Annotated in this window: 56 protein-coding genes (2 of these 56 cut by a window edge); 14 read left to right on the top strand and 42 right to left on the bottom strand. The window is 36.2% G+C overall.

The features are described 5' to 3' along the window. Positions 1-346 carry the 5' end (the start) of an Ig-like domain-containing protein gene (locus tag MUA40_RS01935; protein WP_016426127.1) on the bottom strand. 4,670 nt of this gene lie to the left of the window's left edge, so 346 of the gene's 5,016 nt are visible here — the first part of the coding sequence; the start codon lies at positions 344-346; its stop codon lies beyond the left edge, outside the window. A gap of 318 nt (positions 347-664) precedes the next feature. Between MUA40_RS01935 and MUA40_RS01930 the strand changes: the two genes are divergently transcribed. After that, on the top strand, positions 665-874 hold the full coding sequence (locus MUA40_RS01930; RefSeq protein WP_016426126.1) for a hypothetical protein: 210 nt from the start codon (positions 665-667) through the stop codon (positions 872-874). Positions 875-1,067: 193 nt separating this feature from the next. On the opposite strand, the gene MUA40_RS01925 is transcribed toward MUA40_RS01930, so the two are convergent. Together MUA40_RS01925 and MUA40_RS01920 are read right to left on the bottom strand one after the other, a co-directional pair. After that, on the bottom strand, positions 1,068-1,943 hold the full coding sequence (locus tag MUA40_RS01925) for an alpha/beta hydrolase (RefSeq protein ID WP_016426125.1): 876 nt from the start codon (positions 1,941-1,943) through the stop codon (positions 1,068-1,070). Positions 1,944-2,031: 88 nt separating this feature from the next. Further along, complete coding sequence (locus MUA40_RS01920; protein WP_037559439.1) at positions 2,032-3,450, bottom strand: phosphate--AMP phosphotransferase; 1,419 nt, start codon at positions 3,448-3,450, stop codon at positions 2,032-2,034. Positions 3,451-3,878: 428 nt separating this feature from the next. On the opposite strand from MUA40_RS01920, the gene MUA40_RS01915 reads away from it, so the two are divergent. Beyond that, a complete protein-coding gene (locus MUA40_RS01915; RefSeq protein ID WP_016426123.1) occupies positions 3,879-4,592 on the top strand; it encodes a lysozyme family protein in 714 nt (237 codons plus the stop codon). A 319-nt stretch (positions 4,593-4,911) separates the two neighbouring features. Here MUA40_RS01915 and MUA40_RS01910 read toward each other — a convergent pair whose 3' ends face one another. Beyond that, a complete protein-coding gene (locus MUA40_RS01910; RefSeq protein ID WP_016426122.1) occupies positions 4,912-5,373 on the bottom strand; it encodes an ISL3 family transposase in 462 nt (153 codons plus the stop codon). 599 nt (positions 5,374-5,972) lie between these two features. On the opposite strand from MUA40_RS01910, the gene MUA40_RS01905 reads away from it, so the two are divergent. Next, positions 5,973-6,830, top strand: a complete 858-nt coding sequence (locus MUA40_RS01905) for a CHAP domain-containing protein (protein WP_167732626.1) — start codon at positions 5,973-5,975, stop codon at positions 6,828-6,830. A gap of 227 nt (positions 6,831-7,057) precedes the next feature. Beyond that, entirely contained in the window at positions 7,058-7,615 is a 558-nt protein-coding gene (locus tag MUA40_RS01900; protein WP_126496086.1) for a M23 family metallopeptidase, read from the top strand. Positions 7,616-7,731: 116 nt separating this feature from the next. Here MUA40_RS01900 and MUA40_RS01895 read toward each other — a convergent pair whose 3' ends face one another. Both MUA40_RS01895 and MUA40_RS01890 read right to left on the bottom strand, forming a co-directional pair. After that, positions 7,732-8,475, bottom strand: coding sequence for a GTP pyrophosphokinase (locus MUA40_RS01895; protein ID WP_037559438.1), 744 nt, complete (start codon positions 8,473-8,475; stop codon positions 7,732-7,734). A gap of 323 nt (positions 8,476-8,798) precedes the next feature. Then, positions 8,799-9,428: a nitroreductase family protein gene (locus MUA40_RS01890; protein WP_016426117.1), complete on the bottom strand. Its 630-nt coding sequence runs from the start codon at positions 9,426-9,428 to the stop codon at positions 8,799-8,801. 135 nt (positions 9,429-9,563) lie between these two features. On the opposite strand from MUA40_RS01890, the gene MUA40_RS01885 reads away from it, so the two are divergent. Next, positions 9,564-10,013, top strand: coding sequence for a MarR family winged helix-turn-helix transcriptional regulator (locus tag MUA40_RS01885; RefSeq protein WP_016426116.1), 450 nt, complete (start codon positions 9,564-9,566; stop codon positions 10,011-10,013). Positions 10,014-10,103: 90 nt separating this feature from the next. Here the strand turns inward: MUA40_RS01885 and MUA40_RS01880 are convergent, their stop codons facing one another. From MUA40_RS01880 to cidR, 9 genes are all read right to left on the bottom strand, one after another. Beyond that, positions 10,104-10,985, bottom strand: a complete 882-nt coding sequence (locus MUA40_RS01880; RefSeq protein ID WP_194368956.1) for a hypothetical protein — start codon at positions 10,983-10,985, stop codon at positions 10,104-10,106. Positions 10,986-11,213: 228 nt separating this feature from the next. Beyond that, entirely contained in the window at positions 11,214-12,248 is a 1,035-nt protein-coding gene (locus MUA40_RS01875) for a ferrated catecholamine ABC transporter substrate-binding lipoprotein SstD (RefSeq protein ID WP_167732624.1), read from the bottom strand. A gap of 57 nt (positions 12,249-12,305) precedes the next feature. Next, positions 12,306-13,067 (bottom strand): iron ABC transporter ATP-binding protein, encoded by a 762-nt coding sequence (locus tag MUA40_RS01870; protein WP_126496088.1) that lies wholly within the window; start codon positions 13,065-13,067, stop codon positions 12,306-12,308. Continuing rightward, positions 13,064-14,023 (bottom strand): iron chelate uptake ABC transporter family permease subunit, encoded by a 960-nt coding sequence (locus MUA40_RS01865; RefSeq protein ID WP_016426111.1) that lies wholly within the window; start codon positions 14,021-14,023, stop codon positions 13,064-13,066. The genes MUA40_RS01870 and MUA40_RS01865 overlap by 4 nt, the downstream gene beginning before the upstream one ends. Further along, complete coding sequence (locus tag MUA40_RS01860) at positions 14,013-14,981, bottom strand: ABC transporter permease (protein WP_016426110.1); 969 nt, start codon at positions 14,979-14,981, stop codon at positions 14,013-14,015. Before MUA40_RS01860 ends, MUA40_RS01865 begins: the two co-directional genes overlap by 11 nt. Positions 14,982-15,381: 400 nt before the next feature. Continuing rightward, positions 15,382-15,564 (bottom strand): hypothetical protein, encoded by a 183-nt coding sequence (locus MUA40_RS01855; RefSeq protein WP_154840321.1) that lies wholly within the window; start codon positions 15,562-15,564, stop codon positions 15,382-15,384. Positions 15,565-15,676: 112 nt separating this feature from the next. Continuing rightward, positions 15,677-16,363, bottom strand: coding sequence for an LrgB family protein (locus MUA40_RS01850; protein WP_262569781.1), 687 nt, complete (start codon positions 16,361-16,363; stop codon positions 15,677-15,679). Next, positions 16,360-16,752: a CidA/LrgA family protein gene (locus tag MUA40_RS01845; protein WP_016426107.1), complete on the bottom strand. Its 393-nt coding sequence runs from the start codon at positions 16,750-16,752 to the stop codon at positions 16,360-16,362. The genes MUA40_RS01850 and MUA40_RS01845 overlap by 4 nt, the downstream gene beginning before the upstream one ends. A gap of 78 nt (positions 16,753-16,830) precedes the next feature. Further along, on the bottom strand, positions 16,831-17,760 hold the full coding sequence (gene cidR, locus MUA40_RS01840) for a cidABC operon transcriptional activator CidR (RefSeq protein ID WP_016426106.1): 930 nt from the start codon (positions 17,758-17,760) through the stop codon (positions 16,831-16,833). Between the two features lie 158 nt (positions 17,761-17,918). Between cidR and MUA40_RS01835 the strand changes: the two genes are divergently transcribed. After that, complete coding sequence (locus MUA40_RS01835; RefSeq protein WP_016426105.1) at positions 17,919-19,148, top strand: MFS transporter; 1,230 nt, start codon at positions 17,919-17,921, stop codon at positions 19,146-19,148. A gap of 164 nt (positions 19,149-19,312) precedes the next feature. Here MUA40_RS01835 and MUA40_RS01830 read toward each other — a convergent pair whose 3' ends face one another. From MUA40_RS01830 to MUA40_RS01770, 13 genes are all read right to left on the bottom strand, one after another. Next, complete coding sequence (locus tag MUA40_RS01830) at positions 19,313-20,512, bottom strand: ATP-grasp domain-containing protein (RefSeq protein ID WP_167732622.1); 1,200 nt, start codon at positions 20,510-20,512, stop codon at positions 19,313-19,315. Beyond that, on the bottom strand, positions 20,509-21,756 hold the full coding sequence (locus tag MUA40_RS01825; RefSeq protein WP_016426103.1) for an ATP-grasp domain-containing protein: 1,248 nt from the start codon (positions 21,754-21,756) through the stop codon (positions 20,509-20,511). The genes MUA40_RS01830 and MUA40_RS01825 overlap by 4 nt, the downstream gene beginning before the upstream one ends. Before the next feature lie 18 nt (positions 21,757-21,774). After that, a complete protein-coding gene (locus MUA40_RS01820; RefSeq protein WP_016426102.1) occupies positions 21,775-23,460 on the bottom strand; it encodes a hypothetical protein in 1,686 nt (561 codons plus the stop codon). Beyond that, positions 23,460-23,720: a ferredoxin gene (locus MUA40_RS01815; RefSeq protein ID WP_016426101.1), complete on the bottom strand. Its 261-nt coding sequence runs from the start codon at positions 23,718-23,720 to the stop codon at positions 23,460-23,462. Before MUA40_RS01815 ends, MUA40_RS01820 begins: the two co-directional genes overlap by 1 nt. Positions 23,721-23,931: 211 nt before the next feature. Beyond that, on the bottom strand, positions 23,932-24,354 hold the full coding sequence (locus MUA40_RS01810; protein WP_016426100.1) for a universal stress protein: 423 nt from the start codon (positions 24,352-24,354) through the stop codon (positions 23,932-23,934). A 220-nt stretch (positions 24,355-24,574) separates the two neighbouring features. Next, positions 24,575-25,477, bottom strand: a complete 903-nt coding sequence (locus MUA40_RS01805) for a CobW family GTP-binding protein (protein WP_016426099.1) — start codon at positions 25,475-25,477, stop codon at positions 24,575-24,577. Next, positions 25,478-26,023 (bottom strand): dCTP deaminase, encoded by a 546-nt coding sequence (gene dcd / locus MUA40_RS01800; RefSeq protein WP_126496090.1) that lies wholly within the window; start codon positions 26,021-26,023, stop codon positions 25,478-25,480. Positions 26,024-26,622: 599 nt separating this feature from the next. Continuing rightward, complete coding sequence (gene tarL, locus MUA40_RS01795; protein ID WP_016426097.1) at positions 26,623-28,311, bottom strand: teichoic acid ribitol-phosphate polymerase TarL; 1,689 nt, start codon at positions 28,309-28,311, stop codon at positions 26,623-26,625. 25 nt (positions 28,312-28,336) lie between these two features. Continuing rightward, a complete protein-coding gene (locus MUA40_RS01790) occupies positions 28,337-29,365 on the bottom strand; it encodes a ribitol-5-phosphate dehydrogenase (protein ID WP_016426096.1) in 1,029 nt (342 codons plus the stop codon). Then, positions 29,358-30,074 carry a D-ribitol-5-phosphate cytidylyltransferase gene (locus MUA40_RS01785; protein ID WP_016426095.1) on the bottom strand — a complete coding sequence of 239 codons (717 nt, stop codon included), beginning with the start codon at positions 30,072-30,074 and terminating at the stop codon, positions 29,358-29,360. The genes MUA40_RS01790 and MUA40_RS01785 overlap by 8 nt, the downstream gene beginning before the upstream one ends. 629 nt (positions 30,075-30,703) lie before the next feature. Then, the gene (gene ureC / locus MUA40_RS01780; RefSeq protein ID WP_155976534.1) at positions 30,704-32,419 is read right to left on the bottom strand and encodes an urease subunit alpha; all 1,716 of its coding nucleotides are present in this window, start codon (positions 32,417-32,419) and stop codon (positions 30,704-30,706) included. Beyond that, complete coding sequence (gene ureB / locus MUA40_RS01775; protein ID WP_016426093.1) at positions 32,416-32,772, bottom strand: urease subunit beta; 357 nt, start codon at positions 32,770-32,772, stop codon at positions 32,416-32,418. The genes ureC and ureB overlap by 4 nt, the downstream gene beginning before the upstream one ends. A gap of 11 nt (positions 32,773-32,783) precedes the next feature. Continuing rightward, the gene (locus MUA40_RS01770) at positions 32,784-33,086 is read right to left on the bottom strand and encodes an urease subunit gamma (protein WP_016426092.1); all 303 of its coding nucleotides are present in this window, start codon (positions 33,084-33,086) and stop codon (positions 32,784-32,786) included. Between the two features lie 241 nt (positions 33,087-33,327). Between MUA40_RS01770 and yut the strand changes: the two genes are divergently transcribed. Further along, positions 33,328-34,251 (top strand): urea transporter, encoded by a 924-nt coding sequence (gene yut / locus MUA40_RS01765; RefSeq protein ID WP_016426091.1) that lies wholly within the window; start codon positions 33,328-33,330, stop codon positions 34,249-34,251. 104 nt (positions 34,252-34,355) lie between these two features. On the opposite strand, the gene MUA40_RS01760 is transcribed toward yut, so the two are convergent. Together MUA40_RS01760 and MUA40_RS01755 are read right to left on the bottom strand one after the other, a co-directional pair. Then, positions 34,356-35,297 (bottom strand): cation diffusion facilitator family transporter, encoded by a 942-nt coding sequence (locus MUA40_RS01760; RefSeq protein WP_016426090.1) that lies wholly within the window; start codon positions 35,295-35,297, stop codon positions 34,356-34,358. Positions 35,298-35,383: 86 nt separating this feature from the next. Then, positions 35,384-35,518, bottom strand: coding sequence for a hypothetical protein (locus MUA40_RS01755; protein WP_016426089.1), 135 nt, complete (start codon positions 35,516-35,518; stop codon positions 35,384-35,386). Between the two features lie 331 nt (positions 35,519-35,849). Between MUA40_RS01755 and lip the strand changes: the two genes are divergently transcribed. Then, positions 35,850-37,751 carry a YSIRK-targeted triacylglycerol lipase gene (gene lip, locus MUA40_RS01750; protein WP_016426088.1) on the top strand — a complete coding sequence of 634 codons (1,902 nt, stop codon included), beginning with the start codon at positions 35,850-35,852 and terminating at the stop codon, positions 37,749-37,751. A 308-nt stretch (positions 37,752-38,059) separates the two neighbouring features. On the opposite strand, the gene MUA40_RS01745 is transcribed toward lip, so the two are convergent. The 4 genes from MUA40_RS01745 to MUA40_RS01730 form a co-directional block, all read right to left on the bottom strand. Further along, on the bottom strand, positions 38,060-39,235 hold the full coding sequence (locus MUA40_RS01745) for an ABC transporter permease (RefSeq protein WP_194368962.1): 1,176 nt from the start codon (positions 39,233-39,235) through the stop codon (positions 38,060-38,062). Then, entirely contained in the window at positions 39,232-39,915 is a 684-nt protein-coding gene (locus MUA40_RS01740) for an ABC transporter ATP-binding protein (protein WP_016426086.1), read from the bottom strand. The genes MUA40_RS01745 and MUA40_RS01740 overlap by 4 nt, the downstream gene beginning before the upstream one ends. Continuing rightward, positions 39,912-40,967, bottom strand: a complete 1,056-nt coding sequence (locus MUA40_RS01735; protein ID WP_016426085.1) for an efflux RND transporter periplasmic adaptor subunit — start codon at positions 40,965-40,967, stop codon at positions 39,912-39,914. The genes MUA40_RS01740 and MUA40_RS01735 overlap by 4 nt, the downstream gene beginning before the upstream one ends. Positions 40,968-41,066: 99 nt before the next feature. Beyond that, positions 41,067-41,708, bottom strand: a complete 642-nt coding sequence (locus MUA40_RS01730; protein WP_167732616.1) for a hypothetical protein — start codon at positions 41,706-41,708, stop codon at positions 41,067-41,069. A 178-nt stretch (positions 41,709-41,886) separates the two neighbouring features. Here MUA40_RS01730 and MUA40_RS01725 point away from each other — a divergent pair, with 178 nt between their 5' ends. Further along, positions 41,887-42,489 (top strand): hypothetical protein, encoded by a 603-nt coding sequence (locus tag MUA40_RS01725; RefSeq protein ID WP_016426083.1) that lies wholly within the window; start codon positions 41,887-41,889, stop codon positions 42,487-42,489. Between the two features lie 198 nt (positions 42,490-42,687). On the opposite strand, the gene MUA40_RS01720 is transcribed toward MUA40_RS01725, so the two are convergent. Next, the gene (locus MUA40_RS01720; RefSeq protein WP_126496065.1) at positions 42,688-43,551 is read right to left on the bottom strand and encodes a fructosamine kinase family protein; all 864 of its coding nucleotides are present in this window, start codon (positions 43,549-43,551) and stop codon (positions 42,688-42,690) included. A gap of 293 nt (positions 43,552-43,844) precedes the next feature. Between MUA40_RS01720 and MUA40_RS01715 the strand changes: the two genes are divergently transcribed. The 4 genes from MUA40_RS01715 (at position 43,845) to MUA40_RS01700 (ending at position 47,793) form a co-directional block, all read left to right on the top strand. Continuing rightward, positions 43,845-44,507 carry an NAD(P)H-dependent oxidoreductase gene (locus MUA40_RS01715; RefSeq protein WP_016426081.1) on the top strand — a complete coding sequence of 221 codons (663 nt, stop codon included), beginning with the start codon at positions 43,845-43,847 and terminating at the stop codon, positions 44,505-44,507. A 333-nt stretch (positions 44,508-44,840) separates the two neighbouring features. Further along, positions 44,841-45,818, top strand: a complete 978-nt coding sequence (locus MUA40_RS01710) for a tripartite tricarboxylate transporter substrate binding protein (protein WP_016426080.1) — start codon at positions 44,841-44,843, stop codon at positions 45,816-45,818. An 18-nt stretch (positions 45,819-45,836) separates the two neighbouring features. Then, the gene (locus MUA40_RS01705; protein WP_126496064.1) at positions 45,837-46,280 is read left to right on the top strand and encodes a tripartite tricarboxylate transporter TctB family protein; all 444 of its coding nucleotides are present in this window, start codon (positions 45,837-45,839) and stop codon (positions 46,278-46,280) included. Between the two features lie 13 nt (positions 46,281-46,293). Further along, complete coding sequence (locus tag MUA40_RS01700) at positions 46,294-47,793, top strand: tripartite tricarboxylate transporter permease (RefSeq protein ID WP_262569774.1); 1,500 nt, start codon at positions 46,294-46,296, stop codon at positions 47,791-47,793. An 81-nt stretch (positions 47,794-47,874) separates the two neighbouring features. Here MUA40_RS01700 and MUA40_RS01695 read toward each other — a convergent pair whose 3' ends face one another. Next, positions 47,875-49,749 carry a glycosyltransferase family 2 protein gene (locus MUA40_RS01695; protein ID WP_016426078.1) on the bottom strand — a complete coding sequence of 625 codons (1,875 nt, stop codon included), beginning with the start codon at positions 49,747-49,749 and terminating at the stop codon, positions 47,875-47,877. 239 nt (positions 49,750-49,988) lie between these two features. On the opposite strand from MUA40_RS01695, the gene MUA40_RS01690 reads away from it, so the two are divergent. After that, positions 49,989-52,163 (top strand): bifunctional glycosyltransferase/CDP-glycerol:glycerophosphate glycerophosphotransferase, encoded by a 2,175-nt coding sequence (locus MUA40_RS01690; RefSeq protein ID WP_262569772.1) that lies wholly within the window; start codon positions 49,989-49,991, stop codon positions 52,161-52,163. A gap of 94 nt (positions 52,164-52,257) precedes the next feature. Here the strand turns inward: MUA40_RS01690 and MUA40_RS01685 are convergent, their stop codons facing one another. From MUA40_RS01685 to MUA40_RS01660, 6 genes are all read right to left on the bottom strand, one after another. Continuing rightward, complete coding sequence (locus MUA40_RS01685) at positions 52,258-52,947, bottom strand: ATP-binding cassette domain-containing protein (RefSeq protein ID WP_016426076.1); 690 nt, start codon at positions 52,945-52,947, stop codon at positions 52,258-52,260. Continuing rightward, the gene (locus MUA40_RS01680) at positions 52,944-53,717 is read right to left on the bottom strand and encodes an ATP-binding cassette domain-containing protein (protein WP_262569770.1); all 774 of its coding nucleotides are present in this window, start codon (positions 53,715-53,717) and stop codon (positions 52,944-52,946) included. Before MUA40_RS01680 ends, MUA40_RS01685 begins: the two co-directional genes overlap by 4 nt. Further along, positions 53,710-54,534, bottom strand: a complete 825-nt coding sequence (gene nikC / locus MUA40_RS01675; RefSeq protein ID WP_167732615.1) for a nickel transporter permease — start codon at positions 54,532-54,534, stop codon at positions 53,710-53,712. Before nikC ends, MUA40_RS01680 begins: the two co-directional genes overlap by 8 nt. Next, positions 54,531-55,520, bottom strand: coding sequence for a nickel ABC transporter permease (nikB, locus tag MUA40_RS01670; RefSeq protein WP_126496061.1), 990 nt, complete (start codon positions 55,518-55,520; stop codon positions 54,531-54,533). Before nikB ends, nikC begins: the two co-directional genes overlap by 4 nt. Beyond that, positions 55,510-56,997, bottom strand: a complete 1,488-nt coding sequence (gene nikA / locus MUA40_RS01665; RefSeq protein ID WP_126496060.1) for a nickel ABC transporter substrate-binding protein — start codon at positions 56,995-56,997, stop codon at positions 55,510-55,512. Before nikA ends, nikB begins: the two co-directional genes overlap by 11 nt. 79 nt (positions 56,998-57,076) lie before the next feature. Next, on the bottom strand, positions 57,077-57,671 hold the 3' portion of the coding sequence (locus MUA40_RS01660) for an epoxyqueuosine reductase QueH (RefSeq protein ID WP_016426071.1). It continues 152 nt past the right edge of the window; the window shows 595 of its 747 coding nt (coding positions 153-747); its start codon lies off the right edge, out of view; its stop codon occupies positions 57,077-57,079.

The following is a 57,671-nucleotide window of genomic DNA, read 5'->3' as shown; positions in this document are numbered from 1 at the left end:
CCGCATTTGTAGGTTGTTCCGCTTGCGTATGGTTGATGACCTTATCTTTATTAACAGCACTTTCTACATGCGTCACCGTTGTCGCGTCTACTGAGTCTTCAGACTTGAGCGCTGTGTGTTCCCCGGCTTCAGGTACTTCTTTTTTCTCTACTGTGTTTACATTGCTGTGTGTTATAGACGACCCTGATTCATGGGAAGCAGGTAATTCGGCAGCTTGTGCACTATGCCCTATATTGATATAAATAAATGAAGCAAACATGACAGAGACAATGCCCACTTTATACTTACGTATGCCAAATTGTTGCTGTACTTGCTTTTCTGATTTCAAATGATATTTTCTATTCAATATCGGTTCACATCCCTATATCTTTATTGATATAAATTAATTTTATCTCAATATATATTATCAAAACATTTTTAGTTTTGGAAGATGTACTGTAATTCGTATTCATTTAAGCAAGTATTTTATTTTCAAAAACAAGGCTGTATCAAAATAGGGTTTTAAATAAACAATTGTTATATCATTTGGATCCTTTAAACGCTTTTTAATAAAATGTCGATTATCATTCTAAAGTCGTAAGTAGGGTTATTGCTGAGGCCGCATGTCAATCATCAGCATCATCCTGTATGATAAAAGTATCAAACGACAAGAAGGAGGAAAATCATGCGCGTCATTATTCGAGCAACAGTCGCAATTGCAGCCATCCTCGTTGCTGCACATTTCCTAAATTATCACGAAAATCTCTCTACTATTGAAAACTATAAATATGAATTGGTCCAAAGCCAACCTGTTCAAGAAATATTAAATAGTGGTCCTGTGCAAAAAGTTCAAAACTTTGACTTTGAGGAGTTCTTACCTTCAGATTTCTTTTAAACCTTTCAAAATCAAATCTAATTGATGTTGCTAAAAAGAGGCTGAACCATTAATCCCAAAATAAATAGCGCTAAGATGATTGAAAATAAAAATCGTCTTAGCGCTTTCTTTTTTTTTGATAAAACTTTGTATTGTAATGATTTTATTCATACCTGTAATAACCGCTATTAATGTTAATAAAATGAGCTTTAAATTATAACGATAATAGATGGTTGATATGATAAGTGATGCTCCCTTGATGTCGATCGTGCGTGTCATCCAAGACACGCAAAAAGTCTAAATGTCCTACTTCGGGATAAACAATCGATTTAACTTTTGCTCCTAATGCATCAAACTTTTCGTAAGTTGTTTGCGAGTCTTTGTTCGGGAAAATCACATCATCTTCACCTAACAAAAACAGTACTTCTGGCATATTTTGAATAAGGTCAATATCCTCTAAATAATCCGCACGCAACGTATACAACAAATCTGTCATCATCGTATCAACTGGTGCAAGATATTGGGTGAAATTAAACACTTCATTGTGTTTTTTCGAAACACCTTGCTTCAAGATAAATTCGGGAATACTCTTGACCATTTTATCTTGCTCACCCGGTTTGATATCTTTAACAAGTTCACTCAGTAACTTTGAAAAACGTAACTCTTTGTAATCAATTTTAGCAGCACTATTCAAATATATTAAATGCTTGATGGGTAACGTATTATAACCTGCTAACTTTGTCGCAATTAATCCGCCCATCGAATAACCAATAATGGACATTTGCTCAATGTGGCCTGCTTCTACCATATCAACAAGTGCTTCGTTCATCCGTATCGCATATTCTGAAAGATCATACTGACCTCGCTCTAGTCCCGTACTTTCTCCACGGCCAGGTGCGTTAATAAAAATGAGCTGCGCATTTTGAAGATATTCTGCAAATAGTGTCATGATCTTGTAATTCATAATCGCACCATGAAGTAAAACGACCGCATGGGTTGCATCTGGGTCACCCATCGTTACAATTTCAAGTTGTGCTTGATGTGCATTTTCTAACACTTTAATATCCGTTTTGTAATTTTCCAATGACATAAAAATTCCTCTATCTAAGGTCTATTGTTTTATTAATAAATATATTATAGTAGAAAAAAGTTTCGAGTCAAAAGACTTAGGACGGATTTTAATATTGTTGAACGCCCCAAAGTTTTTCTTCACATTTTTGAATAATATATTTTAAAACTTCAATTCGTGCTGTTTTCTTATGATCTGCAGCCACAACATACCACGGTGCAGCTTCAGTATTTGTTTTTTCAATCATATCGTGACTTGCTTCCACGTATTCGTCCCATTTGTCTCGATTGCGCCAATCTTCATCAGTGATTTTCCATTGCTTATCTACATCTTCTTCGCGTGCTTTAAAACGTTTCAATTGTTCATCTTTATCTAATGATAAGAAAAACTTCAATATGATTGCGCCGTCATTGACCCACATTTTTTCAAACGTATTAATTTCATCATACGCACGCATCCATTCTTGTTCAGATGCAAAACCTTCCACACGTTCAACGAGAACACGCCCATACCAACTGCGATCAAATATACCGATATGGCCACTTTTAGGCATGGTTTTCGCAAATCGCCATAAATAATGATGGTTGAGTTCGACATCCGTCGGTGCACTAATGGCATTGACTTCATAACCTGTAGGATCTAAATAAGTTCTCACCCGTTTTATATTTCCACCTTTTCCGGCAGCATCCATACCTTCATAAACTAAGACTAATGGAATTTTTCTTTCATATAATGCAAACTGTAGTTCTCGCATTCTTAACTGGAGTGTTTCAATTTTATCTTGATAGTCTTCTTTTGACACTTTGTTTTTAGGTTTGCCAAATAAATCTGAGTGAAAAGAAGGCGTAAAACGACCGTCTTTCTTACCTTTACGCTTCTGATACTTGTCTATCGCCTTAGTTAAGCGTTCATGCAAATGTTCATACATTGTTATAATCGCATCTTCTCTATCGCTATAATCAATTTCTTTCCACGTGTGGTCTAACATCGGTTTTAACGTCTCTAAATAAACGTCTGGCGAAACAATTTGCTCATATTCTTGTGCTTTCCATCGTGTTAAAGGATTCGATTTCATATGCGCAATATGCTTTTGTCGTTTTTCTTCATTAATATGGATAAAAAATTTGATAATTTCGTGATGATCATCTTGTAACATGGATTCAAAGCCTTGAATCTCACTTTTAAGGATTTTTTCATCTTTGAACAGCGGATATTTAATTTGGTGAATTTTATAATCCACAAAATGTGAGTACCAACTTCTAAAATAGATATTGATATAACCTTTCTCGGGTAATGTTTCCCAAAATCGCTGTAAGAAAGGATATCTCAAGTCATATTCAGATGGTGTTTTTGTCGCAATAAATTTCGTATATTTGGCATCTAAGTTGAGTAGTAAGTCGTTCGTTAAACGCGTTTTTCCTGATGCAGCTACCCCTTCAAAAACAATCATTATCGGTATACCAAGTTCGTGGGTTTGTCGTGTGAGTTCCGCAATTTTTAGTCGTAGTGTTTCAATTTTTTTCATCATTTCACCTCATCCACTTCTATCAATATATAAGAATATTTTAACTGAATCATGGATTTTTTTCGCCCTTTCTTCAAAAAAAATTTAGCTTTACAATTCAATTTTCTTCAATTTCACCCCCTTTTTTCATTACAGTTTTAATTCATCTTGTAATATTTGTAACAAAAGGACGTTTTTACCATTATTTAAATACATCGCTAAAAACCTATCATATCAATGTTTTATAACGCATTAAATCATTCAGTGTACGACATGTTATATGACAGTTAGATTACAAACGGAGAAAATGAAAACTGATTGTAATGTTTTGTTATTTACACGTAATTTACAAATGGGTGTTTCGTTGGTAGAGTGTGGTTGTTGAAAATTTTTAGTAAGCTTTTGAAAATGAAAATCTGAAAAATAATTTTTACTGGAGGACTTATTTTATTATGAAAAAAACATTACTTGCATCTTCTTTAGCATTAGCATTAGGAACTACAGGTGTTGCTTTACATTCAGCAGACGCGAATGCCGCAGAAGAAAATATTAATAAAGTAGAATTAGCACAATTAGCATTAAACAACGATCAATCATTAAATGAACACGCAATTGAAGATGGTGCGTACGACTACCACTTCACTGTAAATGGCGTAAACTTCCACTTCTGGTCTGACGGTGTGACATTCGGATGGTCATACGGCAACGGTTCAGGTCAAGAAATGGCACAATCATCAGTAGCACAACCAACTCAAATGGCTGACTACAGTGCACAAGCTTCAGCACACCACGGAAATAACGAAGCTTCAAATGTACAACAATCAAATTACTCAGCACCAGCGAAACAATCAGCACCTTCATACCAAACTTCATCAACTTCAACAAGCAGTGCTGGTTCAGTAACATTATCAAACGGTAACACTGCTGGTAGCCACGGTTCAAGAGCAGCACAAATTTTAGCACAACGTACTGGTGTTTCTGCTTCAACTTGGGAGCACATTATCGCTCGTGAATCTAATGGTCAATTAAACGCACGTAACGCTTCAGGTGCGTCAGGTTTATTCCAAACTATGCCAGGTTGGGGACCAACAAATACTTTCGACCAACAAGTTGACGCTGCTACAAAAGCATACAAAGCACAAGGCTTAAGTGCTTGGGGAATGTAATTTAACCCAATATATTATAAAAAAGGATTCCAATTTTGGAATCCTTTTTTGTGTTTCATATAATTTTCCGATCGGGTGACGCCATCTCTTGAGTTTTGAAGCTTAATTTGTAGGCTGTACACTTTATATGGTGGTTATGTGTCTATAATAATTAAGTCGCAAACTTCCGATTGCTTCTTCGAGTCTCGCTTTCCCAGGCGCCTTACCTCAACTAATTTTGGCTTTTATTGTAGCTCATAAGAAGCCAAAATGGATTTTCGGTTTCGGCTCTATGCCTCGGGAGTCTCGACTCGGCACGCAATCTATTTAAGCAATTTCACTATTGAAAAGTGGCATTGCTTACTTTATGAATCACACGTTTTACAGAAGATGCAGAAACGTTACAATCACTTGCGATATCAGTTTCTGAGCGAACTTGTGTTGCTTTATCTATAATAGCTTTCTGAACATGGTTTGAGATAAAACAGTTATCCTCAACAACATTTGTTTTAGAAGTAAAAGTCCGACCACAAACCCTACATTTAAAACGTTGTTTTAACAGATTTAAATACACTGCTATCTCTTGGAATCTTAAAAAAGTAATTCGCGATAAACGTTTTCCGTGTTTGTGTATTCGGTTTGGATTCGAATGATAACAGTGAGGACAAGTCATAGGCTTGTATGAAAGGGTACCAAAGATGACGTTAGATTTCTTACCTCTAATAACTACATCTTCTTCAACTTTAGTGATTTTAATATTATTATCTTTAATTTTTAGTAACTTTAATATATCATTACACATAGGCGCAATATGTCTCCTTTATTTTTGGTTTAGTCACTTAAAATTATAGAGGCATTTGCGCTATTTTTGTACAAAAAAGCAGGATGACTTATGTCATCCCACCAAAAAAAATGAAGAACCAATTTGTAACGCTAATTCCTATTGCCCCTCATCCAGTTTTCATTTACAAAAGGTGCGTCAACTTTTTGGAGTCCATTTAAACACTTAAGCGCTTGTCACTGACCTCAAATTTCTATATTTTGCATTGAATTTCATATTCCTTCCACCGTCAATTTCAATCACATCCCTCTTTTTGTTGTATAAAAATTGATTATATTTTTTTATTTTATGTAGCATATTTAAAAGAAATAAAAAGCTATTTGGGCAGTGTTTGACCCCGTTTATCGCTTTCTGATTTTTGATTAAAGTCAAAATTTACCATTGTTCCGTTTTATAAAAGATGAATTACACACTAATGTAAAATAAGACATCGTTTTATCTTTTGTTTCATTTATGTTACATTCACGCTTAAAATCGTTTACAATGGTTTATTCCATCATATGAGTGTGCTATGATGCTTTCAGTAACAAAACGAATTCAGAGAGGAAGACTTTTTAATTATGAAAAAATTAACTACTGCTACAATCGCTACCTTGAGCTTAGTTGGAGTTGGCTACATGGCTTCTAATGATGCCCAAGCAGCAGAACTTAATGAAACATCGCATTACACGACAACATATTCAGAAGCAACTCAAGACTTCGTAACAACAGACGCTAATGGTAACAAACACCATACATTAGACGGAAACTGGGATCCATCAATGTTTAACAACCAAGATTATGTTTTCTATACAGAAAATGGTGATGGAACAGTTGATTATTACTACTACCAAACTAACAACCAAAACTACACTTATCACTATGACTACACTGCAGTTGAAACACCTGTAGTCAATACAAATAATAATACAAATACAAACTATCAATACAGTGCATACAATACACAATCAACATCAAACGTAACAGTCCCTACTACAACAACAAGCCAAGTTAACTACCAAACACAACAAACAGCAACACCAATAGCTACTGAAGCACCTACTGATAACCAAGGTACAGTAACTACAAGCGGACGTTCTATCGCAACAACTGCATCTGGCTCAAACTTATATACTTCTGGTCAATGTACTTACTATGCATTTGAACGTGCAGGCGGTAAAATTGGTTCTACTTGGGGCAATGCAAATAACTGGGCGAATGCAGCGCGTTCTGCTGGATATACAGTAAACAACAAACCTACTGCTGGTGCAATCATGCAAACATCTGCTGGTGCATATGGCCACGTTGCTTACGTTGAAAGTGTCGGTTCAAACGGTTCAGTAACAGTATCTGAAATGAACTATGGCCACGGTGCTGGCGTTGTCACTTCACGTACAATCTCTGCAAGCCAAGCTGCAGGTTATAACTTTATTCACTAATCGCTAGTGAATATGTAATAGATCAGAACATCAATATTAAAATAAGAAGCGCTAAGATGATTCTTAACAGAAAATCGTCTTAGCGCTTCTTTTTATAATAAAACTGCTATGATATATGAATTATTTCCTTCCATATCATTAGCTACGTGCTACTTTGAAACAAAATCATTGTGCTGATTACATATGCCTTATAAAATAATATTACTTTATTCATATAAGGAGGATATATGAAACGTTCCTTATTTTTTATACTTTTCTCTATGATCATGCTAGGAGTGACTTTTACTGTGCTTCGGAATGACCGCACGCTCAAGTCACAGCTCACACATTGGTATACAGCTCAATATGAAAAGTATATACATCCTGATCGAAAAACACATGGATTTGGAAAGTATAGTCATGGTGTATCATTTAATGGCGATTCCCGTCATTATGGTATCGACTACGCTTTACCTGAAAACACAAAAATCCTTGCGCCAACGCACGGTACTGTGACACGTACCTTTAAAAATAAATTAGGTGGCAATGTTTTAGAGATTCGCGAAGCTGACGGCACACATTATCAATGGTTTATGCATTTAAACCGATATGAAGTTAAAGCCGGCGATACTGTCTCTCCTGGAGATGTCATCGCACAATCTGGTAATACGGGAGAACAAACAACAGGCCCTCACCTCCATTTTCAACGTATGAAGGGCGGTATTGGTAATCGTTTTGCCGAAGATCCTGAACCTTTTATTCATCAATTACCCCATCAACAACGTAGTCTTTATCGCATTGAATAAGGACATATTGAGAAATCAATACACCTTTCGATTTCTTAATATGTCCTTTTTACATAGCGTTTTATTTATACCAATGTTTCATATGCGTTGGTTGCATGCTTATGAATAACATCAGGTTATTCTTCCAAATGGGGATGATGCGTTGTATTTTGATTGCTCACATCATCTTGTTGAATATTGAGATGAATACGCTGCATTTTGCGTTCAACATTTGCAATTTCAAGCGCACATTCTTTCAATGTATGACGATAAACGTCTGTATTGCCATTTGTGTTTTTATAATGCAATTTATGTTCTAAACTCGCCCACATATCCATCCCAATCGTACGTAATTGGATTTCAACGGGCGTTTCAACCGTCCCATCTGTCAAAAATATAGGGACTGAAACAACAATGTGCAAACTTTTATAGCCGTTTTGCTTAGGCACTTCGATGTAATCTTTACGCTTCAACAATTTAATGTCTGCTTGTTTTAACAATAGTTGCTCCACAGTATAAATGTCATCAATATAATTACAGATGACTCGAATTCCTGCAATATCCATGATATGTGTCTGTGCAGCTTTCGCGCTGATTTCGATGCCTTTTCTTTTAAGTTTTTGGAGTAAACTAGGTAGCTTTTTCACTCGTCGCTCCATATGGTGAATTGGATTATGGGCATTTTTGACTTGGAAATCTTCGTCTAGTATCCTCAATTTTGTACTAATCTCTTCTAACGCCGCGCGATACGAATGTTCCAGTGCTACAAATGCGATGATTTCCTCAGGTTGGTCCAAATGCTTTAAATCTTCAATTCGATAGCTTGCAAATTCATGCTTCAAACTTTGAACATTGATTGGCGCGTTTTTTTCTACAAACATGTTCTCACCCCATATTGATTGAATACGCGTTTTATCATTTTTTGTCTTTACTCCCATGTCATCGATGTTCTCACTACTTACCACTTTACTACTTATGATTGTATTATCAAATTTTTAGCTAAAAATTGCAAAAAAAGTGATAGCAACAGATGCAAATCTGGTCTATCACCATTAATTTGTTCATCAGTCACTATCACTTTAATTATGTGGCAATTGATCTCATTTAAGAAAATGAAAGTTACGTTCATTTTAGCCTTGGGGATGGAGAACATATTCGCAATGAAGCCACTCTTTACAAAGCGAATAGCAATGCCTCTTTAGGTTTAACGGTATTGAACGATTCTGTCTACATCTAAACGTGCACTTGGACGACCTTCTTGGGCTGCTTTACCAATAGCTACGATCATAACAGGTACATAACGTTGAGGGTCTAATCCTAAACCTTCAGCAATTTTTTCTCTTTCAAAACCACCAATTGGGTTCGTATCATAACCATGTTCACGTGCAACTAACATTAACTGCATTGCAGCTAAACTGCTGTCCACTTTAACAATGTCATTCATTGATTGTTGATCAAGACCTTCATACATACCTACAAAACGTTTAACAAGGTCAACTTTAACATCTTCTGGCATAAAGCCTTGTTCAACTGCAGAACCGTAGATTTCTTCTGCATATTCATAATTTAACATATCACCGAAAATAACAATCATCGCTGCAGATGAATCGTTTTGGCGTGTATTAAATTGAACAAGTGGACGTAATGTATCTTTACCTTCTTCAGTGTCAACCACTACAAAGCGCCATGGTTGCATGTTAATTGATGAAGGTGCTAACGTCGCTTTTCTAATCATCTCATTCATTTCTGAACGTGGAATTTTAACAGATTCGTCAAATAATTTTACCGAGCGTCTTCCTGTCATTATTTCCTCAAAGTTTTGATTAAGTGCCATAAGTATCACCTTTCTTTTATTTTTATAATAATCCATTTAATCAAGTGCTATTTGATTATATTTTATACCTTCTTTTGAATCAAGAGAAAAGTGTTATAATAGAAATAATCACTTCTATATACTGGGGGTCTGAAAATGACAAATCAAGATAAAAATTTAAATAAAGAATTATGCTTTTTATTTTATGTCGCTTCCAAAGAAGTCATTAAAAAGTATAGCGCGCATTTAAAAAACTATAATCTCACATATACAGGTTATATTACATTGATTTCAATAGAAGATGATGAAGTGATCAATATTAAACGTTTAGGTGACCGAATTTATTTAAATTCAGGTACACTCACACCACTTATTAAAAAGTTGGTTGCGCAAGGATTTGTTGAAAAAATTAGAAACCCTGAAGACGAACGTAACCTTAATATTTCATTGACCGATGAAGGGCGTCAACTGAAACAACAATTAAGAAATGTCACTGTTGATGCTTGTGCTTCACTTAAATTTGAAGGCAATGATTTGGCAGATATGGTTGGTATTTTACAACGTTTTCTAGATAATAATTTCCCTTCAAATCCAACCGCACTGTAAGACACCTAAATAGGTCGTTGATACACTTCAACTCACCCAGTCTCATGGACTAGGTGAGTTTTTCTTTTTAGTGAACTTAAAGCCTTTTCTTTATTTAAAGCTATTCCAATACTTATAAAATAAATATGAAACGCCTACATGCAATGGCGCCTGTGTTAAACGATAAATCGGCCAAGGTAATCTCGGCACAAAGTCATGCAAAGCGATTAAGCAAGTCGTTGTTGCGCCTTCTAAACGTCTAAACTCTAACCTTGGAATCCGACCGCTTCTTTTAACAAGCAATCCCCCTGTAATATTGAGTACTACGCTTTTAACAGGATCACTTGTGGTGTCGTGATACATTTGAATGAGGGGTAACTTGAATGGCATTAAAATAATTGTAAAACGCGTTCCATCATAGACACCGTTGATCAATCGACCATTCAATGTCTTAAGAAAGCGACCATACATAGATGTAACACCATCCATGGAAACATTTTCAGGAATTTCAAGGGCCTGTATAGAACGTACAGTTTGTGTTTCTTTACTCAGTTGGTAAAGCGCACGTTTTCCCCATTTTAAATGTCTCACCTTTATTTTTTGATGAATCACATCAATATTATAAGCTGCCAATGTTTGTTCAAGTATAGGATTGAGACGTGCTTGAATTGCTAAACATTTTTGGACACCCGCTTGATGCATAGCGGTTGCTAAATTATCATAGATGAGTCGCTCCAAATTAATCACACGTCTTTGTGTTAAGGCGTTGTTAGAATAATGTGGATCTCCAATAATCACGACAAAAGCAATATCTTCTAGCGCCTTTACAACATCTGCTTTGTTAAATAAATCAATGTGGCGTGTTCGCCCATTCGTCGTTTGTGCCATAGTCGGTGACACTTGTACATAAACTTTATGACCTTGCTCCCGCATCATATTTACATATTCATGGGTGTAAGGTTGACCGTCTGTGATGACTAAAGTATTGACCATCCTTCTCACTCTTTCGTTTTTTCAATTTAAACGTATTATACCAATTTTTTAATCGATAATGAATCGAATAAGCGCCATAGCTAAGCATGCGTGTCATATTGTTCATCATCAAAGCGTTCTATTATGGTAACTTGCTTCTTGCAAACTCGATGCTCTATATAAAGATAGGGCTGGAACCGTGTCGCTCCAACCCTGTCTATAACATAGAATCACTAAAAGCTTAGAACCTTATTTTAAGTTAAGCCCTTTTTCCAATTCATCAATTTGTTTAATTGTTGTAGTCGTTGAACCAGATGCAAAATACCATAATTTTGGATCTACTTCGACAACTTTTTTATCTTTGATTGCTTTTACATTTTTAAGCACATCATTGCTAAGTACCTGTTTAGCTGAAGATTGTTCACCTATCGCTTGACCACGATCCATCGCAAAAATAATACCTGGATTTTTCTCACTGACATATTCATTTGTCACATTCTGACCATGTCTACTACTCTTAATGTGGTCATCAGCTGGTTTAAATCCTAATGTATCATAAACTAAATTACCAAAACGGTCACCAGCGCCAAATGTTGATAATTCACCTTCATTAACAAGTAAGTACATTGCTTTTTCATCAATGTTTTTCGTTTTTGCTTTCATTTCATCAATCTTTTGGTCTAAATCTTTAACAAGTTGATTCGCTTTGTCTGATTGATCATAAATCTTACCTAAATTTTCAGTGTTTGTTTTCATAGAAGCTACATAATTTTTATCGTTAGCACCCGTATAAATTAATTTTGCTTTAGGGGCTGCTTTTTTTAATTCATCAATATTTTTCTGTGACGCTGTTCTTGGTGATAAATAAATGACATCTGGTTTTGCTTTTGCGACAACATCAAAATTAATCTCTTTCAAACTCCCTGTATTCGCATAGCGATCATCTTTAAAATCATCTAAGAAATCTGGAAGTGATGCACCACCTTCACCTTTTGGTAACGCGACAATTTTATCTTCTAATCCAAGTGCTTTCATCGTATCGACCGTACCATAATCAAAAACGACTGCTTTTTCAGGAACTTTATCTAATTTCACTGTATCTTGATATGATTTGTCTTCGCTACCGTCTTTAGCTTCCCCTCTTAAAGTGAAATCATTTTTAATTTCAACAGTTTTTTTGCTGTCCGCTTCTTTCGTTTCTTCTTTTTTATCATTGTTTTGATTACCACATGCGACTAAAATCACCATGAGTGTCATCATTAATAATAGACCCAGTTTTTTCATTGTTTTCCTCCACATATTTAAGCTATTTAATCGTGTTGCTTTTAATGATATACAGCATTATTCATCAAAATAAATACAAATCTGTTGTCCACGAATTTCTTCTATTTTGACATCCATTTCATAAAGTTCTTTTAATACAGCTGTATGAATGACTTCGCGTTTAGGTGCTGCTTTGATCAATTTGCCATCCTTCAGAGCGACAATACGATCTGAATATACAGAAGCAAAATTAATATCATGTAAGACAACCACAATGGTCTTATTGTGAAAAGCAGCAAGTTCACGTAACGTCTGCATAATTTGGACAGAATGCTTCATATCCAAATTATTTAAAGGCTCATCTAATAAAATGTAATCCGTATCTTGAGCAATTGTCATCGCAATATAAGCGCGTTGACGCTGACCTCCGGATAACGTTTTAAGATAACGATGTCGAATTTCTTCCAACTTTAATAATGAGAGTGCTTCATTAACTTTTTCTTTATCCTCTTTCTTTAAATAGCCCTTCGAATAAGGAAAGCGACCAAAATTAACGAGCTGTTCAACGGTAATATTTAACTCTGTATGATTAGTTTGTTTCAGAATGGATAAACGTTGCGCAAGCGTCTGACTTTGATACGTTTCTATTGCTTGACCCTCGATCTCAATAGCCCCAGAATCAAATGAATTCAAACGACTCATTGCTGAAAGTAATGTACTCTTTCCAGCACCGTTTGGACCAATCAAAGATGTTAATTTTCCTTTTTCAATATCAACATCAATATCTTTGAGTATCTCTTTACCATCGATAGATTGGTTTAATCCTCGAATACGAATCATGCCGCTGTCCTCCTTCTCATTAATAAGTAAATAAAGTAAATACCACCAATTAAATTAATCAGTATACTCACTTGTGTTGTTGCTTCGAATAAGTGTTCCACAATCCACTGTGCTATAAATAAACTAATCCAACTGATACAAATTGTTGCAGGTAATATATAGCGATGCTCAAATGTTTTCATTAACTCATGGGCTAAGTTAATTGTTAAAAGACCTAAAAAGGTAATCGGCCCTACTAAAGCTGTTGCAATAGCGACTAGTAGTGCGACAAGAATTAACAGTAAGCGTGTGACCACATTGTAATTCACACCTAAATTAATCGCTTGGGCTCTCCCTAATAAGAGAACGTCTAAATAAGGAATCACTGCCACTGTAATACCAAGCAATACAAGTAACACAACCGCACAAATCATTACAAGCGGTGTTTGAGATGCATCAAAATTTGCAAACATGGCACTTTGTACAGCTAAGAAATCTTCTGGGTTAATTAAGAGCTCAAGAAAACTGGTAATACTTCTAAAAAATGTCCCCAGAATAACACCGATCAGTAAAATAAAATAGATAGAAAACTGACCGAATTTAAAAATAACTTCAAATAAAAGCAGTGCAAATATGACCATAGCAATAAGCGATATTGAAAAATTTAAATAAAAAGAATGGACGAAGACTGAATTCACACCAAATACAAATAATATCAGTACTTTACTAAACAAGTAGACAGCATCTAATCCCATAATGGACGGGGTTAATAGTCGATTGACTGTAATCGACTGAAAAACAACTGTCGATGCGGATATCGCAGCGCCAACTAATAAAATTAAGAAAAATTTTCTAAGTCGACTTGAAATTTGGTAGGCAAATATTTCGAAATCAATTCCGATCAATAAATACATCAAAGCCGCAATCACTGTACCTAACATTAAAAAGATAAGTGTTCTCAAAGGTTTATTGTTCATAATGTCGACGTCCTTTCATTAACATCACAATAAAAACAAATGTGCCAAATATACCAATCGTTAGTCCAATATTGATTTCGTATGGATAAACGATAAGACGGCCAAAAATGTCAGAAATCATCACAAAAATGGCGCCGAGAATCGCTGTTTGTGGCAACGCATTTTTTAAATGATCACCCTTAAAAATTGAAACAATGTTTGGCACAATCAACCCTAAGAAAGGTAACGTCCCAACAGTGACTACAACAAGTGCAGTCATCGTGGCAGTAATAAACAAGCCTATATTCATAATCCATTCATAATTTAAGCCTAGATTTTTACTGAAATCACGTCCCATTCCAGCAATCGTAAATTGATTTGCAAAAATATATGTAAGAATGAGTAGCGGTATACTCAAATACAAAACTTCATAGCGTCCGCTCGTAATTATCGCGAAATTACCATTTAGCCAATTGCCAATACTCTGAACAGCGTTTGTTCTTAATGCAATAAAAGTCGCAAAACTAGAGACAATCCCGCCAAGCATGATGCCGATGAGCGGTACAAAGATCACGTCTTTGAACTTAATCCGTTGCACAATTTGAACAAACATAAATGTTCCAAATAAGCTGCATAAAACGGCAAAAACCAATTTTAAAAGGATATGTTGTTTTGGGAAAAAGATAAGTGATATTAAAATACCTAATTTTGCCCATTCCATCGTCCCTGCAGTCGTTGGACTCACAAATTTGTTTTGCATCATTTGTTGCATAATAAGCCCTGCAAGCGCTAGAGCACTCCCAGAAATTAAAATACTTACTGTTCTTGGTATTCGACTTGCCCATAAGATATTCAGTTGATGCGCATTAAATTGAAATAGCTCAGTGATAGGGACACGACTCACACCAATAAATAAAGAGCAGACAGTGAGCACACAAAGGATCAAGAACAACACATAAACATTCATTATCACGCGCATTATTCTGTCTCCTTATAAAAGCAATTATTGATAATGATTTTCATTATCAATAAAATTTTAGCATTAAGCCAACTTTTACACAATATTAAATTTAAATTTTCTATTAAGTTTAAATCCAGTTCTCATTTAAAAATTGTTGTTAAATGCATATCAGCGACCATCACAATGTAAACATCAAAATAAAAAAGCCACATCATTTCGCGCACACTGCATTTAAAATTACAGTGTTATCGCAAATGATGTGGAAATTGAAATTTACATATGATAATAGTCATCAGTGAACATGGGAACGCGGTTTGACTGCGTCATGCAATATCCATCGTAAAATACACCTCAAAAGAACTCAAGGTGTTTGAACAACCTACTCAAGTTGTCATGATGATATATGCTTAATGCGAGTCTACATCAAGCTATAAATGAACATTAACATAATTGTCAGCGTTGTGATAACCGCTGTAATCACCGCCCAATTATTCGGACTGATTTTACCAGGTTTTGCTGTACGTTTAAACGCACGTATGGTAATGACCCAAGCAATCACCGTTAAGATTGATAAAATCACTATAAAGAACATGGTGTTCACTTCCTGCACCTCCAATGTCATTTCGTGAATAATATCATATTATCATATTTATCAATATAAAATTAAAAAATCGTCATGGCATGTAGGGGTAGCCATGACGATTCTTTATTCATTAATAGAACAACATCAATAAGATTGGAAGCATAACGGAACTTAAAACGGCAGATAAAATCATGCCGATTGAGCTAAATGCGCCCGACTCTAAGTCCATCTCTAAAGCACGTGCAGTACCAAATGCATGAGAAGCATTCCCAAATGTCATCCCACGTGCGATAGAAGTTTGAAAATTCGTCATGCGCACAAGTGTTGCACCGATCATACTTCCGACGAGACCAGTAGCAATAATAAACATAATTGTCACTGTATCTTCGCCGCCGAGCTGATGTGACACTTGCACTCCGACCGCGGCTGTAATCGACCGGGGTAACAAAGTCACGATAACTTCGCGACCGTAACCGAGTAACTTTAAGCTAAAATAAATTAGGGAAAAGTTTAAAGTGACCGCAGTTAACACACTCACGAAGATGGTTTTGAAGTATTTTAAAATCTTGTGACGATTTAAGTACAATGGAAAAGCCAAACAAACAACGGTAGATCCGAGTAATTGATTAATCCATTGTCCTCCAACCATATAACTGTGATAATCGAGACGAAATAAGAGTAATATCATAATGACACTTATAGATGTGATTAAAACAGGGTTAAGAATAGGAAAATTAAACTTTGTATATAGTTTTCTAGACAGTATATACATCACGACTGTCAACGCAATCATTGCAACGCCCTGTAAAAACATCATGATTGCTCATGCCCTTTGCGAAATACACGTCCTGTTGTCATTTTTTCAGCAACTAAACCGGAACTATAAGCGACAAGTATAGTCCCTAAAACAACAAGCGAGAAAAAGACAACGAAGTTTAAATTTAATTCAGAAACCACATCCATCACGCCTATCACAGAAGGAATGAAGAAAAACACCATCGTAGCGAGTAGAAAATTTGCGCCCTCTTTAATCCATTCTACTTTCACGATTTTGAACTGCAGTAAAATAAAAAATAGGATTAATCCAACAATACTTCCTGCAAGTGGGATGTGAAATAATTGTTGAATCCCGTTACCTAATAATGTAATGCCGTATATGATGAGTAATTGTGATAACACTTTAAAACACTTTTTCAACTTAATCATTTCATCCACCCTTCTCTTCATTCGAATGATTCTATTGTAAAGGGTGATGATACATAAGAAAAATATTGGTTTTTCATATCAATCATTACTTTTTTCTATGATAACGCTATCTCCTTGTTGTGCCAATGGCAGATGGATATTCAGGTAATCTAAAAAAGTTTTAGTGGCATGGTTAAGGTGCACATCTTTTTTCCATATCACGCCCATCTCCCAATCTAAAGTGACATCACTCAGTTGTAAGACTCTGATTTCTGGATTCTGAGCAATGATACGCACGATGTTCTCAGGCAAAATACTAATCCCCATCTTGGCAGTAATTAAATGCTCAATAAAACGCCATTGCGAAATTTTAGAAACAATATGCGGAACGAACCCCGCTTGGCGCGTTACCGCAATGATTTTATCATTCAAATAAAAATCCTCGTTAAACATCACAAAATCTTCGTCTTTTAAATCAGAAATTGTCACACTTTGTTGGTGTGCTAACGGATGGAGATGATGCATCACCACTTCAAAGCGCTCTGAATAGAGTGGGAATGAATCGAATTCTTGGTTATTTACTGGTAAGGACGTTAACCCTAAATGGATATCATTGTTTCTCACTTGAGCTTCAATCGTTTTCCCGCCGTTCTCATTCAGATTAAAAACGACATCCGGATACTTTTGATGAAATTCTCCCAATACTTGTCCAAATCTTTCCATATCCATAATGGCAGATAATCCAATAGAAACATAACCTTTCTCTATTCCAAGTAAACTACTGATTTCAAAAGGTAAGCTATCATATAAATTTAATATTTCACACGCTTTATTAAAGAAAACTTCACCCACATCTGTTAAGCTCAGTTGCCGCTTCGAACGATCAAATAATGGCTCTCCTAATTCTAATTCTAGCTCTTTGATTGCCTTACTAATTGTTGGCTGTGCAATATACAATGTTTCTGCTGCACGTGTCATCCCTTCTTGACGTACAACTTCTACAAAGTATTTCATTTGTTTGATATCCAAACGATAACCCTCCATTCTTTCTCTTTATTATAGCCCAATGCCTCTTAAAAATTGTAACGTGCACAACGGTCTCACACAAATTTTGACACGCTTACACTTTAAAGGTAATATAATACTAATTTTACATATTTTTTATCTTATAAAATGGAGATATGCTTATGACATTACCTAAAAATGTGAAGTTGCGTTTACTCATGTTGTTTATTCAAAATGCCTCAGTGAATGCCGTGTTTCCGTTTATGGCATTATTACTCACGCACTATTTAGGCGGTAAAAAAGCCGGACTTATGCTCATTGTCGGAATTTTATTAAAGTTTAGCGGGTCGATTATCGGTGGCTATTTGAGCGACCATTTACCACTTAAGAAGCATGTCATCGCTTGTTTAACGGCAATGAGTGCACTGCTCTTTCTAGGTATGGGGGCTGTATTGGCTCAATTAGAAGGGGCACAGTCATTTCAATTATTATTTTTGGTTTTCTTGGCTTGTTACCTTCTCAATGAGCTCTTTACTGCCTTAGCCAAACCGATGTACAATGCTTTAGCTTTAGATAGTATTGACGAGACAAACCGACAACCCTATGCCCGCTTTAAGTATTGGATTTCGAACACCTCTACTGCACTCGGGATGCTGATTGGAGGATTATTTTACAGCTCGTTCAAAGTGTGTTTATTTATATTGATTTTTATTTGTTTGACTTTGAATGTGTTGATTCTCTATTTTGGTGTACAAGAAGCGCGACGCACAATCAGTCATCCATCAGCACGTCGCTTTGTGGCGATGTTTCAACGTTATCAAGTGGCATATCGGAATCGACCCTTCGTCTTATTGCTTATCAGCAGTATGCTCATATTAAGTGCGGAAATGTCACTCTCATCCTATGTTGCAGTGCGTTTAGAACATCAATTCAAAACGTTTCAATTGTTTGGCTTTCCGATTGATGGTGTCCGTATGTTTTCAATATTGTTATTAATCAATACTTTGACGATTATTAGTTTAAGCTTTGCGATTTTACATTATTTCAAACGTTTCAAAGTCGCGACCGTTTTAAATATTGGCTTTCTCTTTTTCGCAGGAGGCTATACTGTCGTTATGAGTAATAACCACGCAGTCGTCCTCGTTATCTTCATGTTGATGGCCACAATTGGCGAAATTTTGTTCACGCCGACTGTGGAAGCAGAAAAAATACGGTTTATTCCTGCCGATACACGTGGTGCACATTCTGCACTAGACAGTTGGGTACCGATTGGTGCAGAGCTCATATCACGGCTATTTTTAATCATTGGTACGGTACTCACACCACTTATGATGTCAGGTTTAGTTTTGGCAACAGTCGTAATAGGCTTTCTATTATTACTCTCAACCGTCAAACGTTATGAGGCGGTTTGAAAAAGTCCACATTTAAAAGGCTGGGATGCATTTAAGTTTTCCCAGCCTTCCGATCGCTTTTTTAAACGATGCCTATCACAAATATAAAAACCACACTCAATCTCCCCTGATCAACTGATGTGTATGCATGATCGTAGGTTATCATTGCGTGCCGTTGCATACAATCATTTCCACTGTACTTCTTTCTGATACCACGCGATGACTTGATCAATACGCGCAATCAATGTTGCCTCATCTTCTCCTTCGATGACGACTGACATGATATGATCCACACTTAATTGCGCTGCGCCAAATGATTGGCCTGGTGTCGCTTTAAGAGATTGAAAAAGCACCCAATCTTCATCTAATTGTTGTTGTATCCCTTGAAATGTCGCATTTTGGGGAGGTAACAAGATGAATCCGCCATACCGTTGAATTTGTGTGTGGCCATCTACCTCATCTGCACGCCCTGTTTGTAAGTAAAGACTCATTTGATTGAGCTGCATTCCGATGGCATGTTCTAACGTACGACCGATTTCACCACCCCCTGTACGACTTGCAATTTCACAAAAATAGATGTCATTCGTCGGTGTCACGAAAAATTCGGCATGAAACGATCCGTTCGGCAATGTCGGTAATGCCGCAACGACTTGCTTCACTTCTTGCTGTAGCGCTTGACTGAGTGAATTATCTGCCTTCAACATATAACTCGCTAACGGCTGATGATCTTTAAATGCTAAACATCCATTGTAATAGTGCGAAACATAGGCACACTTCACTTCTGCATTGTGAACAAGTCCATCGACATGATACATTTCCCCATCAATAAACTGTTCTATTTCATATCTTCCGATGTCGGGATGTGTCTGCAAAAACATGTCAATATCCTGTTGTTCGCGTGCAATCACGACATCTGACGAACCTGAGCCATCAATCGGCTTGAGCACGACAGGATAGCCGTACTTTTCTACAAATCGTTGTATGTTCGCGCCGTCTATCGCTTTATCAAAGTGGGGTATTTTTACTGCCGTGCTTTGTAACAACTGTTTCATTAGCACTTTATCCCGATACGCTTCTGCACTGATTAACGACTGCCCTTCTATTTCCAACAACGCTCTAATTTTCGCTGCTCGAATGACGTCAAATTCCGAAATCGATAACACATGTGTAATGTTATATTGCGCACTTAATTCGAGCGCACGCATTTCAATGTTAGGATTTACCATATAATGTTCAAAGGCTTCAATACGCAAATAGTTTTTATCAGCATAACTGTCTTTTTTCTCAGCTGGACAAAATAATATCATTTGTTCTGCTGTATCCGGAAACCATTCATCATAAGGTGTTTTTGCATGCTCCGTACTTGATAACATGAGTATTGTCATTCCACAACCACCTCAATCACTTTATGAATCCAATCAATTTTTTGGCGAAGCGCTTCTGTCGTCTCACCTTCTAAAACGATATTGAGCACAAAGCAACTCGAAAAATGTTCCGGTGGCATGACGATAGCATCACCAACATTTTTTAACGGAATGACATAGTGCACGCCAGGTATTTCAACTAAGCGGTCAAGCCCTTTAATCCCTTGAAATGTTCCGGCTTGCTCCGCCATGACGCTATAAAAACACATTTTCTTTGACGTTTGATCAAAAATAGGCCAATTTTCAGTCACATCATTTCCGACTGACACATCCAATATTTTTTCAATAAACGAATGACCTGATGCACCTGGAATTAAATGTGACGTAATGAAACCGCCCCCTGGTCTTGCTGCTGCTTCGATGACTTTAAAACCATCTTTCGTAGCTCTACCTTCCAGATGAAATGCACAGTGGTCAATGCCTAAACTTTGAATGGCTTGTGTCGCTTTCGTCTTAATCTCTTGTTGCAAGGTAGCATGTTTATCAGACGGAAAAATCGCAATGTACTCCAGTGAATATTCAGGTGTGACCGCTTTGTCCGTAATCCCTGCAATGCGTACTTCTCCATTTTGTACGACACCTTCAACCGACACTTCTTCACCGACAAGATACCCTTCATAAATGTAATCATTCGGATAATAAGAATACACTTTGTCACGTTCTGGTGATGTCGCATGACGTAAAGTTTCGTACACATCATCAATACATGATTCACTTTCGATTTTAAAGATTCCTTTACTTCCCGAAGCGCCAACTGGTTTCAATATCCCTGGCGTCCCAATGCGTGCAACAGCTCGACGAAAATCATCTTCACTGCGCACATTTTCAAAAGTAGGTGAAATATCAGGCACTTGATCGAACGCTACACGCATTAAGTATTTGTTACGTGCATTTTTGACATGCGACATCGGAATACCTGGCAATTGTAAGCGGTCATTTAATTGCGCAACCAATTCCACATCTTTATCCGACCATGTCAGTATCCCGCTCAACGGTTGTTTTTGATGATACGCAAGCACTGCTTCAACGACTGCTGTTTCATCATATGTATCGATTTCAATCACTTCATCTAGTCCACTGTCAATCAGTTGTGGATCATGGTCTATCATCAATACAACACGATACCCTTGTCTTTTTGCCTCAATTATCGGCGCAACGCGCTCTACTTTGTGACTTCTCAAATTAATAAATAGTAATGTTTTCACGCACTTCACGCTCCTATATTAAATCTTTGTATATTGCTGTTGATACCATTTACGATCATATGCCGTCATATCAAGTTGACTTTGATGTTCACGACAATAATCAAACCACGCTTGATAGAGTGCACCAACAACCTCTTTGTAATAAAGCGCTTTCATTAAGTCTATTTCAGAATACATCACGCCAGACGTTTTCATCAACCGTAAATCATAATAGGCATTTAACGTATACGGTAGACATAGAATTGTCCCCGGACAACGTATCGCATGTTTCACATTTGCATATACATGCCCTTGATGATGCTGATTGCTCCATTCGGTAATGTCACTCATCACTGGTGGAAAATAGTAATGCCGTTGAATCCGATGCCGCTCATTCAAAAAATTCCCCGGTGTATAGTGCCAACTGTTGTATTCCATGCGTTTACTAATCGCCGTTAAAATACCTGCCAACTTTTGGCCTTGATTGAGAAAAGCTTGTTTCATTTTGTCACTCGGTATCGCACAACAAAAATAAAATTGCTGTTTCCATTCAAAAATTGTTTCTAACTGATGGTGTTTTAATGCATCATTATACATCCATGGCTGTCTAAAACCTCGCGTCATTCCCACATCTGAATCCGTTGCCCGTATCGCATAACCTACCATTTTTTCAAGCAAAGTTTGGATCACCGTAATATCCGGATGTTGCGCAATATAGTTTATAAATGCGTCTTGATACGTCTCTTCTGACGACATCCTTAATATTTGTGCTAATTCATTCTCCATCGCTTCATCATGATACAGTCCAACTTTTTGCTTGTTTAAAAACTGTTCTTGTTTATGTAAGTTGAGGCCGTTAATTTTTCGGTAAATGACATAGTTTTCCGCAACTTTTTCACGCAACTGACATATCAATCGTGCTTTCGCTAAAAGAGATTTGGGTATAGGTTTGGAAGGCGTATCCGTCATTTCATGATAAATCGCTAACTTTTCTTCTAAATATTGGGATAAATAATGCAGTGAAAAATGAACACCATTCACCTCTTCTCCTCTAGCAGGCGGACCGGATTGCAACAATGTATAGAGGTTAAAAATAAATATACGTTCATCTCTTGTCCACGTACCCTTATTTTTCTCAGCCAAATCATCTAGTAAAAAGCGTGCGGTATCACCTTCTAAGCTTTTAAGTAGATTATTGTAATGATAAAACGTCGTATACGTATGCCCGTTATAATACAGTAATACCGGTGCCATAAAATCCACTTTTTCTTTAATTGCATCAATGACTCGTAACACGTCTTGCGGTTGTAAATGCCGGAAAAAAGGAACAACTTCTGATTGATAACGCAACATTTCCTCCGATTGCAAACGTGTCGTCAATTGTTCAATTTCAGACATTGCTTCTGGCGTCAATGAAAAATAACCCCAAACTTTCGTATAGTCATCAGTGAAACTCGGTCCTAAGTGAAGACGCCCATAGGCTGACATTCCAAAACTGATGGCTTGCTTTGGATTTGATGGTTGTTCATCTGTAAATACACACGTCGCATGCGCCAAATGTTGATAAATCGCCCATTGTTCAAAATTCAAACTTTGTCGTGCAATCTCAAGTGGAATTTTACCATCCAATGTTAGCATCGTTTCAATCACTTCTATCGGTTGCTCGAGCTGTGTCACCTTTACGTGCATTTCTTCCAACAACTGTTCAAAACCTTTTTGCTTCATTAGAATTCCTTCTCTCTGTCTAATATGATCGGTAACGAAAAAGGCTGCTGTCCCACTATAATCGCTGACGTGGGACAATTTTCAACTGCATCATCTAAATTTTCTAAGTCACATTCAGGTATATGCGCCGTGCCACTATTACAATCTAAACACATGTACGCTATCCCTTGAGCATCATACCGAAACAATCGGGGCGCCGCAGCACCACAAGCTGAACAAGAAATACACACTTCTCTGTCTACATACGCATAATAATGCATCAACTTCCCTCCTTATTACTCGAATACAAATAAAATGTATATTATATTCACTTATTACTATTATTTTTTTATATTATATCCACAAAGTAATATAGAGTCAATATGGTAATTCCGCTTATTCCAGCAATTCCACGAAAAAACCCTTCAAACAACGAATGTCTGAAGGGAGAAACTACATTATAACCATATCATTTACTGAAGTTATTTATTATTATTTTATAATCATTACAGGGATATTGACACGTTTCGCAATTTTATGTGTAACATGTCCTAACACGTGCTTAATTTCAACTTCGGAACGTTTGTTACTCATGACTACAACGTCATAGTCTGCATTTTCAACTTCATTGACGATTTCTTTCGTAGCTGCGCCTGTCGTAAACTTGACATCATATTTTAAGTTGGCATCGTCTAAAGATTTTAAAAATGGTTTCATTTCATCTTTTTTCTCTTCAACAACTTCTTCAAAATGTTTGCCTTGATAGCGTACATAATTTGCAAGTTCCGTTTCAGAAATAACATTAAAAACGACAATTTTATATGCAGAATTTTCACCTGTTAATTTCACTAATTGCTCAGGTACATTTTTAAAACTATTTCCGAAATCAAATGGAACTAGAATATTTTTAAACATATCCAATCCCTCCTCATTATTAGCATTCCCCAATATATTAAATAACAAACAATATAACTGAGAAATAAATACTTCTATCACATTTATTCTATCATTATGATAACGCTTTCTCAAATAAGACGAATAATCTAATCAATCGAAATTCAAATTAAAAAAGCACAATGCGAGTAGCCGATAAGATCTCGACGTTCACATTATGCTTGCGTTCATCTATTCATTTTTAAGATGCGAGCTCCATTACATCAAACGTATCGGTAATTTCTTGATAGTCCAAATTATGGCCCACCACAATTAAATATGGCTTCATCGGAATCGGACACGGCTTGATTTCTAAGTTTCCAAGTGTATATTGAACAACACAAGGATTCTCACAATCTTTAAGATATACAAACCCTTTTATGCGATAGATATCTTCTAAACCTTGTAGCCCTTCAATTAAAGCTGTTTGTTGGACAGGCGCATCGAATTCGTACATCAAGTGTGATAATTGCCCATGATGATGCACACTAGAGCGCTCATTGACTTGACACTGTGATTGATGTTGGACTTCGTTTAAAGTCAGCTCTCCGTAACTTGTTAAAATATAAGGAATATTCGGATATGTTTGCTGAATCTCATCCACCACAGATAACAAGGCCTCGTTATTTAATAAATCGATTTTATTTAAAATCAAGTGACTGCAGTAGCGAAACTGTTCAAATATTAAATGATGCACGGACTCTGGCAATTCTTTTTTCTCATAATAGGCTGCTACGTCAACGAGACCTAACATCGTAATATCTTCAATATAAGGCGCAAGCACAGGGGTCATACATGCATCAAAGACCCCGATAGGGTGTGCCACTCCACTACATTCAACTAAGACAATATCAGGTTGGTACGATAGATACAGCTCGTGTAATTGTTGCGATACATCTTCCTTCAACTCACAACAAATACAACCATTGACGAGGACTTCCATTTGAACATCTTCTGTAACAAGATGTTCGTCCACACTTCGTGCACCAAAATCATTCATAATCACAGCCGGTTTCAAATGATTGTCAAGAGCATCTTGGACTAAATAATTGAGCGTCGATGTTTTTCCGCCACCTAAAAAACCTGATAATATGACAATATCCATCTAAATCCCCCCATCTTTCATCCAATCACGGAATACTCGACTTCCCGTTGTGGTTTGCTGACCTTGATACTTACCATGATAAACAACTTGGGGTTTCGTTTTCGTTTCAGCTAAAACAATTTGACAGATTCTTTGACCTTGCTCAATTTCTAAAGGGAAATCATTCGCATTATATAATTCTAGCGTAATCTTTCCTTCAAATCCTGGGTCGACCCATCCTGCGTTTTGAATAAAGAGACCTGCACGACCAATTGAGCTTCTACCTTCTATAAAGCCAGTTAATTGTTCTGGCAAAGTAATGTATTCTTCCGTTGTCGCTAAAATAAATGCATGTGCAGGAACAACGACATGCGACTGATTGATCGTTTCGTAATCAATCGGCTCGCTCATCCGCTGCACACCCTCTTTAGGTGGGAGTGGCTTTAAAAAATGTTGTCCTAACGTGAGGTCAACAGAAGCGGGTTCAATATGTTCTTCTACTAATGGTTCGATTTTAAGCATGTTGCGTTTTAGATATTCCTTTATATCATTATCTGACAATATCACGCTCAACACCTCTATTTCTTTATAATCAATCATTATTTTTCTGAAAATTTATAGCCTAAATAATTTACCATGTATAGAAAGTTCATACAAGCATTTTAAAGATTCAAATGGTTTGGTCTGTTTTCAATTTGGAGAATTATCACAAAAAATGAAAAATATACGATAATTTGCACAAATATCAATTTATTGCGTTGTTTTCAGTTCTCTTTTGTATATGTATTCCATGGCTCAGATCGCTTTGACTGCCAATAGATAATCCTTCACTTAACAAAAGGATTAAAAAAATATACCCTACTCTGTTCAAATTTAAACTCATTTTATATATTTTAAAGACTTAATTTTTAAAAATCAAAAATATCACCATACAAATACAAAGAATCGACATCTCATTCTCTATCATTTAGAGCCGTTATCAAATAAAAAGGGACAGTCACTGAAATTGTCCTCTAGTTATCTTCATGAAGTAACTTAAAGATTAAAAATTAACAGTAAAGAAGCTTATTGTATTTCGCTTCTTTACTGCTTTTCTTAGTAATTTAATTCTTATTAAATTATTCCTATTTCTTCTAAAGCGAGTAACTTTTTTACTGCAGAATTAATTACGCCCCAAAAAGATCTCTTACGACTCTTTCACTTGATCTTCCATCCTGGAATTTAAAATGCTTATCTAAGAAAGGTGCAACCTTTTCGATTTCAAAATCTTCATTTTCTAATGCAGTAATTAATTCATCAAAAGACTCTACAATTTTTCCTGGAACGAAAGATTCATAAGGCTCATAAAAGTCTCTTGATGTAATATAGTCTTCTAAATCAAACGCGTAAAATAACATAGGTCGCTTAAATAATGCAAATTCATATACAAGTGAAGAATAATCACTAATCAGAATATCTGTGATAAATAGAATATCGTTGACTTCTCTAATTTGCGATACATCTAAAAAGTATTGCTTATATTCTTTAGGTATATTTAATCTATTCTTTACAAATGGATGCATTTTAAATAATACGACCGCATTATTTTCACGACAGTAACGTGCAAATCTTGAAAAATCAATTTTAAAGAAAGGATAGTGGGCAGTTGCGTGACCATTCCCTCTAAAAGTAGGCGCAAACAAAATAACCTTCTTACCTTTTATCATTGGTAAATCTTCTTTCATTTTAGCAACTACTTTTTCTTTATACTGCTCGTCGAAGAAAATATCAGTTCTAGGCACTCCAGTTGGAATGACATTTTGTTCTTTTATTCCGAATGCTTCTCCATAGTATAATATGTCATTTTCAGAAGCAACATATGCTTTTGTATAGTTTCTATGATTTGGTGAATCAAAGAATGGTCCACCTCTTTTACCCGCACGACTAAACCCTACAGTTTTGAAAGCACCTACAGCATGCCAAAGTTGAATAATTTCTTGAGTCTTTCTAAAATTAACCGTGTAAATTAAAGGGTGAAAGTCGTCAACAAAAATGTAATCTGCTTTCCCTAGTAAATATGGCAGTCTAAATTTATCAACATAACTTCTTCTCATAGAAATGTGTGGTTTAAATATGTAGTGAATATCATACTTTTCATCTAATTTACGTCTCAACATTTCATCATAAATAAATTTGAAATTTCCTGACATGTTTGATCTAGAGTCTGATGTGAACAAAACTGTATTTCCCTTTTTTAAATGGAAAAATTTAGTCACGTTAAAAATCGCTTTGAATAAAAATTGACGCACATTATATGATTTTTTATTATAGCTCTTTTTATATTCGCTTATTTTTGTGGCTAATTTACTTTTAGGAGGAATAGGTTTGTTAAATTTGATGTCTAGAACAAATTCATTGACCTCTTTCGACATTTTAGGAGATACAATGTAAGTCGTTTTCTGAGAGGTACCGCCTTTTTTGAATTCATACTTATAATGATTGAGCAAGAAATTATTCTTGTCATTTGTTGTTTCCAATGAATTGTATGTCTCTAATTCATCTTCTTCTAAATTATAATTTTCAGGCTCTAAAAGTTTTTCATTGATATGAACAATGTATTCAAAGTCATCTTTAAAAATTAATAAATATTGGTCTGCTGGTAAGTAATTACCATTATCTAAGATAGCTATATTAAAACGGATTTTAAATTTATTCCCATCTATTTCTACACCATTAGCTTTTACTTCAGTCGTTTCCGTAAAATTTCTTAATACAACATTTTTGCTTTTAATTTCGTAATTTTCAGCGTGCCCTTCAATAAATAGTTGAACTCGTTCCCAATAGATGTTATCTACTTTTAATTTATAATTACTCAAACCCTTTTTTCACTCCTCTATACGATTACAACGTCCACTTAATTACTGTCTTGCCCCATGAAGTCGCTAAGTCTTTTTCGAATGCATCCACGACATCATTAATGGTCTTCACATCAAATTCATTACCTTTTAATAAAGATAACTTTTCAACTACATCTGGATTATTTTTATATAATTCCGCAATATCTTTAAAATCTTGTGCACCGCTTCTACTGCTTCCGAACATTGTTAAACCTTTCTCTAGCACTAGTCGCGTATTTACTTCTATGGAATACTCACTAACACCTAATAAACTGATTGTGCCCTCTGGAGAAATTAAATCAATGATTTGCTCAACTGCAGATTGACTCCCTTTGCCACCTACACACTCAAAAGCATGATCAAATGTTAAATCACTTGGTATTTCATCTATATGGTACACTTGGTCAACGAATGAAAAATGACTTAACTTATAATCAGTCTTACCGAAAACGTATAACTTAGCTTCGGGATAGAGCTTGTGAAGTAAAACAGCTGTTATATAACCTAAGTTGCCATCGCCCCATATACCAAAACTACTTTTGTAAGCATGTGATTTTCGTGAAAATCTCTGTATTGCGTGCCAACTTACACTGACGAGTTCTGAGTAAGCAATTGTACTTAAATCCTCAATACTTTTATCAATTTCCACGACTCGGTCATGATCCATAAATATATAATCTTGCATGAAACCATCAAAACCACTCGATCTAAATTTACTACTAGGTAAATAGTTTTCAGCAATTACTTCATCTTTTTCAATCGGCGTATTAGGAACCATGATGACTTTAGTTCCAATTTTATAGATGCCTTTACTGTCGTATACGACTTCACCTACACCTTCATGTATCAAAGACATTGGAAGTTTCTTCTTTAATACCTTTTCATTTCTGCTTCCTGTGTAATATCTTTGATCAGCTGCACAAATAGATAAATATAAAGGACGTACAACTACTTTGTCACTTTTAATGTTTTCATTATTATATGTCACTTCAAATTGTCTAGGCGCTACAAGTTGGTATACTTGGTTAATCATTTAGCATCCCACCTTTGATGATTGAATTTGCGACTTTAAGATCATAAGGTGTCGTAATTTTAATATTATAAAGTTCACCCATGACTAATTTAACTTTCTTATTGTTCACTACGAGTATCTTACACGCATCTGTTAATATTTTTTTATCTTCACTAGATAAATCGTTGTAGCTATTTTTCAATAAATTAATATTGAATGACTGTGGTGTTTGTCCTTGATACATTTCATTTCTAATAGGTATTGTATTGATTGAATCGCCATCATTTGACGTAATGATAGTATCTGTGGCAGGTATAACTGTATCCACTGCGCCATATTTAAGTACACCTTCTATATTTTCTTTAATAATTCGGTGTGTTAAAAATGGTCTTACAGCATCGTGTGTCACAATGACATCTTCATCTGTAATACTTTTTTCTGCTTCTATCGTCTTTATAATGTTCATAATCGTTTCATTACGATCTGAACCGCCTTCAATAACTTTGATTCTCTCATCATCAATATGATGTTTTTTAAGTATATCTTTAGTATGTGAAATCCATTTTTGTGGTGTTGCAATAAAAATCTCATCAAACATTGATGTTAATAGAAACTTTTCTACTGTATGAATAAGAATAGGTTTACCATCTAAATCTAAAAATTGTTTAGGCAAAGGAACATTTCCCATTCTTGACCCTATTCCACCAGCTAATATTCCTGCATAAATCATTTAAACATCTACTCCCTACCTTAAAATTTATTCAATGATTATCATAGTATTAGTAAAAGTATATTTATTATTAAAACGCTTTCATATAAAAACTATTAGAATTTTTAAAATCCTTATTTTAGACGCTATACACGCGTTTATAACACATTATACATTATTAAAAATATATTGCAAAATCATCTATAGGAATATCCATCATAAAAATCTAATATATTAATATATAACTAATAGACTTTTATAAAAAAATAATTTTTTATATTAAAGCAACTCATTTTGACAATCTATACTTTAGTTAGCCAGCATTCAAAACGTAGATTTATACTTAAGATGATGGAGGGTTTCTTAAATTTTTTGATAATCTTAAAGTCTTTTTTTCAATATAAAAAAGCAGTGAAACGTTTGTTAGTCTCACTGCAAATCTCACTTTGGTAGCGTTAGAAGTATTTATGACGAAATAGGTGAGGGAACAGGGTTAGTCGAAGTCTACAAGATGGGCCTGCCTCCTCGAAAAGCGAAGTCATAATGAAGTTTTATAATAAAAAAGAAGCGCTAAGACGGTGATCTATTAAAAATCATCTTAGCACTTATTATTTTGAGTTTGGTCTTCAGCCCGACCTAATATAAATTAGTTAAAATAAAAAGTAACGTTGTGCCAACGGAAGTTCTGTGGCCGCTTCACTTGTAATTTTATTGCCATCTACAAAGACTTCGTACGTTTGTGGATCGACATCAATTCGTGGCATCGCGTTATTATTAATCATATCTTTTTTAGAAAGATTTCGTATGTTATGTACAGGTTTGACCTGTCGTTTTAAATCGAGCTGACTGCGAATATCATCGTGATATGCCGCTTGAGAAACAAAGGTGATTGCTGTATTTTGTATATTACTGCCATATTGACCATACATACGACGATATTTTACCGGTTCAGCTGTTGGAATGGATCCATTCGCATCTCCATTTGCGGCGACATGAATCATGCCGCCTTTAATGACCATTTCTGGTTTGACGCCGAAGAAACGCGGATCCCATATCACTAAATCAGCAAGCTTTCCTTCATCTACTGAACCCACATAATCAGAAATCCCATGTGTTATCGCAGGATTTATCGTATATTTGGCAATATAACGTTGGATTCGGCGGTTATCATTGTGTTCTCCATCGCCTTCAAGCGGGCCTCTTTGCTGCTTCATTCTGTGCGCCACTTGCCATGTGCGTATGATGACCTCGCCCACACGGCCCATTGCTTGGGAGTCGGAACTCACCATACTAAAAACGCCCATATCCTGTAAGACATCTTCTGCAGCAATGGTTTCTTTACGAATTCGAGAGTCAGCAAAAGCCACATCTTCAGGAATTGAAGCATTGAGATGATGTGTAATCATTACCATGTCCAAGTGCTCATCAATCGTATTATGTGTGTACGGTAAGGTTGGATTTGTAGAAGACGGCAAAATATTCGGATAAGATGCTGACTTTATCAAATCAGGCGCATGTCCGCCTCCCGCACCTTCAGTATGATACATGTGGAGGACTTTATCACCGATAGCTTTCATCGTATCTTCCATGAATCCTGCTTCATTTAGTGTATCGGCATGTAACGCAATTTGAATATCATATTCGTCTGCAACTTCTAATGCATGTCGCAATGCAGACGGTGTGGCACCCCAGTCTTCATGAACTTTCAAGCCAATGACCCCAGCACGTATTTGTTCTTCTAGTGCTTCATGGTTTACCGCTTGGCCTTTCCCAGTAAAACCGATATTCAGTGGTAAACCTTCTGCTGCTTGAAGCATTCGATGGATATACCAAGCACCTGGTGAAACTGTTGTAGCATTGGTGCCTTCTGAAGTTCCTGTACCACCACCAATGTGCGTCGTAATGCCACTTTCTAATGCAACCTCTGCTTGTTCAGGGCTAATAAAGTGCACATGCGTATCAATTCCGCCTGTAGTTACAATGCGACCTTCTGCTGCGATGACATCTGTTGAAGCGCTAATAATGATATCAACGTCATCCATAATGTCTGGATTACCCGCTTTACCTAACTTCATAATACGACCATCTTTCACACCAATATCACATTTAATCACTTTGTTATAATCAATGACCACCGCATTGGAAATGACAAGATCTGCAACTTGTGGATGTGCTCTTGTAGCATTTGGATTTTGACCCATACCATCACGAATGGACTTGCCACCACCAAAAGTGACTTCATCACCATAATTGGCATAATCTTTTTCTACTTTCGCAAATAAATCTGTATCTGCAAGACGAATCGAATCTCCTACTGTCGGCCCATATAAACTGGTATATTGCGCATCTGTCATTTTAAAACTCATTTGTCTTCACTTCCCTCTTCGACATTTGGTGGTGTCACCTTTGATCTATCAATCGGGCCATCGACAAGACCATGAAAACCATAAATATGTTGACGTCCAGCGTAACGTACAAGGTAAATTGTCTTTTCATCTCCAGGTTCAAAACGCACAGCAGCCCCTGCAGGAATATCTAAATGTTTTCCGTAAGCATCGTCACGATCAAACGCGAGTGCGGGGTTCACTTCATAAAAGTGAAAATGTGAACCGACTTGAATAGGACGATCACCCGTATTTTTTACATTGAGTTTTGTCGTTTCTCTGCCTTTATTGATTGTAATTTCTGACTTTTTAACAATGATTTCACCAGGTTTCATGTTTATTCCTCCTATACAATGGGATGATGAATGGTTACCAACTTTGTGCCATCAGGAAATGTGGCTTCTATTTCAATGTCAGTCACCATTGCATCAACACCCTCCATGACATCATCTTTTGTTAAAATTTCTCTTCCATAACTCATTAATTCGGCGACAGACTTGCCATCTCTCGCCCCTTCTAAGATTTCATAACTAATTAAGGCAACTGCTTCAGGATGATTTAATTTTAGCCCTCGTTCTTTTCGTCTACGCGCTAAATCTGCTGCGACGACAATCATCAACTTGTCTTGCTCTCGTTGTGTAAAATACATGTCAGTCCACTCCTTAACAATGTAAAAATAAGTGATTACGCCTCTCATTATAGATTCTTCGAAAATCACTTTCAAACGATAATGCTATTTTATAAAAGCTTTCAACTATATTTTATTTTATAATATATTTCTTTCATTACTTTTAATATTATCGTAATATAGTGGTTATATACGCTGTTAAAGTGGTAAAGTTAAAGCATATTCTGAAACAATATCACGAGAGAGAAAGGCGTGAAAAAACATGCCAACATGGATACATACTTTTTTCAAAAACATCTCCCAAGTCGTGCTCTTAGAAAATACTTGGACAGGTCTCATTATTTTAATTGCGTTATGGATTGGCAATTGGAAAATTGGATTCGCCGCAATGGTCGGTAGCTTGCTCAGTTTATTAACCGCCCGTTTTTTTAATTATACCGAATCGGAAATCCAAGCAGGCCTGGCTGGTTTTAATCCTGTATTAATTGCTATTGATTTAACACTTTTTTTAGTATGGTCTTGGCAAAACGTGATGATTATTTTAATTTGTATTTTACTTGCAATGCCAATTGCTCAAGCAATTAAAAACTTCTTAAAGCCTTTACATTTGCCAGAGCTGACAACGCCATTTGTCGTTCTAACATGGCTCGTTTTATTAATGTCTCAACAGTTTAAGTTTATCCAAACGAATGTAGCGGTCTTACCATTAACCTCTCACATTCACATTGATTTAAATACACCTTTCCATCCAGTGTTTGCTTTTTTTAACAATGTCAGTCAAATTTTCCTTATTGAACATGTGTTAAGTGGGCTTTTAATTGTCATTGCTTGTTGGATTGCTTCTCGACGTGCTGGTCTCTATCTCCTCATAGCGAATTTATTAGGTTTACTTCTTGAGTTCTTTATGGGCGCAGATATCGGTAGTCTTAATGAAGGTCTGTTTGGCTTCAACTTAATGCTAACCGTCATTGCAGTTGGTGTTACATTCCGTTCAAAAAGCCATTTTCATCCCATACTTGTCTTTTTATTGGCAGTTATAATGACACCGATGATGTATGCAGCCACTGCAACATTCTTTGAACCTATCGGACTTCCTGCGTTAACATTCCCATTTATTTTAGTGACGTGGACACTGTTACTTGCTGGTCAAACACCTCCTCCAAATCGAATTAAAACCTCCTCATAAAAAAAGCGTCAATCGCCGCATCTAAGTTAAAAACTCAGCATGCTCGTATTGACGCTTTTAAAATCAAATACATTTCTCTAGTTATGTTAAATTAAACGCGATATCTATTCATTTTTCACTTCTTCAAAGTAAGCTTCATCTAAATGATTGATCACTAAATGTTCAATTTGCAGTGTCGTATGTGCCAAACCATATTTTTCTTTCAACAATGTTTCAAGCTTATTAATTGTTTGATACGCATCCACACTACTTCGACTATCCAAAACGACGTGAGCACTGAGTGAATAATGCTCTGTCGTAATTGACCATAAATGGAACTCATGGACGTCTAACACTTGATTAACAGATTTCATCGTTTCCATAATTTCATCGGTATCTAAATGTTCTGGTACAGATTCCATTAAAATCAACCAGGCATTATGCATGATTTTATACCCGCCACGCAAAATCACCAACGCAATCACCATACTCAAAATGGGGTCAATTAACTGAATACCTGTAAAGTAGATTAATACAACTGCAACAATGACACCGATTGAATTTAACAAGTCTCCCATAAAATGCCACAGCGCACTTTGGATATTAATATTATTTTCGCTCTTCAATGACCGCACTAAAATGATGGTTAGTACTATATTTACAATTAAGCCAATTGTAGCAATGACAAGCATTAAACCACTTTCTACAGGCTTTGGAAAAATAATACGGACAATCGCTTCATAAAAAATCCATGCCGAAATCACTGCCAATGCCAAACCATTTAAAAAAGCAGCGAGAATTTCGAAACGCAAATACCCAAATGTATATCGTGCAGTAGGTTTTCGACTCGCAAAATAGACAGCAAGCATCGATAAAGCAAGTGCAAAGACATCGCTTAACATATGGAACGAATCTGATAATAACGCTAGCGAGTTGGAAATAATCCCTCCAGAAAATTCAACAACTGTAAAAAAGAGCGTAATAATGAGTGACAACCACAAAGTCATTTTGGAATGCGTCTGTTTTTTTCTATGCTCCACGTGATGAAAATAGTTTCCTCTTGACATCATATCCCTCCTTGATAATTTTTCTCATTGCCCATAAACGACACGAGGTGAATACGGTCTCACCGCATTCACCTCAATTTTTTCGACTAAGCTTTGAAATTGTCATTCATTATTTCTTCATCTTGCTGATATTGTTGGTATGACAAGTATGCCACACCTGCTAGCACTGCTACTGCAATACCGCCAAAAATGTATGCAGACAATTTATAACATTGTTTCATAATATAAGCCTCCAGTTCATTCTATTCTAACATACCACTGTGCCAACAACTACAAACACGCTTTAGAAATATATTCTTTAAAAAACATCTATTTTTAAAACAACAAATATTTCAAGGTACTTAATTAAAAAAAATTTGACAATTATTTGAACTTAATGTATTATTTATATATCCTTTTTGAAAACCCTTTCAAAAAGAAAAATTATAAGGAGGCGTTTATATGTCGGTTTATTTAGCGCAATTACTTGAGTGGTTACCTCGCATACTGATCAATATCTTTATTTAACTTTGGCTAACTTTTACAAACAATATTCAAATGAGGTGGGAAAAAATGAAACAAAAACATGTCTACAGCATTCGTAAATTTAAAATCGGGGCATCATCAGCTGTTATTGCTTCTTTCTTTTTCATCGGGCTATTACAAACGCCTGTTTCAGCTGAATCTACATACGGGGGTCAAGAACCAAGTGACGCTTCTCATCAGGCACATACCCAATTAGAAAAACAACAGCAAGCTTCTGATGAAGAATCACAAAAATCTTTAAAAGATACAGAAACACAATCAAATAACGATGTATCTCAAGCACAAAGTGAACGAAGTACAACCGAGAAATATAACGCTCAAACGCAAACCGACGAAAACGCAACCGCTCAAAACAATCAAAAAGAACATGCATCTAACCATGACACGACAGCACCTGCACCATTGACGCATGCTACACAAACTGAAAATCATGTCAAAACACCTCAAGTGTCTCAACAACCTTTGAATTCTCCTGTCAAAGCACCTACTCAAAAAGCATCAAATGAAAATACACCTTCAACGACACCATCAGATGAAAAACAAACAGAAAGCAAGCAGACCGTTCAACCTACATCATCTGCAACTTACGCTGTAAAAGATGAGAAAACGGCCGCGCCTCAAACACTCAAATCAAATGAATGGACGAAACCCCATGTCGGACAGCCTGTCAAAACGGATTTAACTTCTACAAAAGAACAAGAGAAAGCGACAACTCAAACGCAAAGTCGTCAACGTCAAGCTGAAAAGTTAAATGAACAACCCAGTCAAAAAGCGAAACAAAACTATTATAAAAACCAAGAACCAATTGTTTTAGTTCATGGCTTTAACGGCTTTGTGGATGATAAAAATCCTACTGTCCTCTCACATTATTGGGGTGGAGAAAAGCTCAATATTCGTCAATATTTAGAAGAAAATGGCTACAACACTTATGAAGCAAGTGTCAGCGCATTTGGTAGTAACTATGACCGCGCTGTAGAACTGTATTACTACATAAAAGGTGGTCGTGTTGATTACGGTGCAGCGCATGCAGCAAAATATGGACATGCCCGTTACGGTAATACGTATGAAGGTATTTATAAAGATTGGGAACCTGGCAAAAAGATCCATCTTGTAGGTCATAGTATGGGTGGTCAAACGATTCGTGTGTTAGAAGAATTACTCCGTAACGGTAGTCAAGAAGAAATTGAATACCATAAAAAACATGGTGGCACAATCTCGCCTTTATTTGAAGGTGGACACGATAACATGGTCGCTTCAATTACGACTTTAGGTACGCCTCATAACGGAACACACGCAGCGGACTCACTCGGTAATGAGCCTATCGTAAGACAATTTGTATTTGATTTCGCAGCTGCATTAGCTAAAAATGATGCGCGTGTCGACTTTGGTCTTAACCAATGGGGACTTAAACGTAAACCTGGCGAAACAGATAAAGCCTATACTGAACGCATCAAAAATAATAATAAACTGTGGAAAACAAAAGATACTGGTTTTTATGATTTAACACGTGAAGGTGCAAGTGAAATCAATAAACATACTTCACTCAATCCAAATATCGTTTATAAAACTTATACAGGAGAAGCGACACACGCAACGCTATCAGGTAAACAAAAAGCAAATCGCGATCTATTTTTAACATTTGCTTTAACGGCTAACGTTATCGGTAAAGCTCCTGAAAAAGATTGGCGTGTCAATGATGGTCTTGTCTCTGTTGTTTCTTCTCAACATCCATATAACCAAGCATGGACAAACGCTACAGACCAAATCCAAAAAGGCATTTGGCAAGTGACACCAGTCCTTGAAGGTTGGGATCATGTCGACTTTGTCGGTCAAGATACGAACGATACGAATCATACACAAGAACAACTTCAAAATTTCTGGCTTAAACTTGCAGATGATTTAGTTAAAACAGAAGAAGTTGTAAAATAACAAGGAGGCGATGCATAGTGAGTGGAACACCGTTAGAGTTATTACTTTCTTTATTTAAAGTATTAAGAAACGTCTTTAAATTCTAATCTCAAAATGAAGCGCTAGGGTTTTTACGGTTGGTGTGACTACACATCGACCGTTTTTTTGTGTGAGATACGCTTGAATCATCTGAGCTCTATATTATCATGCGGACATAAGAAACCAATATCTTATAAAAGTGCAAAAACATTGAAATGACTAGGACCACACATGCGCTCCTTTTTAAGCACTGCATAACCCTAGTCATCTTTTTAATGAAACCGTGAAATTTATTTGATAATATCAATTAATTCTTTTTTAGCTGCAGCTCTTGCAGGAATCCAACCAAACACAATACCAATTAATGTGGATACTCCTACCGCAAGTACGATGGAACCGAAGCTGACTGCACTTTGTATATATTCCGGTGTAACGGCATCGACTAACTCTGCAATCAATATTCCAATGATTAAACCAATGATACCGCCAATCAGACATAGAATGACACTTTCAATTAAAAATTGTAATTCTATATCACGGCCTTTTGCACCAAATGCACGTCGAATTGCAATCTCCTCTGTCCGTTCTGTTACAGAGATGTACATCACATTCATCACGCCAATACCTGCTATAAATAGTGAAATCCCTGCGACAGCAGCAACAAAGTAAGTGATTGAATCAAATATTTTGCCAATCCCTTTCATTAATTCTTCAGTATCTGAGTATACATATTGACCTTGATCAATAGCTGCACCCTTTTTGTTCAGTTGATCAGCCACGCGTGTTGCAATTTCTTTTTTATTCGCATCTTCTCCAACTTTTAACACAAGTTGCGGAAACGCAGATTTTAGATGAGGTAAATAAGTTTCAACTGTCTTTGTAGGGATTTGAACAGCATCTGAGAGCTGTGCTTTATCCTTCACACCTACGACTTCAAATCCCATATCATCTATATAAATGGTTTTGCCTTTCACGTTACCTTTAAAAAGTGTGTCAGCTACTTCTGAAGAGATGACAGCAACACGTTGTTTTAAAGCATTATCATCTTTTGTAAAGCCTTTTCCATCAGAAACACCTGACACCGATTCACTTTTAACGACTGCAATATCTGTTTTCTTATTAACCGTTTTAGCTTCAGATATTAAACCTGAGCTTTCATCTTCTTTAATACTAGCATCTTGAACACCTTTCACTTGGCGCGCAATATCAATTTCCGTTTCAGTAAAAGGAGCGTCTTTAATCGGTTCAAAGTCGTCAGGCGTAAAGCTCACTAATGCTGTATCTTTTGCAGCCCCCGCATCACTAAACTGCTCGTTTGCTGTCTTTTTAAAACCATTCCCTAAAGACATAATGGTAATAACAGCAGCTATACCTATAATAATCCCAATCATAGTAAAAATATTACGGCGCTTGTTTTTCATAATTGACTTCAATGCAACGTGTATAATATTACCGAAATAGGTCATCGTTTCAACACCTCTTCTTTTTGAACACGACCATCGAGAATATGAATCACACGGTCCGCTTGTTCAGCTACTTTAGGATCATGCGTCACCACAATCATTGTGGTCCCTTGTTCTTTATTGAGTTGTAAAAACAATGCCATAATGTCTTTTGAAGTTTTTGAATCAAGCGCTCCCGTTGGCTCGTCAGCAATGATAAACTTCGGTTGATTTACTATGGCTCTCGCAATCGCAACACGTTGTTGTTGTCCGCCTGAAAGCTTGTTGGGCACCAAGTTTTCTTTCTCGAATAAACCAACTCGATGCAACATCTCAATTACACGGTCATTACGTTCAGAAGCACGAAGACCTGCGTAAAGCAACGGAATACTAACATTTTCTAGTATCGTATTGTTTTGAATCAACTTAAAATTTTGAAAGACAAATCCAACAGTTCGATTTCGAATAGCAGCCAACTCATTATCAGAACGTTTTTGATAATTTTCGCCATCAAATAAGTATTCTCCTTCATAACCGCGATCAATAAAACCAAGTATATTAATCAAGGTACTTTTACCTGAACCAGAAGGCCCCATGATAGCGACAAATTCGCCTTCATTAATTTTTAAATCGATATCTTTTAAAATATGATTATGCGTATTCCCATTTTTGAAGTGACGATTGATCTTTTTAAGCTCAATCATTTGGCCACCTCTACTTTCTCCCCATCTTTAATTTTTGAGTCTGGATTTTGTATTAAATGTTCACCCTTTTCAATACCTTGCGTCACAATGAAATCACCATTTTTTTCGTCATACTTAATTTTTGTACGATGTGCAATATTATTTTTATCCACTTTATATACATGGTTATCTTTAGTTAAAACAGATTTAGGTATTTTAAGCGTATCTAAAGGAATATTTGCTTCAACGGAGAATCCTGTTTTAACTTTAAAATCAAGGTCCCCAATGATGATTTTATATTTTGAAGTTTCTTTATCATTTTGACCTGATGGATGTGCATCGACTGGATTATTAGTCGTTAATGTTTGCGCATCTCCATGTGCATTTTCATCTAGACTTCCAGCTGTCGCTTCACTTTGTTGTCCTTTATCTTGATCATAACTTGTTGGAAGTTGTGCGATGCTTTTAATTTTACCTTTACCTTTTTGACCAGAACTTGTGACTTCAATATTAACCATGTCGCCAACTTTAATTTTATCCAAATCAAATTCAGAAACTGTCGTTTGAATAATTGGCTCTTTCGAAATCAGTTTAAGGATAGGCTCGCCTTCACCCACTTGTTGTCGATTGATTAATGAAATTGTGCCATCAAATGTCGCATTGATACTATTATTTACTTGACCGTCATATCGATTAAGTTGCTTCCAAGCCGTATTAATCGCTTGTTGATCACCACTTTGTTGTGCTTTTAAAAGTTGATCATTCAATTTTTGACGTTGTGCCCCATCAATATCATAGTTAATCAGCGGTGTGCCTTGAGATACACTTTGACCGTCTTCAACTTGTGTACTTAGAAATGTTCCGAGTTGCGCATTGTTTAAGTATGTTTTAATTGTTTCTGGAGAGACTTTCCCAGAAATACGAATTGGTTTTTCGCTTTTTACTGTATATGTATTGTATCCTTCGCCATCATTGCCTCCACCGATATGACTAAAGTTTTTAACGAGAAAAGCAATTCCTGTCAAAAAGATAATGCCAATGATTGACAATGCGATTAATGTCCTCTTCTTCAAAATTAAAAATCCTCCTTAATGTTATAATTTGTATTTTTCTGTATTATAACATTAAAAAGGACTCCATATTTTATGTATTCAAAATATTTAATAATTGTTTTATAATTCAGCAGCCAAGCTCAAAATCGTATCTTCTAAGAAAGCCGAGCCTAATGCTAGCAAGACAATGAGTACAATTGTTAATAAGCCTAAAATTAAGGAAGCACGTAATGATAAGCGGCTCGTCGCATAATAGACGATAAATGTCACATACCCTTTAAATATCGTCTGCACATCAAAAGCAGCGAGGTAGGTGTTACCTGGAAGAAAGATATTCAAACTTGTAATAATGTAAGCTGGTGCAGGTAAATGTAATGCAAGTTGAATCACAATAACAACCAATGAAACAGTTGTCACAATAAGCGAATGGCTTAGAGAGGCTGATAATATCGTCTTAGGTGTCACATCTGAATTTAGAAATTTCGAAATCATCATAAAAACAACAAATGTAAATAGAAAGCTAATCACGCCACCCATCAGACTGCTTGAAACATCGGTTAGCCAATGAATTTGATGAATTTCTTCTATATCTTGTTTAGAATAGCCAAAGCCTTCTAACAACTCGGTATTATCTGTGTCATATTTTAATATTAAAGAATAAATAACAGTAATCAAAATAAGTAAAAACGACTTGACTTTCCACGTTGGATAATCCCGTAAGTTTTCAAAATGTTGGAATAAAGGGAGCTTCGTTTTGACCAACTTTAAATCCTCCTCTAAAAAGTTAATATTATATTATCACATTGCAAGGTAAAATATACTATTAAAAGTTAAAAATTCTAAAATATGCCATAACATATGAGAAAACTACAATATAAAGTATAAAATTATAAATTTTAATGATACAATCTAATATAAATATAATTTAGGGAGGCAATTCATGAATTACTCAAAACTATTACATATTGAATCTTTTGTTAAAGAGAGGCATCAACCTAAAGTTCTGGTTAAAATTCTGGTTTTTACTATTCTCGCTTGTTTAATGAGTTTATTAACCACCTTACTCATAGACTTTAATGATGTGCTCATCAATCAGGTGGGGCTTTCGCCGACTGAAGCTGAGCAAGCGTTGTCAATAACGAGAGTGGCAAGTGTGATTGGGACTTTTATTGTCTCTTGGTTTTTATTAGCGATATTCTTCTTAATCACTTGGGTAATAACAAAGATTTTTAAATCAAACGTCTCAGCTAAAGTTGTTTTTGCATCATTATTACGTTACTCGATTATTATGGCTTCTGTAAGTTGTGTTGTTCTTTTCATCCAGTGGCTTTTCCATATCGATCCAAGCATCGTTAGTATTGATTCGTTAAACATCTTCGCACCTAAAAATAAATGGTTAGGCGCTATCAGCCTAAGAAATATAATTACAGCTTGGTTCTTTGGTATTATGCTCCACTCTTCTTTTCGTATCAGTCAAAAATGGTCATGGATAGGGGCACTTGCTGTATTCATTGTGTTGTTCGTCTTCTCTGGCCTTGCTTAATTGAAAAATGTAAAAGAGAACAGGACGAGCCGAAGACTATAAGCTGAGGCTGTCCCCTCGAAAAGTGACGTCATACAATACGAACTTTTATCATAAAAAGGAAGCGCTCAGACGATTTACTGTTGAAAGTCATCTGGGCGCTTTTTATTTAGGAATTGATGCCACAGCCTGTCACCTATATTAACAAACGGTTGTGCATTAAGCTGCTGAATCGACAATATTATTCATTGTACGTCTGACACTTTGCGCATACATAGCGCCAAATTTGACTAAATGCACCATCAATAAATAAAGTTCATAAAATTGGATACGTAAATTCGCACCCTCACTTAATGGATAAGCTTCATTATAGGCATGATAAAAAGCATCATCAAAGCCTCCGAAAACTTTTGTAGCACCTAAATCAAACTCTCGATCCCCGTATAATGGTGCAGGATCAAATAACGCTGGACGACCATCTGTTAAAAACATATAATTACCAGCCCATAAATCGCCATGCAAGAGTGAAGGTTCACTATCATGTTGCTTTAAAGACGTGATCATAATCTTCCGGACCTCTTCAAATAAAGCATCATCACTTTCCGTCCATAATCCACGATTCCGAATCGTTTTCGCTAAAGGATCCATACGTTGGTTAATAAATAGTTCTGACCATGTCTTTGTCCATTCGTTATTAAATTGAACATCCCCACCTTCAAAAGGCAAAGGATACCCAAATCTTCCTTGTGGCTCGTGGGTATGGTGTAGTTTTGCGACAAGTTGTCCTAATTCGTGTTGACTGCCACTTTGCCCTTCTTCCAAATAGCTTAATAACAAGTAGGCATCTTGGTCAATTCGACCTTGATCAATGACGACAGGTGCCGTCACCCCCGCTTCCTCAAAAGCTTTTAAACCTGCCACTTCTGCATCATAAAATGAGGCCGCTCTATTTTGTTGCACTAACAAAAAATATGTTTCATTGCTTGTTTCTACACGATAAGCTTGATTGACATCGCCACCACTCACAGCGGTAATATTTTGAATATCTTGAAGTGGCAATTCACGATACCATTGTTCCAACATAAAACCTCAATCCTTTCTAAATGAGCACTTTTTCATTTAAACAATCACAACGTAACGACTTCGCTATTCGCAACATTTGTGCAAGTTAATGGCCTTGAAACTATTGCCAAATTATCATGGTGCCTTACCAGATTGAAAATACGATTATAGGTTACGACGCACATCTGGCTTAAATATTTTTCATTTTATTAATTTCCCTGATGAGCCCCCTGTTAAAACAAAATATTTTAATGTCCGTATATGCTTCGTTATACTAAATAATATGAAATTATGCACAAAGGAGTTGCAATACTATGGAAGATCGACGTCAATTGTTGCTAGATACATTTAATTACAGATTTGCGACAAAACGTTTTGATGCAAGCAAAAAAATATCAGAAGCAGATTTTAATACCATTCTTGAAACAGGTCGATTATCGCCAAGTTCGCTTGGTTTTGAACCTTGGCAATTTGTCGTTATTCAAGATCCAGCCATTCGTGCTGCACTTAAGCCTATGAGTTGGGGTGCACAAGGCCAATTAGATACAGCGAGTCATTTTGTTGTTATTTTAGCACGTAAAAATGTCCGTCCAGAAAACAATTACGTTCAACATTTATTACGTGATGTCAAACACATGGATGAAACGATGATCCAACAAATGAGTGAAAAAACGACTTCATTCCAAGATAAAAACTTAAATCTTTATGAAAGTGAGCGTGCATTGTGGGATTGGGCAAGTAAACAAACGTATATTGCACTCGGCAACATGATGACGTCTGCTGCATTCCTAGGTATTGATTCATGTCCAATTGAAGGTTTTCAATATGATGAAGTGGCTGAATTATTAAGCGAAAAAGGCATCATTGATGATGAAAACTTTGCGCCATCTGTAATGGTCGCATTTGGTTATCGAGAAGAAGACCCAAAACGTGAAAAAACACGTCAAACCCAATCAGAAGTTGTAAAATGGGTTTAGGTTGAAAACATATTATCTATGTTACACAATGAAGATTCGAGGAGACTTCAAGACATAAAATCTTTGTTAACCTTGTCTTCATGAACACGCTTGTATTGGGACAGAAGATTCTAGTCTAATGCTGTCCCCTTAGTAAGCAAAATTTTATTATAAAAAAAGAAGCGCTAAGATGATTTTCTATTCAAATTCATCTTAGCGCTATTTATTTTGGGATTGATGTCACAGCCTCCTCATTTTTGTTTATGGACAGTCATGTAGCACTAAAATAGCCTCATATTTTTCTGAATATTATGATAAAATTAAAACTGTCACAAATAAAGGGGGTATGTGGTTATGCGTAATTTCGTGACACTTTTAATTATCGTCGTTTTTATTCTCACAGCATGTAGCCGTGATCACCATGAGCAGTCGAAAAGTAAGACATTTCCAAATCGTACAATTGAAATTATTGCACCCGCTTCACCAGGAGGCGGTTGGGATGCAACTGCCCGTGCCATACAGAAAATCATGCAAGATCAAAATTTAACTGATCAAAATATCACTGTCATTAACAAGCCTGGCGGTGGTGGTGAAGTAGGATGGCAATATCTAACAGAACGCCCTGCTTCTTCCATTGCTATCAACTCCAGCTTATTACTGTCTAACCATGAATTAGGATTAAGTGATTTAAGTCAACGCGACTTTACACCTATCGCTATTTTGGCGACAGAATGGATTAGTCTATCCGCTTCTAATCATTCTCATCTCAAATCAGGAAAAGAAGTCATGGAAAAATTAAAAAAGAATCCGAAATCGTTAACAATTGGTGTTGCACCTGGATTAGGAAATAATGACCACCTCGCATTTGTACAGGCTGCAAAAGCTTACGGTGTCGATGTAAAAAAGTTAGATTTCCTTGTTTATAAAAGTGGCGGTGATTTAGAAACAGCGCTTTTAGGGGGACATGTTGATGTTGCTTCCACTGCAGTCTCTGAAGTAAAAACACAACACCAAGCCGGAAAACTCAAAGTCCTTGCTACTACATCAGATAAACGAATACAAGGATTAGAAGATGTGCCAACCTGGAAAGAACAAGGTTTAAATATTGTTTTTCCACACTGGCGTGGTGTCATGGGACCTAAAAATATGTCCAAAACAGAACGTGCCTATTGGAATAAGACTATGAAAAAAGTCGTTCAATCTGACCAGTGGAAAAAAATACGACAAAACAAAGATTGGGATGCATTTTATAAAGACAGTTATGAAACAGAAGCCTTTTTAAATGCACAACAGAAAAAATATCAGCAACTGATTCAAGATGCTGGATTTTAAACAAAGGGGGTTTAAAATATGGCAAAATTCATTCCACCTCTCGTCTGTCTTATGATAGGCATTATCTATTTGATACTTTCGCTTCATCTCCCTATTTCTAGAATTGGAGATCCACAAAGCCCAAAATATTTTCCAGTTTTGATTTCAATTTTACTCATTAGTTCAAGTATCATCTATTTCTTTCAAATGTATAGTGACAAAGCAGTTTCTTTTGAAGCATTCAAACAACTTTGGACGCCCTTAGTCATAAAAAGAATCGGTTTAACTTGTTTATTTATTTTGATTTATACACTTATTTTTGAACGTGTGGGCTTTTTAATTTCAACCATACTCTTTTTAGCTGCAGTCATGTTCCTAATCAACGGATTTAAGCATTGGCTAAAAAATTTAGTAGTCGCAATTGTCTTTTCTGGGGTGGCATGGTATACCTTCTCACACCTGTTAGACGTCAGCTTACCATAAAGGAGGGTTTTCAATGGGAATAGATTTAAATAGTTTTTGGGAAGGATTAACAACCGCCTTCCAACCTATGAACTTATTATGGATTGTTGTTGGTGGATTCTTAGGTACTGTTGTCGGTATGTTACCCGGACTTGGCCCAGCCACTGCAGTTGCCGTTCTTATTCCAGTCACGTTTGGGATGAATCCTGTGAGTGCACTTATTTTGATGATTTCAATCTATTATGGCGCGATGTACGGTGGTTCGAGAAGTTCGATATTACTCAACACACCGGGCGACGGATCAGCAATTGCTGCTACATTCGATGGCTATCCTATGACACAAAATCACCAAGCCGGTAAAGCTTTAACAATTTCAGCTGTGGCTTCTTTAATTGGCGGTTTGACTTCTGTCATTGGTTTTATACTACTTGCAAAGCCTTTATCTAACTTTGCACTCAATTTTGGTCAAAGAGAGTATTTTGTGCTCTTTTTATTTACCTTATCTATGATTGTAACGCTATCACTTGGCAAAATGGTAAAAGGCTTCATCGCAATGTCTATCGGCTTAATGATGAGCACAATCGGTGTTGATTTACAAACAAGTGTGTATCGCTTCACATTTGATATCACACATTTAAGTGAAGGTGTTGATTTTCTTGTTATCATTATCGGTGTTTATGCAGTTGCAGAAGTCTTCTATAATTACATGCACTTAGATACGTTAGAACCGCCTAAAGCTGACCTCGGTTCAATGAAATTGACTAAAGAAGATTGGAAGCGCACGCGTTGGACGATGTTACGTCAAAGCCCTATTGGATTTCTCATTGGTGTATTACCCGGGGCAGGTGGATCTGTCGCATCCCTATTAAGTTACGCCACTGAAAAACAAATTTCTAAAAACAGTAAAAAATTCGGTAAAGGCGCTATCGAAGGTGTCGCTGCGCCTGAAGCTTCAAACAATGCTGCTTCTGTTGGCTCACTTATTCCATTACTAACGATGGGTGTGCCTGGTTCAGGTACGACAGCTGTCATCCTGGGGGCTGTTGTTATGTTAGGTTTGCAACCTGGACCTCTATTATTTGAAAAACAGCCTGAAATGATTTGGACATTAGTTAATAGTATGTTTATCGGTAACATCTTTTTAGTGATTTTGAATATCGCACTTATCGGTTTATTGTTGAAAATTTTAAAGACACCTCCAAAAACTTTGTATCCTATCATCTTGGTTCTCGCCTTTTTAGGCACTTATACGTTAAGTTACAGCGTCATTGATTTTTACATCCTTTTGATTTTTGGCGTCGTCGGTTTATTGTTGAAATTGCTCGATTTTCCAATTTCTCCATTAATTTTAGCTGCTATCATCGGTTCAGATATGGAACAAAATTTCCGCAAAAGTTTAATCACGAGTCAAAATCATTTAAGCGACATTTTCTTTGGCTCTCCGATTGCGATTGTATTAACACTTATGACGCTCCTTTCACTATGTTATCCATTCATGATGAAATTCATTAAATCGAAGCGAAGCAACACTTAACGAAAAAGATGTCCATACCTAAAAGAACAGCACCAACTATACATTGCTAGTGCTGTTCTTTTAATTCAACTATTTTTGTGTTTAAGAGATTGCTTTTACAAATTGCTTGTTCGCTGTTAAATATGCACCCGTAGTTGTTTTTAACCGCGGTGTTTGATTTGCAGTATAAATGATTTGTTCGATTGTTAAAGTATCGCCAGGCTTTAAACTATCGATCGGCTCTTTTTTAAATGATCTTGAATCATATAAATAACATGCTTTAATAATTTCAACAGTTTTAGGGACCTCAGTATAATACTGCTCATCAATTTTATTGAGTTGTTCTACAAATTTTTGATTAGCCGTAATCAACTCCCCTTCTACAGTTTGAAGTCGAGGTGTATCATTTGATGAAGCCACAATCTTGCTAATATAAAATGCTGTTCCGGGTTCGACATCACTAATTGGCTTTTTAAAATCTTTATCTTCATACCGCTTAATTTTTTTAATTGTCACAACGCGCTTAGGATTCTCTTTAAAATAGCTATTTGAACTGCTAGAAGCACCTTTTTTATTCTGAAATTCTACTTTAAAATTTTGACGCTTCATGACCCTGTCTTGTTGATGTGTTGGATAGGAAGCATTTACAAGCGTCTCTTCATATCCATTAAATTTAATCTTAAGGTTAATATTGTAGCTAGCCATACTTGCTAAATCTTTTGTCTTTATTGCTATTACATCATTATCCAATTGAAAATTTAATGATTTTGCATGAGCTGCATTATTAATTTCTACGGCTAAAACGTCTTTAATTTCAACTTTTTCTCCACGCAACAAATGAATCCATTCATAATCTTCCCCATTGATTCTTCGAGTTCCCAAATAGACTGGATAACATTCGATCGGTAAATTTTTAAAGTGATGCTGATTGACATATAACGCTTGGTAGACCTGTCCATTTTCTATAAATAACGATTGACTTGATTGGTGTACGAGCGTTTCTAACAATTGCTCAAAAATCTCTTTATCGTACGTTTTATATGCATCGTAAAGCATACGGTAAACATCCATCGTCAACAATTGCGGAATAGTGAACCCTTTTTGTTCAATTATCGATACCGCTTCATCAAATATTTGATAATAATCTTTTCGAGATAATGATTTTACGAATGTCTTTGTATGAAACATTCGGCGCATAAAATCCAATTCTACGAAACGCGCGCATATTGCTTTTAAAGCTGCTTTAGGGATATCTAAATTTACGACTTCTTTTAATATTTCCAAATTGATTACAGCTTTCTCATACACAGATGTTTGTTTCACTAATGATACGTTCTCTTGATAGCGATTTGTATGGTATACCCCTACAGGCGTCATTGTTGCGGTTTGCGCCTTACTGATTAATTCAGAGAAAAATAATTTATCTTCTCCATATTTTCTATGTTTAAATTCAATATTATGGTCTATAACGAGTGATTTCTTAAAAACCTTACCTGGAGGACCCACTGAACGAAAAATCTTTTCTATACTATAAGGTACTAAGTGTTGATCTTCTTTATATGAAGCAAATAAAGCAACTTTTTGAACTTTGTTGTTTGTGTGCTTATATATTTGTCCAAATCCAATATCATCATGATTTTCATCTAAACTTTTTACTAATGAAGGAAAACCTTTGTCATCTAACCAATCATCCGCATCCAAAATAGCAATGTATTTTCCGTTTGCTGCTTTGATGCCTATATTTCTTGGTTCTGACGGTCCTCCCGAATTCGTGTCTAACTCAATTAAATGTATAAAGTGGTAACGCTCAACATACTTTTTAATTAATTCCACTGAATTATCAGTAGAACAATCATCTACAACAATAACTTCCATTTCATCTTTTTTAAAATCCAAACGAACAAGAGAGTCTAAACATTTCTCAATAAATTCTGCCTTGTTATATACAGATATAACAATTGAAACTAATTCCCCCATAAATATATCCCCCTCATATAATACTTAAAAGATGTTATTATGCAGTAAACCCTTATTCTTAATTCATTAAACATGTATGAATTTGTCATTATATCATAAAACACGAAATTTTCTTTTAAATATCTAAAGTTCTATATTTTTTGAAAATTGTTTCTAACTATTATTGTCTTTGCTATTTTATATTACATTTTAATGTTATAATACCAAATGTTAAATTGAATTCTGAAAGGATGATTCTTATGAACGCGCTATCGATAATAGTGCCTTTTTACAACTCAGAAGAATATATCTCGGATTGCATCAGTTATCTTAAACGTCAACGCAATCAAAATTTTGATTTAATTCTCGTTAATGATGGTGCAACAGACAATAGTGAATCATTATTAAACAATGCTTTAGAAGACTATGATAAAGAAGTAAAATATATTAAATTAGAAAAAAATCATGGGCATGCATATGCGCGTAATATAGGAATCAATGCAGTTGAAACACCTTATTTTATGTTTGTAGATGCCGACGATAAACTTGCTACATATGCAGTTAATTTTTATTTAAAACATCTGAAAAGTTATGATGGTTTAATTGCACCTGTCCATGAGTTTACATTAAATATGCCACAATATGTCAATCAAGATCGTGTTCAAATTAAATACTTAGATACAAAGCAAAACCCTAATTCTTTCTTAAGAAAAAATACGGTTTGTAATATTATTTTTAAAACAGCTATTGTTAAAGGACATAACATCCAATTTAATGATGCACTACAAGTCTATGCAGACTGGTCTTTTATTCTTGAATACATCCAATATGCCGAGCATTTCGTCCGAATTACAGACTTCCCATTCTATTTCAAAGGCGAAGTCTATGACCCATTTGAAACGAATACTTTATCTGAGCAGGATTTTGACTTTCTCTTTGAGGATTACGCAAAAAGCTTTGTCGATGCACTAAGTCGTATCAAAAACAAAGATACACGTGCTTTTATTAAGCAACGGATGCTCAACAAACTTCATAATGAGTTCTCACCTAATTTACAAGAAACATCTGAGCGCTACAATGCGCATCAAGATACATTGGCGCAAGTGGCACGTCATTTAAATGGTGCTATTTTATCTGAGAAAAAGATACTGTTCTTTTTCGAAATGTTAGCATTAGCGTTTAAAAAGCCACAAACAGCTGCAAAAATTAACCGACTACGTTTTATTACGCGTCATATGAAGCGTATTGTATTACGGCAAAAAAACAAAGAATGCTCTGAATACTTTTTGACTGATAAAGTTGAAAATGTAGATGAGAAAACAGTTGTTTTTGAATCATTTGGCGGAAAAAACTACAGTGATAGTCCTAAATATATTTATGAATATATGCGTGATCACTATCCAGAACTTAATTATAAGTGGGTATTCAGTGACCCAGAAGTCAATCAAGTCCCTGGAAATGCACAAAAAGTTAAGAAAAATTCAAAAGCATACTATCAAGCTTATTCAGATGCTAAGTTTTGGGTATCTAATGCACGGGTGCCACTCTTTTTAAATAAAAAACCAAACCAAGTCTATATCCAAACTTGGCACGGAACACCACTTAAACGACTTGCGAATGATATGAAAGTGGTCCGAATGCCTGGTACAACGACAGCACTGTATAAACGGAATTTCCATAAGGAAGCATCACGTTGGGATTATTTAGTTTCACCTAACCGCTACTCTTCGGAAATATTCCGTACCGCTTTTTGGATGCCACCTGAAAAAATATTAGAAATCGGCTACCCACGTAATGATATTTTAGTGAATCGCGCTGACGATGTAGCGCTACAAAAAGAAATTAAAGAAGAATTAAACATTCCAGAAGGTAAAAAAATCATCATGTATGCCCCAACATGGCGTGATGATGAGTATATTAAAAAAGGTAAGTACACTTTTGAACTCAAAATTGATTTACCGCGTTTACAAAGAGAACTCGGCGACGATTATGTTATCTTATTGCGTATGCATTATTTAATCGCCAATGCACTGGATTTAAATGGCTATGAAGACTTTGCTATTGATGTATCAAACTACAACGACATTTCAAGACTTTACTTAATTAGTGATTGTTTAATTACTGATTATTCATCCGTAATGTTTGACTATGGTATCTTGAAACGCCCACAATTTTTCTTTGCTTATGACATTGAAAAGTATGATAAAAATCTCCGTGGTTTTTATATTGATTACCATAAAGACTTGCCTGGTCCTATCCATACTGAACCTGGCGATTTAATCGAAGGTCTTAAAAATATTGATCATGTTGCACAAACGTATGATAAGCAAATCAATGCTTTTTATAACCGCTTCTGTGCGATCGAAAATGGACGTGCTGCTCAATATATTGGTGATATGATTTACGAAACCATTCAACAGACACACAAACAGTAAACGAAAGCCCTTGTTCACGAAACAAACGATGTGAACAAGGGCTTTTTATAATATGAAATTTTTCGATTTAAAATAACAAGGATATACGCAGTGATTACTGATATAGGGCTAATAAAGATTTTGTATAAGGTGCGCGTTCTTCATGAAATAAATTTTCTATTGGAAAAGCGTCTACAATTTCTCCCGCTTTTAATACGATAATGCGTGAAACAATTTTTTGCAAAAAAGCGATGTCATGTGAAATAATCACCATTGCTTTTTGTGTCCGCTTCGCATGTGCATTTAATTGTTGTGCCATTTTATCTTCAGCAACGACATCCAAATGGGCAGTGACTTCATCACAAATTAATAACTCAGGCTGAAGCATTAACGTCCGTATCACATTAAATCGTTGAAGTTGCCCTCCGCTTAGTTCAGCCGGATAGCGCTTTAATAATGTTTCAGATAACTGCATTTGCTGCATGAGTTCATCACGATAGTGACAATAAAACTCGCGTTGCTTTTGATTGTAATGACACGCTTCATTCATAGAAGCTTCAATCGACAATTTCGGATTAAATGCATGTACGGCATGTTGATATATAGGTAAGACATGTTGAAAAGTTGAAATGACTTGACCGCTTTGTGGTACGACTTCTCCTAACATAACACTGGCTAAAGTTGACTTCCCCGAACCACTTTCACCTAGAATCCCTACTTTTTCATGGGCTTCAATTTTTAATGAAACATCTTTCAGTGCTTGCTGTTTTTGATATTTAACGTTGATATGCTCTAATTGAATCATTCAACTCGTCCCTTCTGTAACGGATGACGATAGCTTAAAAGTTTCGCACTATAAGGATGTACAGTCGCCGAATTAAAATGCGACCATGTCCCTTTGTCGATGAGTTGCCCCTGTTTCAAGACGTAAATATAATCACTAAAACGTGAAACATGGGCTAAGTTGTGCGTCACAATCAATAAAGTGACTTGATGTGATTGCGCTAAATCACAAAGTAAGGTCATAATTTGATGTCCTGTAACGACATCTAATGCCGCTGTCGGTTCATCCGCTATAATAAGTGAAGGCTTTAGCATCATGACACTCGCAATTAAGACACGCTCCAGTTGTCCTCCCGATAACATAAATCGGTAGCGCTTTGACAAATCTATTGCTTCGAGTCCTACCCACCCTAAAGCTGCTTGAACATGGGCTTCAGCCGTTTCATGTGAAACTTGATAGTGTTGACGATAAATGCCAATGAGTTGTTTCTTGATGGGCATGTGATCATTAAAACTATGCGTATAGTCTTGTGAAATATAGCCAATATGTCGCCCTAAGTAGGGTTTGAGTGTGCGTTCAGATACGTTTCGATATAAAAATGCATTATAAGAAACACGACATCGCTCTGGCAAGACACCGAGCAAACTTTTAATAAGCATGTTTTTGCCAGCACCACTCTCGCCAATTAATAGATTCACTTGTGAAGTATAAAGCGTGAAGTCGACATTTTGAACAATCGTTTTTTCTGCATCATGAATCGTCCAATCACGAATTTCAAGTAATTTATCCATTAACGTGACGCTCCTTTCTTGTAAAATAGTCACGTAAGGCATCACCTGTCAGCTGGAAAATTAAAATCGTAACCGTAATCATCACCGCGGGTGCAAACAATAAAAGGGGAGCTGAAGTCATAAAATCACGACCTGCATTCAGCATGGCGCCCCATTCAGGTAAAGGCGGTTGCGCTCCTAATCCAAGAAATGAAAGTGCCGAGATATATAGAATAATTTTACCAAAATCAACAGTAGCCACTACTAAAATCGAAGGCAACACGTGTGGCAAACAATGTCGCCATATAATGATGGGCGTAGGCACTTTATAAAATTTTGCCATCCTAATATAATCCTTGCCGCTTACACTTTTAACGATGGTCCGTGATAAGCGCGCATAAGTCATCCATCTTAACAAAATCATGGCGAATACAATATTCCAAATGCTTGGTTTCAACAGACTGGCCATTGCAATCACTAATACAAATTCAGGAATACTTAAACCAATATCAATGATACGCATGATTATTTGGTCTAATTTTCCTTTGAAATAGCCTGCGAGCATCCCTATTGGCACACCCACCAGTATCGTTAATAACAGTGTTAACAAGCTAATTAACAACGTGTACCGAGCGCCTATCACAAGACTTGCTAACAAATCCCGGCCATAATCATCTGTGCCTAACCAGTGTGCTGCACTGATAGGTAAAAGACTTTCATCTAGTTTCACATCAAAGGCAGCCTGTTTCGAAACAATCACTTGAGCAACAATGAGTAAACATAAATAACCGATACATATCCACACAATGAAAGGTAACTGACGTCGCTGCTTTTTCATTGTGAAGACACCTCATATTCAGCTGTTTCTAATCGTAGAGACTCTGTCTTTTGATATTGTAAACGTTGCTTTGGATCTAAAAACAAAATCAGCATGTCGCTTAACATATTCGCCAAGACTACAATCACACCCATCATTAAAACTATACCTTGAATGACGGGATAGTCTCTCGCACGCACACTATCCACTAAAAATTGCCCTAACCCCGGAATGCTAAATACGCGCTCTATCACTACTGTCCCTCCTATTAAACTTCCTATAGATAAGCCTAATATGGTTACAACAGGTACCAGTGCAGGTTTCAATATATCTGTAAAGAATATGTACCGTTCAGACATACCGCGTAAACGTGAAGCGGCAACTTCTCGACTTTGATACAAGTTCATCACTGTAGATCTCATCAAACGAATATAATAGGCGCTCATTCCAATACTCATTGCCATTACGGGTAACACCAAGTGAAGCGGCGAAGCATACCCAGATGCAGGTAAAATATTTAAACGGACTGCAAAGATATGAATGAGAACAATACCTAAAAAGAACGACGGAAGACTCACTGTCATTGATGTCGCGGTACGAATCAATCGATCCATTTTACTATTTGGATGACGCCCAGCCCATATCCCAAGAGGTAATGCCGTCATCATGACGACCATTATCGTCAATATGGCAATCAATATTGTAGGTTGCGCATGAAATATAAGCGCTTTGAGCACGGGTTCATGCGTTTGATAACTCACACCAAAATCAAAATGAATCACGTTTACCAACCATCGTCCATATTGTATAAACCATTGATCATTTAAACCATACGCTTGGCGCGTGGCATTGATAGTCGACTGTGACACATTCGCTTCTCCAACATGAAGCATATGAACCACTGGATCGCCTGGTGTCAACTTCATTAAAATAAAAGTAATCGTTGATAAAATCCACAGTACACTGATCATTTTAACGATTAAGCGAACAAATCTTTTAATGCGCATTTGTCATATCAATCTTTTCATCAACTAAATAGATGCCTTCTGGTGTTGCTTTAAAGTGACTCACATTTCGGTTAAGACCATCAACCGTATCATTGTAAGTAATATAACTTGCTGGTATATCTCGTGCGGCTGTTTCAATAATGTCATTAGATAGTTTCTCACGTTCGCCTTGATTGACCGTATGATTTAATTGTTCAATCATTGCCGTCACTTTTGAGTTTTTATAGGCCCCTTTATTGACCGAACCATCTTGATGGTAGGCTTGATTGAAGAAGTAACCTGTATCCCCACGCGGAATCGTTCCAAAGCTGTACATTGTTGCATCCCACTGGGAACGATCTGCTAAATAACCTTCAATATCATCAACTGTTCGGATATCTATATCGATATGGGCTTTTTTGGCATCCGACTGAATGACTTGTGCCATTTTAGGTAATTCTGGACGACCTTCATATGTAATTAGTTGAATTTTTAAAGGGCGGGCATCATTATAACCTTCTTTTTCCATTATTGCCCTTGCATCTTGTATATTCTGTTTTTTCACTGCTTGATGCTTAATAAAATCAAGATGATCATTAAAAGGACCTGTAGCTGGCTGGGCAAAGCCTTTCGAAATTTTCTCTGCAATACCTTTTCTATCAATGACCGCATCTAGCGCTTGGCGGACAGGGCGTGTCATCTTTTCACTTTCTTGATTATAAACGACCATCTGTGTTCGATAACCTGATACACGCGCTATTTTTGTTTGTTCCGACTTGGCTAATTGCTGAATACGATTCACAGGGACATCGGTGATTAAATCAGCTTGTCCAGATTCTAGATGACTGACACGCGCATTTCCATCTTCTTGGTAAGTGACATTCACACCATCAAGTTTGGGTTGTCCATGCCAATATTTTGAATTTCGGTCTAGGCTCATTTTTTGCGAACGTTGATAACTTTTGATTTGATAAGGCCCCGTTCCTACAGGATGTGTATTTAAATCTGTTTTAGCATCCACGTCAAAAATCGCCACATAAGGATTAGCTAATTCAGAGGCGAGTTCAGGATAGGATGATTTTGTTGTAATCGTTACTTTTTGGCCTTGAGCCTTAATATTTTTGATGGGTAGTGTAGATTTAACAAAAGGACTCTTTTTCAATGCTATTTCTAGACTTTTTTTAACTTTTTCACCCGTCAGTGGGACCCCATTTTGGAAATGGATATGATCTTTAAGTTTAATTTCTAACTGGTCTGACGAATTGTAATGATACGATTGTGCTAACCAAGGTTGAATTTCACCATTTTTTGAAACCTTAAATAGTGTTTCTGCCGCACCTACGCGCACAGGAACGTCCGTTTCATAGGGAGCAATTGAAGTTGTTTTCAAAGGGAGCTCAATATCCAATATCTTCTCTTTAGAATGCGAAGAAGTTCCGCAACTTGCGAGCAATAATGAGGCCGTCGTAAATAATGCCACTGAACGCTGATATTTCATAGTTAAATGCCTTCTTTCTCTATATAAGAATAAAATAATTAACTATGATATTATATCAAAAAAATATTTAAGCACCAAATTAGCTTTCAGGAACTGTTTGTTTTTGTTGGTCCAAATGATCTAAAAAGCGTTTCGCTTGTTGGTTAATTGTCTTAAAGTCGATACCTTGTTGTTGAGCAGCAAAAACACAACCGCAGTAACATTGGCGGAAAATATCATAATCTTGACACATCGTAATAGAACGCTCATATCCTTTATTTTTTTTGAAGTCGCTCGGTAAATATTTTACATCATAGATTTGTTGTACATCTAAGCCGATTTCATTAATCAATTGTGCATTTTTCTTTGGTGACAATGTGATTGCACTACCAAAGTAATCGTATCCCATTTCAACTGCAGCTTCAGCAACCATCTCAAGGCGCATACCAAAACATGCTGAACAACGTGCGCCGCCTTCAGGTTCTTCAGTTAGCCCACGAGATTTAGCCATTTTCATAAATTCGTGTGGTTCATATGGCGCTTCGATATATTTTACATGACTGCCTGTACGTTCATTAAAGTCATTGACAAATTTTTCTTGTACACGCGCACGACGAAGATACTCATTTTTAGGATGAATATTAGGATTCGCAAAGTAAATTGCAACGTCTGCATGTTCAGTCAAAAACTCAAGT

It is taken from the genome of Staphylococcus schleiferi (genome assembly GCF_025558325.1).
In the GTDB taxonomy this organism is placed as follows: domain Bacteria; phylum Bacillota; class Bacilli; order Staphylococcales; family Staphylococcaceae; genus Staphylococcus; species Staphylococcus schleiferi.
The sequence above is the reverse complement of the archived record's forward strand: the minus strand, read 5'-3'. Positions and strand labels throughout refer to the sequence as shown.

Excerpts from the sequence above, each read along its gene's own strand:
- MUA40_RS01930 (WP_016426126.1), top strand. The coding sequence starts at position 665 with ATGCGCGTCATTATTCGAGCAACAGTCGCAATTGCAGCCATCCTCGTT.
- MUA40_RS01925 (WP_016426125.1), bottom strand. The coding sequence starts at position 1,943 with ATGTCATTGGAAAATTACAAAACGGATATTAAAGTGTTAGAAAATGCA.
- MUA40_RS01920 (WP_037559439.1), bottom strand. The coding sequence starts at position 3,450 with ATGATGAAAAAAATTGAAACACTACGACTAAAAATTGCGGAACTCACA.
- MUA40_RS01915 (WP_016426123.1), top strand. The coding sequence starts at position 3,879 with ATGAAAAAAACATTACTTGCATCTTCTTTAGCATTAGCATTAGGAACT.
- MUA40_RS01910 (WP_016426122.1), bottom strand. The coding sequence starts at position 5,373 with ATGTGTAATGATATATTAAAGTTACTAAAAATTAAAGATAATAATATT.
- MUA40_RS01905 (WP_167732626.1), top strand. The coding sequence starts at position 5,973 with ATGAAAAAATTAACTACTGCTACAATCGCTACCTTGAGCTTAGTTGGA.
- MUA40_RS01900 (WP_126496086.1), top strand. The coding sequence starts at position 7,058 with ATGAAACGTTCCTTATTTTTTATACTTTTCTCTATGATCATGCTAGGA.
- MUA40_RS01895 (WP_037559438.1), bottom strand. The coding sequence starts at position 8,475 with ATGTTTGTAGAAAAAAACGCGCCAATCAATGTTCAAAGTTTGAAGCAT.
- MUA40_RS01890 (WP_016426117.1), bottom strand. The coding sequence starts at position 9,428 with ATGGCACTTAATCAAAACTTTGAGGAAATAATGACAGGAAGACGCTCG.
- MUA40_RS01885 (WP_016426116.1), top strand. The coding sequence starts at position 9,564 with ATGACAAATCAAGATAAAAATTTAAATAAAGAATTATGCTTTTTATTT.
- MUA40_RS01880 (WP_194368956.1), bottom strand. The coding sequence starts at position 10,985 with ATGGTCAATACTTTAGTCATCACAGACGGTCAACCTTACACCCATGAA.
- MUA40_RS01875 (WP_167732624.1), bottom strand. The coding sequence starts at position 12,248 with ATGAAAAAACTGGGTCTATTATTAATGATGACACTCATGGTGATTTTA.
- MUA40_RS01870 (WP_126496088.1), bottom strand. The coding sequence starts at position 13,067 with ATGATTCGTATTCGAGGATTAAACCAATCTATCGATGGTAAAGAGATA.
- MUA40_RS01865 (WP_016426111.1), bottom strand. The coding sequence starts at position 14,023 with ATGAACAATAAACCTTTGAGAACACTTATCTTTTTAATGTTAGGTACA.
- MUA40_RS01860 (WP_016426110.1), bottom strand. The coding sequence starts at position 14,981 with ATGCGCGTGATAATGAATGTTTATGTGTTGTTCTTGATCCTTTGTGTG.
- MUA40_RS01850 (WP_262569781.1), bottom strand. The coding sequence starts at position 16,363 with ATGATGTTTTTACAGGGCGTTGCAATGATTGCGTTGACAGTCGTGATG.
- MUA40_RS01845 (WP_016426107.1), bottom strand. The coding sequence starts at position 16,752 with ATGATTAAGTTGAAAAAGTGTTTTAAAGTGTTATCACAATTACTCATC.
- MUA40_RS01835 (WP_016426105.1), top strand. The coding sequence starts at position 17,919 with ATGACATTACCTAAAAATGTGAAGTTGCGTTTACTCATGTTGTTTATT.
- MUA40_RS01830 (WP_167732622.1), bottom strand. The coding sequence starts at position 20,512 with ATGACAATACTCATGTTATCAAGTACGGAGCATGCAAAAACACCTTAT.
- MUA40_RS01820 (WP_016426102.1), bottom strand. The coding sequence starts at position 23,460 with ATGAAGCAAAAAGGTTTTGAACAGTTGTTGGAAGAAATGCACGTAAAG.
- MUA40_RS01815 (WP_016426101.1), bottom strand. The coding sequence starts at position 23,720 with ATGCATTATTATGCGTATGTAGACAGAGAAGTGTGTATTTCTTGTTCA.
- MUA40_RS01810 (WP_016426100.1), bottom strand. The coding sequence starts at position 24,354 with ATGTTTAAAAATATTCTAGTTCCATTTGATTTCGGAAATAGTTTTAAA.
- MUA40_RS01805 (WP_016426099.1), bottom strand. The coding sequence starts at position 25,477 with ATGGATATTGTCATATTATCAGGTTTTTTAGGTGGCGGAAAAACATCG.
- MUA40_RS01790 (WP_016426096.1), bottom strand. The coding sequence starts at position 29,365 with ATGATTAACCAAGTATACCAACTTGTAGCGCCTAGACAATTTGAAGTG.
- MUA40_RS01785 (WP_016426095.1), bottom strand. The coding sequence starts at position 30,074 with ATGATTTATGCAGGAATATTAGCTGGTGGAATAGGGTCAAGAATGGGA.
- ureC (WP_155976534.1), bottom strand. The coding sequence starts at position 32,419 with ATGAGTTTTAAAATGACAGATGCGCAATATACCAGTTTATATGGGCCG.
- ureB (WP_016426093.1), bottom strand. The coding sequence starts at position 32,772 with ATGAAACCTGGTGAAATCATTGTTAAAAAGTCAGAAATTACAATCAAT.
- MUA40_RS01770 (WP_016426092.1), bottom strand. The coding sequence starts at position 33,086 with ATGTATTTTACACAACGAGAGCAAGACAAGTTGATGATTGTCGTCGCA.
- yut (WP_016426091.1), top strand. The coding sequence starts at position 33,328 with ATGCCAACATGGATACATACTTTTTTCAAAAACATCTCCCAAGTCGTG.
- MUA40_RS01760 (WP_016426090.1), bottom strand. The coding sequence starts at position 35,297 with ATGTCAAGAGGAAACTATTTTCATCACGTGGAGCATAGAAAAAAACAG.
- MUA40_RS01755 (WP_016426089.1), bottom strand. The coding sequence starts at position 35,518 with ATGAAACAATGTTATAAATTGTCTGCATACATTTTTGGCGGTATTGCA.
- lip (WP_016426088.1), top strand. The coding sequence starts at position 35,850 with ATGAAACAAAAACATGTCTACAGCATTCGTAAATTTAAAATCGGGGCA.
- MUA40_RS01745 (WP_194368962.1), bottom strand. The coding sequence starts at position 39,235 with ATGACCTATTTCGGTAATATTATACACGTTGCATTGAAGTCAATTATG.
- MUA40_RS01740 (WP_016426086.1), bottom strand. The coding sequence starts at position 39,915 with ATGATTGAGCTTAAAAAGATCAATCGTCACTTCAAAAATGGGAATACG.
- MUA40_RS01725 (WP_016426083.1), top strand. The coding sequence starts at position 41,887 with ATGAATTACTCAAAACTATTACATATTGAATCTTTTGTTAAAGAGAGG.
- MUA40_RS01720 (WP_126496065.1), bottom strand. The coding sequence starts at position 43,551 with ATGTTGGAACAATGGTATCGTGAATTGCCACTTCAAGATATTCAAAAT.
- MUA40_RS01715 (WP_016426081.1), top strand. The coding sequence starts at position 43,845 with ATGGAAGATCGACGTCAATTGTTGCTAGATACATTTAATTACAGATTT.
- MUA40_RS01710 (WP_016426080.1), top strand. The coding sequence starts at position 44,841 with ATGCGTAATTTCGTGACACTTTTAATTATCGTCGTTTTTATTCTCACA.
- MUA40_RS01705 (WP_126496064.1), top strand. The coding sequence starts at position 45,837 with ATGGCAAAATTCATTCCACCTCTCGTCTGTCTTATGATAGGCATTATC.
- MUA40_RS01700 (WP_262569774.1), top strand. The coding sequence starts at position 46,294 with ATGGGAATAGATTTAAATAGTTTTTGGGAAGGATTAACAACCGCCTTC.
- MUA40_RS01695 (WP_016426078.1), bottom strand. The coding sequence starts at position 49,749 with ATGGGGGAATTAGTTTCAATTGTTATATCTGTATATAACAAGGCAGAA.
- MUA40_RS01690 (WP_262569772.1), top strand. The coding sequence starts at position 49,989 with ATGAACGCGCTATCGATAATAGTGCCTTTTTACAACTCAGAAGAATAT.
- MUA40_RS01685 (WP_016426076.1), bottom strand. The coding sequence starts at position 52,947 with ATGATTCAATTAGAGCATATCAACGTTAAATATCAAAAACAGCAAGCA.
- MUA40_RS01680 (WP_262569770.1), bottom strand. The coding sequence starts at position 53,717 with ATGGATAAATTACTTGAAATTCGTGATTGGACGATTCATGATGCAGAA.
- nikC (WP_167732615.1), bottom strand. The coding sequence starts at position 54,534 with ATGAAAAAGCAGCGACGTCAGTTACCTTTCATTGTGTGGATATGTATC.
- nikB (WP_126496061.1), bottom strand. The coding sequence starts at position 55,520 with ATGCGCATTAAAAGATTTGTTCGCTTAATCGTTAAAATGATCAGTGTA.
- nikA (WP_126496060.1), bottom strand. The coding sequence starts at position 56,997 with ATGAAATATCAGCGTTCAGTGGCATTATTTACGACGGCCTCATTATTG.